Source organism: Silvimonas terrae, from assembly GCF_014202765.1.
In the GTDB taxonomy this organism is placed as follows: Bacteria; Pseudomonadota; Gammaproteobacteria; order Burkholderiales; family Chitinibacteraceae; genus Silvimonas; species Silvimonas terrae.
The window spans coordinates 113,000-169,827 of sequence record NZ_JACHHN010000002.1; the positions used below are offsets into that span (position 1 = coordinate 113,000).

Annotated in this window: 53 protein-coding genes (2 of these 53 running past the window's edge); 40 read left to right on the forward strand and 13 right to left on the reverse strand. The window is 58.6% G+C overall.

The features are described 5' to 3' along the window. From sdhC to sucD, 11 genes are all read left to right on the forward strand, one after another. Window positions 1–24: the 3' end of a succinate dehydrogenase, cytochrome b556 subunit gene (sdhC, locus tag HNQ50_RS04755; protein ID WP_184098163.1), read on the forward strand. The gene continues 351 nt to the left of window position 1, outside the view; 24 of the gene's 375 nt are visible here — the last part of the coding sequence; the start codon falls outside the window, past its left edge; the stop codon is at window positions 22–24. Continuing rightward, window positions 18–365, forward strand: a complete 348-nt coding sequence (gene sdhD, locus HNQ50_RS04760) for a succinate dehydrogenase, hydrophobic membrane anchor protein (RefSeq protein ID WP_184098165.1) — start codon at window positions 18–20, stop codon at window positions 363–365. The genes sdhC and sdhD overlap by 7 nt, the downstream gene beginning before the upstream one ends. After that, window positions 365–2,131 carry a succinate dehydrogenase flavoprotein subunit gene (gene sdhA / locus HNQ50_RS04765; protein ID WP_184098167.1) on the forward strand — a complete coding sequence of 589 codons (1,767 nt, stop codon included), beginning with the start codon at window positions 365–367 and terminating at the stop codon, window positions 2,129–2,131. The genes sdhD and sdhA overlap by 1 nt, the downstream gene beginning before the upstream one ends. A 200-nt stretch (window positions 2,132–2,331) precedes the next feature. Further along, on the forward strand, window positions 2,332–3,033 hold the full coding sequence (locus HNQ50_RS04770) for a succinate dehydrogenase iron-sulfur subunit (RefSeq protein WP_184098169.1): 702 nt from the start codon (window positions 2,332–2,334) through the stop codon (window positions 3,031–3,033). Window positions 3,034–3,214: 181 nt separating this feature from the next. Beyond that, window positions 3,215–3,457: an FAD assembly factor SdhE gene (locus HNQ50_RS04775; RefSeq protein ID WP_184098171.1), complete on the forward strand. Its 243-nt coding sequence runs from the start codon at window positions 3,215–3,217 to the stop codon at window positions 3,455–3,457. A 65-nt stretch (window positions 3,458–3,522) separates the two neighbouring features. Beyond that, window positions 3,523–4,806 (forward strand): citrate synthase, encoded by a 1,284-nt coding sequence (gene gltA / locus HNQ50_RS04780; protein ID WP_184098173.1) that lies wholly within the window; start codon window positions 3,523–3,525, stop codon window positions 4,804–4,806. A 91-nt stretch (window positions 4,807–4,897) separates the two neighbouring features. Continuing rightward, a complete protein-coding gene (locus HNQ50_RS04785; RefSeq protein ID WP_184098175.1) occupies window positions 4,898–7,723 on the forward strand; it encodes a 2-oxoglutarate dehydrogenase E1 component in 2,826 nt (941 codons plus the stop codon). An 80-nt stretch (window positions 7,724–7,803) separates the two neighbouring features. Continuing rightward, on the forward strand, window positions 7,804–9,057 hold the full coding sequence (gene odhB / locus HNQ50_RS04790) for a 2-oxoglutarate dehydrogenase complex dihydrolipoyllysine-residue succinyltransferase (protein ID WP_184098177.1): 1,254 nt from the start codon (window positions 7,804–7,806) through the stop codon (window positions 9,055–9,057). Window positions 9,058–9,180: 123 nt separating this feature from the next. Continuing rightward, window positions 9,181–10,614, forward strand: coding sequence for a dihydrolipoyl dehydrogenase (gene lpdA / locus HNQ50_RS04795; protein ID WP_184098179.1), 1,434 nt, complete (start codon window positions 9,181–9,183; stop codon window positions 10,612–10,614). A gap of 99 nt (window positions 10,615–10,713) precedes the next feature. Then, window positions 10,714–11,883: an ADP-forming succinate--CoA ligase subunit beta gene (gene sucC, locus HNQ50_RS04800; protein WP_184098181.1), complete on the forward strand. Its 1,170-nt coding sequence runs from the start codon at window positions 10,714–10,716 to the stop codon at window positions 11,881–11,883. A 139-nt stretch (window positions 11,884–12,022) separates the two neighbouring features. Further along, on the forward strand, window positions 12,023–12,910 hold the full coding sequence (sucD, locus tag HNQ50_RS04805) for a succinate--CoA ligase subunit alpha (protein WP_184098182.1): 888 nt from the start codon (window positions 12,023–12,025) through the stop codon (window positions 12,908–12,910). A 75-nt stretch (window positions 12,911–12,985) separates the two neighbouring features. Here the strand turns inward: sucD and loiP are convergent, their stop codons facing one another. Next, the gene (loiP, locus tag HNQ50_RS04810; RefSeq protein ID WP_184098184.1) at window positions 12,986–13,738 is read right to left on the reverse strand and encodes a metalloprotease LoiP; all 753 of its coding nucleotides are present in this window, start codon (window positions 13,736–13,738) and stop codon (window positions 12,986–12,988) included. A gap of 723 nt (window positions 13,739–14,461) precedes the next feature. Between loiP and HNQ50_RS04815 the strand changes: the two genes are divergently transcribed. The 11 genes from HNQ50_RS04815 (at window position 14,462) to HNQ50_RS04865 (ending at window position 25,524) form a co-directional block, all read left to right on the forward strand. Next, on the forward strand, window positions 14,462–15,415 hold the full coding sequence (locus tag HNQ50_RS04815) for a sugar ABC transporter substrate-binding protein (protein ID WP_184098186.1): 954 nt from the start codon (window positions 14,462–14,464) through the stop codon (window positions 15,413–15,415). Window positions 15,416–15,626: 211 nt separating this feature from the next. After that, window positions 15,627–17,186, forward strand: a complete 1,560-nt coding sequence (locus HNQ50_RS04820) for a sugar ABC transporter ATP-binding protein (protein ID WP_184098188.1) — start codon at window positions 15,627–15,629, stop codon at window positions 17,184–17,186. A gap of 51 nt (window positions 17,187–17,237) precedes the next feature. Further along, window positions 17,238–18,272, forward strand: a complete 1,035-nt coding sequence (locus HNQ50_RS04825) for an ABC transporter permease (protein ID WP_184098190.1) — start codon at window positions 17,238–17,240, stop codon at window positions 18,270–18,272. A gap of 148 nt (window positions 18,273–18,420) precedes the next feature. After that, complete coding sequence (locus HNQ50_RS04830) at window positions 18,421–19,425, forward strand: LacI family DNA-binding transcriptional regulator (protein ID WP_184098192.1); 1,005 nt, start codon at window positions 18,421–18,423, stop codon at window positions 19,423–19,425. Between the two features lie 90 nt (window positions 19,426–19,515). Further along, window positions 19,516–20,463: a ribokinase gene (rbsK, locus tag HNQ50_RS04835; protein ID WP_308419132.1), complete on the forward strand. Its 948-nt coding sequence runs from the start codon at window positions 19,516–19,518 to the stop codon at window positions 20,461–20,463. After that, window positions 20,460–20,867: a D-ribose pyranase gene (rbsD, locus tag HNQ50_RS04840; RefSeq protein ID WP_184098195.1), complete on the forward strand. Its 408-nt coding sequence runs from the start codon at window positions 20,460–20,462 to the stop codon at window positions 20,865–20,867. The genes rbsK and rbsD overlap by 4 nt, the downstream gene beginning before the upstream one ends. Before the next feature lie 148 nt (window positions 20,868–21,015). Beyond that, window positions 21,016–22,119 (forward strand): nucleoside hydrolase, encoded by a 1,104-nt coding sequence (locus HNQ50_RS04845; RefSeq protein ID WP_184098196.1) that lies wholly within the window; start codon window positions 21,016–21,018, stop codon window positions 22,117–22,119. A gap of 283 nt (window positions 22,120–22,402) precedes the next feature. Beyond that, window positions 22,403–23,194, forward strand: coding sequence for an SDR family NAD(P)-dependent oxidoreductase (locus tag HNQ50_RS04850; RefSeq protein WP_184098198.1), 792 nt, complete (start codon window positions 22,403–22,405; stop codon window positions 23,192–23,194). Between the two features lie 22 nt (window positions 23,195–23,216). Further along, window positions 23,217–24,053, forward strand: coding sequence for a cupin domain-containing protein (locus HNQ50_RS04855; protein WP_221303015.1), 837 nt, complete (start codon window positions 23,217–23,219; stop codon window positions 24,051–24,053). 2 nt (window positions 24,054–24,055) lie between these two features. Next, window positions 24,056–24,970, forward strand: a complete 915-nt coding sequence (gcvA, locus tag HNQ50_RS04860) for a transcriptional regulator GcvA (RefSeq protein ID WP_221303016.1) — start codon at window positions 24,056–24,058, stop codon at window positions 24,968–24,970. Window positions 24,971–24,984: 14 nt separating this feature from the next. Further along, window positions 24,985–25,524, forward strand: coding sequence for a DNA-deoxyinosine glycosylase (locus tag HNQ50_RS04865; protein ID WP_308419133.1), 540 nt, complete (start codon window positions 24,985–24,987; stop codon window positions 25,522–25,524). A 334-nt stretch (window positions 25,525–25,858) separates the two neighbouring features. Here HNQ50_RS04865 and HNQ50_RS04870 read toward each other — a convergent pair whose 3' ends face one another. The 3 genes from HNQ50_RS04870 to HNQ50_RS04880 form a co-directional block, all read right to left on the reverse strand. Next, window positions 25,859–27,661, reverse strand: coding sequence for a methyl-accepting chemotaxis protein (locus tag HNQ50_RS04870; RefSeq protein ID WP_221303017.1), 1,803 nt, complete (start codon window positions 27,659–27,661; stop codon window positions 25,859–25,861). Between the two features lie 160 nt (window positions 27,662–27,821). After that, the gene (locus tag HNQ50_RS04875; protein WP_184098202.1) at window positions 27,822–28,235 is read right to left on the reverse strand and encodes a tellurite resistance TerB family protein; all 414 of its coding nucleotides are present in this window, start codon (window positions 28,233–28,235) and stop codon (window positions 27,822–27,824) included. Continuing rightward, the gene (locus HNQ50_RS04880) at window positions 28,232–28,687 is read right to left on the reverse strand and encodes an acyl-CoA thioesterase (protein ID WP_184098204.1); all 456 of its coding nucleotides are present in this window, start codon (window positions 28,685–28,687) and stop codon (window positions 28,232–28,234) included. The genes HNQ50_RS04875 and HNQ50_RS04880 overlap by 4 nt, the downstream gene beginning before the upstream one ends. A 122-nt stretch (window positions 28,688–28,809) precedes the next feature. Here HNQ50_RS04880 and HNQ50_RS04885 point away from each other — a divergent pair, with 122 nt between their 5' ends. Further along, entirely contained in the window at window positions 28,810–29,262 is a 453-nt protein-coding gene (locus tag HNQ50_RS04885) for a universal stress protein (protein ID WP_184098206.1), read from the forward strand. Continuing rightward, complete coding sequence (locus HNQ50_RS04890) at window positions 29,255–30,121, forward strand: radical SAM protein (RefSeq protein WP_184098208.1); 867 nt, start codon at window positions 29,255–29,257, stop codon at window positions 30,119–30,121. Before HNQ50_RS04885 ends, HNQ50_RS04890 begins: the two co-directional genes overlap by 8 nt. Before the next feature lie 91 nt (window positions 30,122–30,212). On the opposite strand, the gene HNQ50_RS04895 is transcribed toward HNQ50_RS04890, so the two are convergent. Beyond that, the gene (locus HNQ50_RS04895) at window positions 30,213–30,536 is read right to left on the reverse strand and encodes a helix-turn-helix domain-containing protein (RefSeq protein WP_184098210.1); all 324 of its coding nucleotides are present in this window, start codon (window positions 30,534–30,536) and stop codon (window positions 30,213–30,215) included. A gap of 150 nt (window positions 30,537–30,686) precedes the next feature. Here HNQ50_RS04895 and HNQ50_RS04900 point away from each other — a divergent pair, with 150 nt between their 5' ends. Next, entirely contained in the window at window positions 30,687–31,469 is a 783-nt protein-coding gene (locus tag HNQ50_RS04900) for a ferritin-like domain-containing protein (protein WP_184098212.1), read from the forward strand. 9 nt (window positions 31,470–31,478) lie between these two features. Here HNQ50_RS04900 and HNQ50_RS04905 read toward each other — a convergent pair whose 3' ends face one another. The 3 genes from HNQ50_RS04905 to HNQ50_RS04915 all read right to left on the reverse strand — a co-directional run bounded on the left by HNQ50_RS04905 (window position 31,479) and on the right by HNQ50_RS04915 (window position 33,034). Then, window positions 31,479–31,763, reverse strand: coding sequence for a barstar family protein (locus tag HNQ50_RS04905; RefSeq protein ID WP_184098214.1), 285 nt, complete (start codon window positions 31,761–31,763; stop codon window positions 31,479–31,481). Beyond that, the gene (locus HNQ50_RS04910; RefSeq protein ID WP_184098216.1) at window positions 31,754–32,188 is read right to left on the reverse strand and encodes a ribonuclease domain-containing protein; all 435 of its coding nucleotides are present in this window, start codon (window positions 32,186–32,188) and stop codon (window positions 31,754–31,756) included. The genes HNQ50_RS04905 and HNQ50_RS04910 overlap by 10 nt, the downstream gene beginning before the upstream one ends. Window positions 32,189–32,260: 72 nt before the next feature. Further along, window positions 32,261–33,034, reverse strand: a complete 774-nt coding sequence (locus HNQ50_RS04915; protein WP_184098218.1) for a helix-turn-helix transcriptional regulator — start codon at window positions 33,032–33,034, stop codon at window positions 32,261–32,263. 181 nt (window positions 33,035–33,215) lie between these two features. Here HNQ50_RS04915 and leuC point away from each other — a divergent pair, with 181 nt between their 5' ends. From leuC to HNQ50_RS04950, 7 genes are all read left to right on the forward strand, one after another. Further along, window positions 33,216–34,622, forward strand: a complete 1,407-nt coding sequence (leuC, locus tag HNQ50_RS04920; protein WP_184098219.1) for a 3-isopropylmalate dehydratase large subunit — start codon at window positions 33,216–33,218, stop codon at window positions 34,620–34,622. A 51-nt stretch (window positions 34,623–34,673) separates the two neighbouring features. Further along, entirely contained in the window at window positions 34,674–34,793 is a 120-nt protein-coding gene (locus tag HNQ50_RS04925) for an entericidin A/B family lipoprotein (RefSeq protein WP_184098221.1), read from the forward strand. Between the two features lie 74 nt (window positions 34,794–34,867). Then, on the forward strand, window positions 34,868–35,509 hold the full coding sequence (gene leuD / locus HNQ50_RS04930; protein ID WP_184098223.1) for a 3-isopropylmalate dehydratase small subunit: 642 nt from the start codon (window positions 34,868–34,870) through the stop codon (window positions 35,507–35,509). A gap of 217 nt (window positions 35,510–35,726) precedes the next feature. Then, window positions 35,727–36,461: a glucosamine-6-phosphate deaminase gene (nagB, locus tag HNQ50_RS04935; RefSeq protein ID WP_184098225.1), complete on the forward strand. Its 735-nt coding sequence runs from the start codon at window positions 35,727–35,729 to the stop codon at window positions 36,459–36,461. 93 nt (window positions 36,462–36,554) lie between these two features. Beyond that, on the forward strand, window positions 36,555–37,622 hold the full coding sequence (gene leuB / locus HNQ50_RS04940) for a 3-isopropylmalate dehydrogenase (protein ID WP_184098227.1): 1,068 nt from the start codon (window positions 36,555–36,557) through the stop codon (window positions 37,620–37,622). A gap of 200 nt (window positions 37,623–37,822) precedes the next feature. Next, on the forward strand, window positions 37,823–38,695 hold the full coding sequence (locus tag HNQ50_RS04945) for an Asd/ArgC dimerization domain-containing protein (RefSeq protein ID WP_184098229.1): 873 nt from the start codon (window positions 37,823–37,825) through the stop codon (window positions 38,693–38,695). Window positions 38,696–39,181: 486 nt separating this feature from the next. After that, on the forward strand, window positions 39,182–41,497 hold the full coding sequence (locus HNQ50_RS04950; protein WP_221303019.1) for a Tex family protein: 2,316 nt from the start codon (window positions 39,182–39,184) through the stop codon (window positions 41,495–41,497). A 358-nt stretch (window positions 41,498–41,855) separates the two neighbouring features. Here HNQ50_RS04950 and HNQ50_RS04955 read toward each other — a convergent pair whose 3' ends face one another. Further along, window positions 41,856–43,172: an anaerobic C4-dicarboxylate transporter family protein gene (locus tag HNQ50_RS04955; RefSeq protein ID WP_184098231.1), complete on the reverse strand. Its 1,317-nt coding sequence runs from the start codon at window positions 43,170–43,172 to the stop codon at window positions 41,856–41,858. 284 nt (window positions 43,173–43,456) lie between these two features. Here HNQ50_RS04955 and HNQ50_RS04960 point away from each other — a divergent pair, with 284 nt between their 5' ends. After that, window positions 43,457–45,694 (forward strand): patatin-like phospholipase family protein, encoded by a 2,238-nt coding sequence (locus HNQ50_RS04960; RefSeq protein WP_184098233.1) that lies wholly within the window; start codon window positions 43,457–43,459, stop codon window positions 45,692–45,694. 121 nt (window positions 45,695–45,815) lie between these two features. Continuing rightward, a complete protein-coding gene (locus HNQ50_RS04965; protein WP_184098235.1) occupies window positions 45,816–46,118 on the forward strand; it encodes a PsiF family protein in 303 nt (100 codons plus the stop codon). Window positions 46,119–46,189: 71 nt separating this feature from the next. On the opposite strand, the gene HNQ50_RS04970 is transcribed toward HNQ50_RS04965, so the two are convergent. Further along, window positions 46,190–47,473 (reverse strand): ClcB-like voltage-gated chloride channel protein, encoded by a 1,284-nt coding sequence (locus tag HNQ50_RS04970; protein ID WP_184098237.1) that lies wholly within the window; start codon window positions 47,471–47,473, stop codon window positions 46,190–46,192. A gap of 99 nt (window positions 47,474–47,572) precedes the next feature. Between HNQ50_RS04970 and HNQ50_RS04975 the strand changes: the two genes are divergently transcribed. The 3 genes from HNQ50_RS04975 to HNQ50_RS04985 all read left to right on the forward strand — a co-directional run bounded on the left by HNQ50_RS04975 (window position 47,573) and on the right by HNQ50_RS04985 (window position 51,124). Beyond that, window positions 47,573–48,238 (forward strand): response regulator, encoded by a 666-nt coding sequence (locus HNQ50_RS04975; protein WP_184098239.1) that lies wholly within the window; start codon window positions 47,573–47,575, stop codon window positions 48,236–48,238. Beyond that, window positions 48,235–49,554 carry an ATP-binding protein gene (locus HNQ50_RS04980; protein ID WP_184098241.1) on the forward strand — a complete coding sequence of 440 codons (1,320 nt, stop codon included), beginning with the start codon at window positions 48,235–48,237 and terminating at the stop codon, window positions 49,552–49,554. The genes HNQ50_RS04975 and HNQ50_RS04980 overlap by 4 nt, the downstream gene beginning before the upstream one ends. Before the next feature lie 94 nt (window positions 49,555–49,648). Continuing rightward, window positions 49,649–51,124 (forward strand): DegQ family serine endoprotease, encoded by a 1,476-nt coding sequence (locus HNQ50_RS04985; protein ID WP_184098243.1) that lies wholly within the window; start codon window positions 49,649–49,651, stop codon window positions 51,122–51,124. A gap of 165 nt (window positions 51,125–51,289) precedes the next feature. Here the strand turns inward: HNQ50_RS04985 and HNQ50_RS04990 are convergent, their stop codons facing one another. Further along, a complete protein-coding gene (locus HNQ50_RS04990) occupies window positions 51,290–52,483 on the reverse strand; it encodes a class I SAM-dependent methyltransferase (RefSeq protein WP_184098245.1) in 1,194 nt (397 codons plus the stop codon). Between the two features lie 219 nt (window positions 52,484–52,702). Between HNQ50_RS04990 and HNQ50_RS04995 the strand changes: the two genes are divergently transcribed. After that, on the forward strand, window positions 52,703–53,233 hold the full coding sequence (locus HNQ50_RS04995; RefSeq protein ID WP_246428590.1) for a C40 family peptidase: 531 nt from the start codon (window positions 52,703–52,705) through the stop codon (window positions 53,231–53,233). 66 nt (window positions 53,234–53,299) lie between these two features. Here the strand turns inward: HNQ50_RS04995 and HNQ50_RS05000 are convergent, their stop codons facing one another. After that, complete coding sequence (locus HNQ50_RS05000) at window positions 53,300–53,770, reverse strand: flagella synthesis protein FlgN (protein WP_184098247.1); 471 nt, start codon at window positions 53,768–53,770, stop codon at window positions 53,300–53,302. 88 nt (window positions 53,771–53,858) lie between these two features. After that, window positions 53,859–54,170, reverse strand: a complete 312-nt coding sequence (flgM, locus tag HNQ50_RS05005; RefSeq protein WP_184098249.1) for a flagellar biosynthesis anti-sigma factor FlgM — start codon at window positions 54,168–54,170, stop codon at window positions 53,859–53,861. Between the two features lie 510 nt (window positions 54,171–54,680). Here flgM and HNQ50_RS05010 point away from each other — a divergent pair. Continuing rightward, window positions 54,681–55,649, forward strand: a complete 969-nt coding sequence (locus HNQ50_RS05010) for an acetyl-CoA carboxylase carboxyltransferase subunit alpha (RefSeq protein ID WP_184098251.1) — start codon at window positions 54,681–54,683, stop codon at window positions 55,647–55,649. Beyond that, a protein-coding gene (gene tilS, locus HNQ50_RS05015) for a tRNA lysidine(34) synthetase TilS (RefSeq protein ID WP_184098253.1) crosses the window boundary here: on the forward strand, window positions 55,636–56,828 show its 5' portion. 157 nt of this gene lie beyond the right edge of the window; 1,193 of the gene's 1,350 nt are visible here — the first part of the coding sequence; it begins with the start codon at window positions 55,636–55,638; its stop codon lies beyond the right edge, outside the window. Before HNQ50_RS05010 ends, tilS begins: the two co-directional genes overlap by 14 nt.

Consider the following 56,828-nt stretch of genomic DNA (forward strand, 5'->3'; position numbering starts at 1 on the left):
ATTATCGGGGGGCTGACATGGTAAATCGTCATGTTATCGGCGCGCACTACGGCCTGCGAGACTGGCTGGTGCAGCGTGTTACGGCCGTCATCATGCTGGTGTACACCCTCGGCATCGTGCTGTTTTTGCTGGCTGCCCATAACCAGGGCTTTGATGGCTGGAAAGCGCTGTTCGCCTGTACCTGGGTGAAAGTGCTGACGCAAGTCACGGCCTTTGCATTGCTGTGGCACGCCTGGGTCGGTGTGCGTGATATCTGGATGGACTATATCCAGTCCGCTGGCTTGCGCCTGACCATGCACGTGCTCACCTTGCTGTGGCTGGTGGGTAGCCTTGTTTATTCCGTTAAAGTGGTGTGGGGTGCCTGATGTCTGTTCCCGTTCGCAAATTTGATGCAGTCATCGTCGGTGCCGGTGGCGCCGGCCTGCGCGCCGCCCTGCAATTGTCTGAAGCCGGTCTGAAAACCGCCGTGCTCTCCAAAGTATTCCCGACCCGTTCCCATACTGTTGCCGCACAAGGTGGCATTTCTGCCTCGCTGGGTAACGTCCAGGAAGACAAGTGGGAATGGCACATGTACGACACCGTGAAGGGGTCGGACTGGTTGGGCGATCAGGACGCGATTGAATTCATGTGCCGCCAGGCACCGGAAGTCGTGGTTGAGCTGGAACACTTCGGCATGCCGTTTGACCGTCTGGAAAACGGCAAGATTTATCAGCGCCCGTTCGGCGGTCACATGGCCGAGTTCGGCAAGACCCCGGTGCAACGTGCCTGTGCGGCCGCTGACCGGACTGGCCACGCCATGCTGCACACGCTGTATCAGCGTAACGTGCGCGCCAACACCCAGTTCTTTGTGGAATGGATGGCGCTGGACCTGATCCGTGATGCCGATGGTGACGTGATCGGCGTAACCGCGCTGGAAATGGAAACCGGCGAAACCTACGTGCTGCACGCCAAGGCCGTACTGTTTGCCACCGGTGGCGCAGGCCGTATTTACTCGGCTTCCACCAACGCCTTTATCAATACCGGCGATGGTCTGGGTATGACTGTGCGCGCCGGTATTCCGCTGGAAGACATGGAGTTCTGGCAGTTCCACCCGACCGGTGTGGCCGGCGCAGGCGTGCTGATTACCGAAGGTGTGCGCGGCGAGGGCGGTATTTTGCTCAACGCCAATGGCGAACGCTTTATGGAGCGTTACGCACCGAACGCCAAGGATCTGGCATCGCGTGACGTGGTTTCCCGCGCCATGGCGCTGGAAATCCTGGAAGGCCGTGGCTGTGGTAAGGAAAAAGATCACGTGCTGCTCAAGCTCGATCACCTCGGCCCGGAAATCATCAACCACCGCCTGCCGGGTATCCGCGAAATCGCGATCAAGTTTGCCGGCGTGGACCCGATCAAAGACCCGATTCCGGTGGTGCCGACGACCCATTACATGATGGGCGGTATTCCAGCCAACTATAAGGGTGAAGTGGTTGCGCCGCAGGGCGACAACCCGGAAGTGCGCGTCAATGGTTTCTACGCCGCAGGCGAGTGCGCATGTGCCTCCGTGCATGGCGCCAACCGCCTCGGTACCAACTCGCTGCTGGATCTGGTGGTGTTCGGCAAGTCGGCGGGTAACAGCATGATCGAGTTCATCCGCAACGAGCGTAAAGACTGGAAACCGCTGCCGGAGAACGCCGCTGACTTCTCGCTGGCCCGTCTGGCCCGCCTGGAAAACCAGACTGATGGCGAAGAAGTGGCCGACGTGCGTAACGCCATGCAAAAGTGCGTGCAACTGCGTGCTGGCGTGTTCCGCAACGACGAAAACCTCGCCAAGGGCGTCGCAGAGATCAAAGAGATTGCCGAACGTGCCAAGCGGACACAGATCAAAGACAAATCGAAGGTCTGGAATACCGCCCGTACTGAAGCCCTGGAGCTGGAAAACCTGATCGAAGTGGCCGTGGCTACGCTGATCTCGGCCGAAGCCCGCAAGGAGTCGCGCGGTGCCCACGCGCAGGACGACCATCCGGAACGCCACGACGACGAGTGGATGAAGCACACCCTGTATGACGGCCAGAATCGCACGCTGTCGTACAAGCCGGTGCATACCCAGCCGCTGTCGGTCGAATACATTGCTCCGCAAAAGCGCGTTTACTGAGCCTGTGATGAACTTGCTGCCGTCAATTGCATTGCAGAACACCGTTTGGGCACCCGGCAAAGCCGGGCGCGCGGTGGTTGCTGAGTGCGAGAACCGGCTCCCCCTGTTTCATTCCGACTCCCCCGCCCTCGCCGCCGCGAGGGGGCCTCACTGCGTTCGTGTGGCTGGTAAGTCGAGGATACTTGAAGGGTCTAACTGATATGAAAATGCATTTCCAGCTGTACCGTTACAACCCGGACGTGGATGCCAAGCCGTACATGCAGGACTACCACGTCGAACTGGAGCCGTCTGACAAGAAGCTGCTGGACGCGCTGGTACGCCTCAAGGCCGTGGATGACACCCTGAGTTTCCGTCGCTCCTGCCGCGAAGGCGTGTGTGGTTCGGATGCCATGAATATCAACGGCAAGAACGGTCTGGCCTGTATTACCGACCTGACCGAACTCAAGCAGCCGGTGCAGATCCGCCCGCTGCCGGGTCTGCCGGTCATCCGCGATCTGATCGTGGACATGACGCAGTTCTTCAAGCAATACCATTCGATCAAGCCATACGTGATCAACAATGATCCGGCGCCGGAGCGTGAGCGTCTGCAATCGCCGGAAGACCGGGAAGAGCTGGACGGTCTGTACGAGTGTATTCTGTGCGCCTGCTGTTCCACCTCGTGCCCGTCGTTCTGGTGGAACCCGGACAAGTTTGTGGGCCCGGCCGGTTTGCTGGCGGCGTACCGCTTTATTGCCGATACCCGCGACACGGCCATCAATGAGCGGCTGGACAATCTGGAAGACCCGTATCGCCTGTTCCGTTGCCACACCATCATGAACTGCGTGGATGTGTGCCCGAAGCATCTGAACCCGACCAAAGCCATCGGTAAGATCAAAGACTTGATGCTGAAGCGGGTCGTTTGATTGGGTAGGGTGGATTTGGAGCGTAGCGACAATCCACCATGGCGACGGTGGATTGCTACGCAAATCCACCCTACGGCCTACGTCGCATCGCCTGAAATGGTGGTGCCGGGAAAAGCGGTATGCCGGACGACCGCCCCGGGCGTTGCAGGATTGAATGAATGTTTTTGCAGGACTGAGAGCAGTGGACGAAGTTGAAAAGAAACGCATCGTCTGGCGGTCACGCCGGGGGTTGCTGGAGCTGGATATCCAGCTGGAGCGCTTTGTGCGCGACGTGCTGCCCGGGTTCAGTGATACCGAATGGTTAGCCTATTCGCAGATGTTGTTGCTCTCGGATAACGATTTGCTGGATTACCTGAACGGTAAAGTGCCGTGCCCGGATCAAAGCCTTGTGCCGATGATCGAGCGGGTTCGCGCCCAACGATAGTTTAGATACACGGTCTGACCTCCCCCGTGGGGTGGTAGGGCATTGCAAACCAGGAGCTTGTAAACATGGCAGAAAACAAAGTTACTCTGACTTACACCGGCGGCACCATTGATCTGCCGGTGCAGTCGGGCACGCTGGGTCCGGATGTGGTGGATATCCGGACTTTCTCCAAAACCGGGATGTTTACCTATGACCCCGGCTTCCTGGCGACCGCCTCTTGTGAATCGGCGATCACCTTTATTGATGGCGACCAGGGTCAGCTTTACTACCGTGGTTATCCGATCGAGCAACTGGCAGAGCATTCGGACTACCTGGAAACCTGCTATCTGCTGATCTTTGGCGAACTGCCCAATGCCGAGCAAAAGGCTGAGTTTGTCCGTACCGTCACCCGCCACACCATGGTGCACGACCAGATGACCCGGTTCTTCCAGGGTTTCCGTCGTGACGCCCATCCGATGGCGATGATGGTCGGTGTCACCGGCGCGTTGTCTGCGTTCTATCAGGACAGCCTGGACATCAACAACCCGCGTCACCGTGAAGTGACCATGTACCGCTTGATCTCCAAGATCCCGACGATCGCGGCCATGTGTTATCGCTACAGCAAGGGTCTGCCGTTCAACTACCCGAAGAACGACCTCTCTTACGCGGCCAACTTCCTGCAAATGATGTTTGCCACCCCGTGCGAAGAGTACAAGCCCAATCCGGTGCTGGTCCGCGCGCTGGATCGTATCTTCACACTGCATGCCGATCACGAACAAAACGCATCGACCTCCACCGTGCGTCTGGCTGGCTCCTCGGGCGCCAACCCGTTTGCATGTATCGCCGCCGGTATTGCTTGTCTGTGGGGCCCGTCCCACGGTGGCGCCAACGAAGCCGTGCTGAAAATGCTGGACGAGATCGGCTCGGTCGAAAACGTCCCGGCCTTTATGGAAGGCGTGAAGAACAAAACGCACAAACTGATGGGTTTTGGTCACCGTGTTTACAAGAACATGGACCCGCGCGCCGCCATCATGAAAAAGACCTGCGACGACGTGCTCAAAGAACTGGGCCTGGAAAACGACCCCAAGTTCAAGCTGGCCATGGCGCTGGAAAAGATTGCGCTGGAAGACCCCTACTTCATTGAGCGCAAGCTGTACCCCAACGTCGACTTCTACTCCGGCATCGTGCTGACCGCGTTGAACATTCCGGTTTCCATGTTCACCGTGATCTTTGCGCTGGCTCGTACTGTGGGCTGGATCAGCCACTGGAACGAAATGATTTCCGATCCCGGCATGAAGATCGGCCGCCCGCGTCAGTTGTATACGGGTTCGCCGCGTCGTGACTACGTGCCGGTTGAAAAGCGCAAGTAATAACAAGCAATACCACGGTCCGCGGGCGCGGACCGTGTGCAAGGCCCCCGGCCGGGCAGACCGGGGCAGTTAGAGTGACAGGACACTGGCCATGAAACGAGAGCTGGAACAGCTAGCATTGAATTCCCATTTGTTCGGCGGCAATGCCCCCTTTGTGGAGGACTTGTACGAACAATATCTGGAAGACCCCAACCTGGTGGACCCGGGCTGGCGTACTTACTTCGACAAACTCCAGCAATTGCCTGGGGCAACGGCCCGCGATATTCCGCGCGCGCCCATTGAAGAATCTTTCCGCCAGTTGGCCCGCCAGCCGCGCGCCATGGCTGTGCACGCTTCGGTGGCCGAAGATTCCGTCTCGCGCAAGCAGGTGGAAGTATTGCGCATGATGCAGGCCTATCGCCTGCTGGGCAGCCGCAATGCCACGCTGGACCCGCTGTGCCGCATGGACACAGATTACGTCGAAGAACTCGACCCCAAATTCTACGGTTTCACCGAAGCCGATATGGCGCTGACGTTTGGCACCAATATCAAATCGATGGAACGTGCCACGCTCTCTGAAGTCATTGCCTTTGCCAAGCAGACCTACTGCGGCAACGTAGGCCTTGAGTTCATGCACATGACCAATTCCGAAGCCCGCAAGTGGGTGCTGGAATACTTTGAAGAGCGTCGCTCCACGCCGTCTTTTGCCAAAGAGCAAAAGCTGCGCATTCTCAAGCAGGTGACTGCGGCCGAAACACTGGAACAATACCTGCACAAGAAATACGTCGGCCAGAAGCGTTTCTCGCTGGAAGGCGGCGATTCCATGATCCCGGCGATGGACTATCTGGTGCAGATGGCCGGTGAGCAGGGCATTCAGGAAATGGTGATCGGCATGGCCCACCGTGGCCGCCTGAACATGCTGGTCAACATTCTGGGTAAGCAACCGCGTGATCTGTTCAGCGAGTTCGAAGGTCGCCCGACCACCGAACTGCCGTCCGGTGACGTGAAGTACCACAATGGTTTCTCGGCCGATATCCCGACACCGGGCGGCCCGATTCACCTGAGCCTCGCCTTCAACCCGTCGCATCTGGAAATTGTTAACCCGGTGGTAGAGGGTTCGGTGCGTGCGCGTCAACAACGTCGCCAGGACCGCACGGGCGACCAGGTGTTGCCGGTGCTGATCCACGGTGACTCGGCCTTTATTGGTCTGGGCACCAACCAGGGTACATTCAACCTGTCGCACACCCGTGGCTATGGCACGGGCGGTACGGTGCATCTGGTGGTCAATAACCAGATCGGTTTTACCACGTCCGACACCCGGGATACCCGCTCCACGCTGTACTGTACCGACATCGCCAAGATGGTCGAAGCGCCGATCTTCCACGTGAACGGGGATGATCCGGAGGCCGTGTGTTTTGTGGTGCACGCCGCCATGGAATACCGCCGCGTCTTCAAGAAAGATGTGGTGGTCGATATCGTCTGTTTCCGCAAGCACGGCCATAACGAGGCAGATGATCCGTACCTCACCCAGCCGATGATGTACAAGCGCATTGCCGCTCACCCCGGTGTACGCCAGAAGTACGCGGACAAGCTGATCGCCGAAGGGGTGGTACAGGCAGAACAGACCGAGGCGCTGATTGCCGCCTACCGCGCTGCGCTGGACAAGGGCGAGCACGTTGAGCAGACCTCGCTGACTGATTACAAGCGCTCTTACGCCATCGACTTCAGCCGCTACATGGGGACGCACTGGCGTCATCCGGTGGTGACTTCGGTGCCGCAAGCCGACCTGGCACGCCTGACCGAAAAATTCACCACCGTGCCGGAAGGTTTCAAGCTGCACCGCACGGTTGAAAAGGTGGTGGCCGATCGACGCGAGATGGCCGCCGGCAACCTGAATGTGGACTTTGGTATGGCCGAGCATCTGGCCTATGCCACGCTGTTGACCGAAGGCTACGCCGTGCGCATCTCCGGCGAAGACTCGGGGCGTGGTACGTTCAACCACCGCCATGCGGTGTTCCACGACCAGAATCGTGAGCGTTGGGACCAGGGCGTGTATGTGCCGCTGCAAAACCTGTCGGATAACCAGGCGCACTTTGCGGTCATCGACTCCATCCTGAACGAAGAAGCCGTGCTGGCCTTTGAATATGGTTACGCATCGTCCGCCCCGGATGAACTCGTGATCTGGGAAGCGCAGTTTGGTGACTTCTGCAACGGCGCGCAGGTGGTGATTGACCAGTTCATCGCCTCGGGCGAAACCAAGTGGGGTCGCCTGTGTGGTCTGACCATGTTGCTGCCGCATGGCTACGATGGTGCTGGCCCGGAACACTCCTCCGCGCGTGTTGAGCGTTACCTGCAACTGTGCGCCGAGCACAACATCCAGGTGGTGCAGCCGACCGAAGCCAGCCAGGTCTTCCACATGCTGCGCCGTCAGATGGTGCGTCCGGTTCGCAAGCCCCTGATCGTGATCATGAGCAAGCGCCTGTTGAAGGCCAAGAACGCCGCCAGCCCGATCGAACTGTTCACCAATGGCGAGTTCCGCAACGTGATTGGGGATACCGCCAGCCTTGACGCCAAAAAGGTCAAGCGCGTGGTGGTGTGTGCAGGTCAAGTGTATTACGACCTGGATAACGCTCGCCGTGAACGCGAGATCAAGGACATTGCCATTGTCCGCGTTGAGCAGTTGTACCCGTTCCCGACCGAAGAATTGCAGGCAGAAATGGAGAAGTATCCCAATGCCCGCGAACTGGTCTGGGTCCAGGAAGAACCGCGCAACCAGGGCGCGTGGCACCAGATCCGCCACCGCCTGGAAAGTGTGACGACGCCGAAACAGACGCTGCGCTATGCCGGTCGCCCGTCGTCCGCCTCGCCGGCCGTGGGCTATATGAGCAAGCACACCGCGCAGCTTAAGGCCTTCCTGGACGACGCACTGACCCTTTAATCATTCCATACGCGGCAGGCACACAAGGCCTGCCGCGTCTTGTTACACCGACGAACAAGAATCAATTGGAGAAGTAACTCATGATCATTGAAATCAAAGTCCCGCAGTTGCCGGAATCTGTTGCTGAAGCCACCTTGCTGCAATGGAAGAAAAAAGAAGGCGAGGCGGTTGCCCGTGACGAAACGCTGATCGACCTAGAAACCGACAAGGTTGTGCTGGAAATCCCGGCCCCGCAAGCGGGTGTGCTGGTGTCCATCGTCAAGCATGAAGGCGATAACGTGGGCAGCAATGAAATCATTGCCACCATTGATACGGATGCCAAGGTCGCGGGCGCCGCCCCGGCCGCCGCTGCCGCGCCCGCAGCGCAAGTGACCGAAGACAAGAAACGCGTCGCCGAAGCCGCGCAAGCGCACGGTGTCGAAGCCTCCGCCGTTGGTTTTGGCACCGCCGTGATGCCGGCTGCCAAAAAGCTGGCCGCTGATGCCGGCGTGGATGCCAGTCAGGTGGCCGGTTCCGGCCGTGGCGGCCGCGTGCTGAAAGAAGACGTACAAGCCGCCATTGCCTCTGGCAGCAACAAGCCCGCAGCGGCAACGCCAGCCCCGGCTGCGCCCGCTTATGTATTGCCGCAGGGTGATCGCCAGGAACAACGCGTCGCCATGAGCCGACTGCGCCAGCGCGTCGCAGAGCGTTTGCTGCAATCGCAACAAACCAACGCCATCCTCACCACCTTCAATGAAGTGAATATGAAGCCGGTGATGGATTTGCGTAACAAGTACAAAGACCGTTTCGAGAAAGAACACGGCATCAAGCTCGGCTTCATGGGTTTCTTTGTGAAGGCAGCCGTCCACGCGCTCAAAAAATACCCGATCGTGAATGCCTCGGTCGACGGTAACGAAATTGTCTACCACGGCTACTACGATATCGGCGTGGCCGTGGGTAGCCCGCGCGGCCTGGTCGTGCCGATCATCCGCAATGCGGACCAACTGAGCCTGGCCGACATCGAAAAGACCATCGCTGACTTTGGCAAGCGCGCCCAGGAAGGCAAGCTGACCGTGGAAGAACTCACCGGCGGCACGTACACCATCTCTAACGGCGGCACCTTTGGTTCCATGATGTCGACCCCGATCATCAACCCGCCGCAATCCGCGATCCTGGGCATGCATGCCACCAAGGAACGCGCTGTGGTCGAGGATGGCCAGGTTGTCGTGCGCCCGATGATGTATCTGGCCCAGTCCTACGATCACCGCATTATTGATGGTCGCGAAGCCGTGCTGAGCCTCGTGGCGATCAAGGAAGCGATTGAAGATCCGGCCCGTCTGATCCTGGATATCTGATTGATGTGAGGCGTGAGGGGTGAGGAGAGAGGTGTAAAACCTTACCCACTCAGGCCAACAGATTTGCATCGGTGTGCGGGGGTTACACCTCACCCCTCACACCTCACTCCTCACGGTATACAAATGGCACAACAATTTGACGTACTGGTCATTGGCGGTGGCCCCGGTGGTTACGTGGCTGCTATCCGCGCTGCGCAACTCGGTTTCAAAACGGCCTGCGTAGACGAATTCAAGAACGCTGAAGGCAAGCAAAGCCTGGGCGGCACCTGCCTGAACGTGGGTTGTATCCCGTCCAAGGCGCTGCTGGAGTCGTCGGAAAACTGGGAACGCGTGAATCACAAGTTCGCCGCCCACGGTATTACGGTGTCCGGCGCGAAGTTTGATGTTTCCAAAATGCTGGAGCGCAAGGAAGGGATTGTCGCCAAGCTCACCGGTGGCATTGGTTTCCTGTTCAAGAAGAACAAGGTCACCAGCCTGTTTGGCCACGGCAAGCTCGTCAGCCGCAACGGCGACAAGTGGCAGGTTGAGGTCAATGAATCCGGCAAGAGCGAGGTGGTTGAAGCCACTCATGTCATCATCGCCACGGGTTCTGTGCCGCGTCAGTTGCCGGGTCTGCCGGTGGACAACAAGGTCGTGCTCGATAACGTCGGTGCACTGTCGATTCCGGATGTCCCCAAGCGACTGGGCGTGATTGGTGCTGGCGTGATTGGCCTGGAAATGGGTTCGGTCTGGAAGCGTCTTGGTGCGGACGTCACCATTCTGGAAGCCGCGCCAGGCTTTTTGACTGCGGCTGATGAAGCTGTTGCTCGTGAAGCCCAGAAGATTTTCATCAAGGAACTGGGCCTGAAGATCAGTACCGGCGTGAAGATCACCGGCACCAAAGCGGCTGCCAAGTCCGTCAAGGTGGAATACACCGACAACGAAGGCAAGGAACACACCGATACCTTCGACAAACTGATTGTGTCGATTGGCCGGGTACCCAATACCTGGAACCTGGCCGAGCAAGCTGTTGGCCTGCCGCTGGATGCCCGTGGCTTTATTGAGGTAGATGACGAATGCCGCACCAAGCTGCCTAACCTGTGGGCAGTGGGTGATGTGGTGCGTGGCCCGATGCTGGCACACAAAGCGTCGGAAGAGGGCGTGGCTGTGGCTGAACGCATTGCCGGCCAGCACCCGCATATCGACTTCAACACTGTGCCGTGGGTGATCTACACCAGCCCGGAAATGGCCTGGGTGGGCAAGACCGAGCAACAACTGAAAGCCGAAGGCGTCGAGTACCGCAAGGGCCAGTTCCCGTTTGGCCCCAACGGCCGTGCGCTGGGTCTGGGTGAAACCGCCGGCTTTGTAAAAATGCTGGCCGACGCCAAAACGGACCGCATCCTGGGCGTGCATATCATTGGCCCGTTTGCCTCGGAACTGATTACCGAAGCCGTGGTCGCCATGGAATTCAATGCTTCTTCTGAAGACCTGGCCCGCATTGTTCACGCGCACCCGTCGCTCTCTGAAGCCGTGCACGAAGCGGCCCTGGGCGTCGACAAGCGCGGTTTGCATTCTTGATCGCGTGTGAGGTGAGAGGCGTGAGGAGTGAGGGGAAAACCCACGCTTCCCGCTGTTCCACCTCACACCTTACCCCTCACTCCTCACAGGGAAACCCTTATGAATCTGCATGAATACCAGGCCAAGGAATTGCTGGCCAAATACGGTCTGCCGGTACAACGCGGCATTCTGGCCAACAGCGGCGAAGAAGCCGCAGCGGCTTATGACAAGCTCGGTGGCAAGTTTGCCGTGGTCAAGGCCCAGGTTCACGCCGGTGGCCGTGGCAAGGCGGGTGGTGTGAAAGTGGTCAAGAGCCGGGAAGAAGCGGCGGCCGAAGCAACCCGCCTGATCGGCACCAATCTCGTGACCTATCAGACTGACGCAGCGGGCCAGCCAGTGCATAGCGTACTGGTGTGTGAAGACATGTACCCGGTGCAGCGCGAACTGTATCTGGGCGCTGTGGTGGACCGCGGTTCGCAACGCGTGGTGTTCATGGTTTCCACCGAAGGCGGCGTGGAAATCGAGAAGGTCGCGGAAGAAACCCCGGAAAAGATCATCAAGATTGAAGTGAACCCGCTGACCGGCATGCAGCCGTTCCAGGCACGTGACGCTGCGTTCGCACTGGGCCTGGCTGGCGCACAGGTCAAGGCATTCGAAAAACTGATGCTGGGTGCCTATCAAGCCTTTGTTGAAAACGACTTCGCCCTGTTTGAAGTGAACCCGCTGGCCCTGCGTGAAAACGGCGAACTGGCCTGCGTGGACGGCAAGATCAACCTGGACTCCAACGCATTGTTCCGTCACCCGGACCTCTTGGCCCAGCGCGACAAGTCGCAAGAGAACGAGCGTGAAGTGAAGGCCTCCGAGTTCGAACTGAACTACGTGGCACTGGAAGGCAATATCGGTTGCATGGTAAACGGCGCGGGTCTGGCCATGGCGACCATGGACATCATCAAGCTCAAGGGCGGTCAGCCGGCCAACTTCCTGGATGTGGGCGGTGGCGCGACCAAAGAGCGCGTGATCGAAGCCTTCAAGCTGATCCTGGCCGACACCTCGGTCAAGGGCGTGCTGATCAATATCTTCGGCGGCATCGTCCGCTGCGACATGATCGCTGAAGCCATTATCGCCGCCGTGAAGGAAGTGAACGTGACCGTGCCGGTCGTGGTTCGTCTGGAAGGCAACAATGCAGAGCTGGGCGCAAAGATTCTGGATGAATCCGGTCTGAAGCTGACCTCCGCCCAGGGCCTGAACGACGCGGCAGAGAAGATCGTCGCGGCTGTCGCCGCGCTGTGAGGGGTGAGGCGTGAGGAGTGAGGGGTAACCCGCTGCTCACGCGCATCTTTTATCTTGAGACAGTTATGCAGGTAGCAGTGGTGCAGGTTTTGGGGGTTACACCTCACCCCTCACCCCTCACACCTCACAAGGAAAAGCAATGAGCGTTCTTGTAAACAAAGATACGAAAGTGCTGGTGCAGGGTTTCACCGGCAAGAATGGTACTTTCCACGCTGAACAAGCGTTGAAGGTTGGCACCAAGGTGGTTGGCGGTGTAACCCCGGGCAAGGGCGGTGCCGAGCACCTGGGCCTGCCGGTGTTCAACACCATGAAAGACGCTGTACGCCAGACCCAGGCCGATGCCTCGGTGATCTACGTACCGGCAGCCTTTGCCAAGGATTCCATCCTGGAAGCCCTTGATAGCGGCGTGAAGCTGATTGTGTGTATCACGGAAGGCGTGCCGACGCTGGATATGCTGTACGTGAAGAAGGCTGTGGACGAAGCCGGCGTACGCCTGATCGGCCCCAACTGCCCTGGCGTGATTACCCCGGGCGAGTGCAAGATCGGCATTATGCCGTGGCACATCCACAACCCGGGTCGCATCGGTATTGTGAGCCGTTCCGGCACACTGACCTATGAAGCCGTAGCGCAAACCACTGCGCTGGGTCTGGGTCAGTCCACATGTATCGGTATCGGTGGCGACCCGATCCCGGGGACCAGCCACATTGATGCCCTCAAGCTGTTCCAGGACGATCCGGATACCGACGCGATCATCATGATTGGTGAAATTGGCGGTTCGGCTGAAGAAGAAGCGGCCGAGTTTGCCCGCCAATATGTGACCAAACCAGTGGTGGGTTACATTGCCGGTGTGACTGCCCCCAAGGGCAAGCGCATGGGCCACGCTGGCGCCATTATTTCTGGCGGCAAGGGCACGGCAGAAGAAAAGTTCAAGGCGTTCGAGAAGGCCGGCATTGCGTACACCCGCAGCCCGGCTGAAATCGGCAAGACCATGCACGAACTGTTGAAGTCCAAAGGCATGATCAAGTAAGCATTGCTTGCGATTGATTGCCGTTGGAAACAAAAAAGCCCGCGTTTGCGGGCTTTTTTGTTGCTGCAGACAAGGTCACTTGCCTGAGGCGATACGCGCCTGGATGTGCTTGGCGCGGTCCGTCGAGGCCGGGTGAGAACTCATGATGCTGCTTTGACCACCGTCCAGGCTGGCCAGTTTCTGGAAGCTGCTGACCAGTGCCTGCGGGTTATAGCCCTTGCTTTTCAAGAGATCGAACGAATAATCATCCGCCTGGCTTTCCTGCTTCTGGGAGAACTGGGCATTCACCAGTTGCTCGCCCAGATCGGCCAGTTGCGATTTGCTCAACGCGCCCACGGTGCCACCCACAGAACCGACTGCACCACGGGCAGCGCTGACGCTGTATGCCACTTGCGCCGCTTTCTTGGTGTGGCCCAACGCCACGTGGCCGATTTCATGGCCCAGTACGGCGCGGACTTCGTCATCGGTCATCAGATCCATCAGACCGCTGTACACGCGTACGCAACCGTTCGCCATGGCCCAGGCGTTGACGTCTTTGGTCTGATACACCTTGAAGTTGAGCGGGGCGCCATTGACGCTGGTGGGCAGACCCTTGCTCACCACCGCAAGACGCTTCATGTAGGTGCTGTTGGCCGGGGCCAGCTGGTTCTTGCTGTCCTGATCCTGGCAGGACGCGACGGACAGTTGCTGCACGTCTGCATCCGTCAGTGTTGCGGCCTGTGCTGCGGTCATGCCGGATTGCATCAGCGAGTTGGTGTCCATATTGGCGCAACCGGCCATAGCCAGCAGAGCCAGCACGACGGCGGGCATGTAACGACGGTGTTTCATGTGCGGTTTCCTTGTTGAGAGGCCAGATACATGGTCTGGCGTTTCTCATTGTTACGCGGAAAGGCGGATATTCCCATCGGGTTTTTCGCAAATACATCGATGAAATGTCTTTTCAGCGTTCATTGCGCGTAAGCAGACGATGGGTTGGCTGAAAAGATTGGCGCTGGTGCCTGGTGGTGCAGAGATAAGTCGTACCGCAGACAGAGGCGGCGGGCTTGCCCGACCGTTATGGTGGGCAGTATTGGGTGTAGCGGCTGCGCAGCAACAACAGATGACACTGTCCTGCCGTTCGTCTTTGCGCCACGTTTGCGCGGCATGGGGGTGAAAAGCAGGTGACGGCGTAAATATGGGGTGTTTTCTTACGGCGTTCCGCAAACAAAGTAGATAAATCTATTGTAAAACAAAGATTTGTTGGCGTTGCGTCATATTTTTTATAACAACAACTGTCAGAATGGAGAGAGAATTTGCACCAATATGGTGAATTGTGGATGAGAAAAGTGCCGTTTCAGGCACCGCGACAGTGCAGTGCAAAATGAAATGCAGTTGACGACACAGGGTGAAATGGACGTAAATTGTAGTGCGCAAACGTTTGCTACATATGGACTGCCAGTCCATATCCCGAAGACACCTTGCGCTTCTTTTTTATCTGTTTGCGCAAACGTTTGCTTAAGTACAAAACCATCAAATCACGTGTAGTTCATATCGATGATGAGGAGTCCCAGCATGAAACATAATTTCCGTCGCCTGGCCGCGATGGCTGTTGCCGTTACCGTCGCAGCCGTGTTGCCGATTTCCAGCGCTTACGCTGCTGACGCTCACAAGCCCAAAGTGGCATTGGTCATGAAGTCGCTGGCCAATGAGTTCTTCCTGACCATGGAAAACGGCGCCAAGGATTATCAGAAAGCCAATGCGGCGCAGTTTGATCTGATCACCAACGGCATCAAGGACGAAACCGATACCGCCAACCAGATCCGTATTGTCGAACAGATGATCGTGTCCAAGGTCGATGCCATCGTGATCGCCCCGGCTGATTCCAAGGCGCTGGTGCCTGTCATCAAGAAAGCCGTTGATGCCGGCATCATTGTCGTGAACATCGACAACAAGCTGGATAACGATGTACTGAAGTCCAAGAACCTGAATGTACCGTTTGTGGGCCCGAACAACCGCGCCGGCGCCAAGCAAGTGGGTGACTACCTGGCCAAGAAGCTCAAGTCGGGTGATGAAGTGGGCATTCTGGAAGGCGTATCGACCACCACCAACGCGCAGCAACGTACCGCAGGCTTCAAGGATGCGATGACCACTGTCGGCGCCAAGATTGACTCTGTGCAATCGGCCGAGTGGGAAATCGACAAGGGCAATAGCGTGGCCGCCGCCATGCTGAACGAATACCCGAACATCAAGGCGCTGCTGGCTGGTAACGACAACATGGCTATTGGTGCTGTGTCTGCCGTGCGCGCTGCGGGCAAGCAAGGCAAGGTGATCGTGGTCGGTTACGACAACATCAATGCCATCAAGCCCATGCTGGCTGATGGCCGCGTGCTGGCGACCGCTGACCAGTTTGCTGCCAAGCAAGCCGTGTTCGGGATCGACGTTGCCCTGAAGGCGATCAAGGATCACAAGAAGCAAGCCGATCTGGCCGGTGCCGTTGAGACCCCGGTGCAATTGATCACCAAGTAAGCGAGCGCGTCTGACACACATCCTGGCGGCGTTGCGCTCACCCACGTATTGCGCGCGCCATGCCAGAACCGCTTCGCTGATTGGTGTCACGTTGATAAGCAACAAGTATTCGGGTGCGGTGTCCCCATGCGCCGCACCCGGAGCCAGAACCCGATCCGGTGCCACGGTGCTGGCCAGCCAGCAGGGTTTGGGCTCATAACAGGACAAGATCATGTCGTCTGATCGTGAAATTCTGACAGTGACCGGGGTCGGCAAGGATTACGCCACCACGGTGCTGGCCGATGTCAGCCTGCAGTTGTTTGCAGGTGAAGTACTGGCGCTGACCGGTGAGAACGGCGCTGGCAAGAGTACGCTTTCCAAGATTATTGGGGGTTTGACCACGCCGACGCATGGCCAGATGAATTATCTGGGCCAGGCTTACGCGCCACAAAGCCGCACCGAAGCCGAAAACGCCGGTGTGCGCATGGTGATGCAGGAACTGAACCTGCTGCCCACCTTGTCGGTGGCGGAAAACCTCTTTCTGAACAAATTGCCACGCAAGGCCGGCTGGATTTCCCGCCGGCAATTGCGTGAAGACGCACGCCGCGCCATGGCGCAGGTCGGGCTCGATAGTATTGATCCGGATACGCTGGTGGGCGATCTGGGCATTGGTCATCAGCAAATGGTGGAAATCGCCCGCAACCTGATTGGCGAATGCCGGGTGCTGATTCTGGATGAACCCACCGCCATGTTGACGGCGCGCGAGGTTGATCTGTTGTTTGACCAGATCGCGCTGCTCAAAGCGCGCGGTGTGGCGCTGGTCTATATCTCGCACCGGCTGGAAGAACTGGCGCGCATTGCCGACCGCATTGCCGTGCTGCGCGATGGCCGGCTGGTCTGTGCCGACCGCATTGAGCGCTACAGCAGTGATGAACTCGTCACCTTGATGGTCGGCCGTGAACTGGGCGAGAAAATCGACTTTGGCGTACGCAACATTGGTGAGCCCATGCTGGTGGTCGAGGGCATGCGGCGTGGCAACGTGGTGCGGGATGTCTCGCTGGAAGTCCGCAGTGGTGAAATTTTTGGCATCAGCGGCTTGATCGGCGCGGGCCGTACCGAATTGCTGCGGCTGATTTACGGTGCCGACAAGGCGGATGCCGGCACGATCCAGGTAGGCCATCCGCTGCGCACGGTATCGATCCATTCACCGACGGATGCCGTCAAAAACGGCATTGCGCTCATTACGGAAGACCGCAAAGGGGAAGGGCTGTTGTTACCGCAATCCATCGCCGCCAATGTCTCGCTGGGCAATATGGATGCGGTGTCCCGCTACGGCCTCATCGATCACCAGAAAGAAACTGCGCTGGCCCAGCGCCAGATCAGCGCCATGCGTATCCGCACTTCCGGCGCAGCGCAGACGGTACAAGAGCTTTCTGGCGGCAATCAGCAAAAGGTGGTGATTGGCCGCTGGCTGGAACGCGATTGTGATGTGGTGTTGTTTGACGAACCCACTCGCGGCATCGACATCGGCGCCAAGTTTGATATCTACGCCTTGTTTGGCGAACTGGCGCGCAAGGGCAAGGCGCTGGTGGTGGTGTCCAGCGATTTGCGTGAACTGATGCTGATTTGTGACCGTATTGCCGTGCTGTCTGCCGGCAAGGTGACAGGCACGTTCGAGCGCGAGAGCTGGACACAAGACGCCATTCTGGCCGCCGCGTTTGCCGGCTACCAGACCCGTGACCGCATGCTGGCCCACCCAGACACCGCCGATACTGCGGCGGCCATGCAATAACCAGGATATTGACCGCCCTCATGCGAAGGGCGGCAACAGGAGTGGATTAAAATGACAGATCAGCAAACCAATGCCGTCGCCCCGGACGCACCCGCGCCGGCCGCCGCGCCAACCACCGCGTTACCTGGCAAGACCAGCAACGGCATCCTGCGGGGCTTGAGTACTTACCTGGGTCTGGCCGGCGCGCTGCTGGCCATGATCGCGCTGTTTTCCGTGCTCAGTTCGCACTTTTTTACCTACGACACCTTCAGCCTGATTGCCAACCAGATTCCGGATCTGGTGGTCATGGCGGTGGGTATGACCTTCATCCTGATCATTGCCGGGATTGACCTCTCGGTGGGGTCCGTACTGGCGCTGGCGGCATCGGTGGTCAGCGTGGCCGCGCTCAAGTGGCAGATGGGGCCGTGGTCTTCGGCCTTCATGGGCATGGCGGTGGCGGCGGTGGCCGGTGGTCTGACCGGTACGGTCACGGTGGCCTGGCGCATTCCCTCTTTCATTGTGTCTTTGGGCGTGCTGGAAATTGCCCGGGGCCTGGCGTACCAGTTGACCAATTCCCGCACGGCTTACATTGGCGCGCAGTTTGACTGGTTGTCCAACCCGATTGCGCTGGGGATTTCACCTGCGTTCCTGATTGCGCTGGCCGTCATGATCGTGGCCCAACTGGTGCTGACCCGTACTGTGTTTGGTCGCTATCTGGTGGGCATCGGCACCAACGAAGAGGCGGTTCGCCTTGCCGGTATCAACCCCAAGCCCTACAAACTGGCCGTGTTTGCGCTGATGGGTTTGTTGTCCGGGCTGGCCGCGCTGTTCCAGATTTCCCGGCTGGAGGCCGCTGACCCGAATGCCGGTCAGGGGCTGGAGTTGCAAGTGATTGCCGCCGTGGTGATTGGTGGCACCAGCTTGATGGGGGGCCGTGGTTCGGTCATCGCCACCTTCTTTGGGGTGTTGATTATCTCCGTGCTGGCTGCAGGCCTGGCGCAGATCGGGGCCAATGAGCCGACCAAACGCATCATTACCGGTGCGGTGATTGTGGTGGCCGTGGTGTTGGATACGTATCGCAGCAACCGTGCCAAAAAACGCGCCTGAGCCCGGCTGATAAAACCCTGCTGACTGCGTTGTGCTCATTTGCCGTATTCACACGTACTGTCTTCATTCGCACGCCTTGTCAGCACCGCTACGCTGGGTTTTCTCAGCCGTGCAGTAATTTGATTAACCAGGAACGCCGGATCTACTTATGGCCACCATCAAAGACGTCGCTGCACTGGCTGGCGTGTCGTTCACCACGGTATCGCACGTGGTCAACCGGACGCGCCCGGTCAGCCGGACAGCGCGCGAAAAAGTGGAACATGCCATCCGCCAGCTCAACTACGTGCCCTCTGGCGTGGCGCGCTCGCTCAAGGTGCGGGCGACGTCGACCATCGGGCTGTTGGTGCCCAACAGCACCAACCCGTACTTTGCAGAACTGGCGCGTGGCATTGAAACGCGGTGCGAGCGCAACGGTTATTGCGTGTTTCTGTGCAATTCGGATGATGACCCGGAAAAACAACGCAACTACCTGCGGGCGCTGCGGGAAAAACGCATTGATGGCCTGGTGATTGCGTCGGCCGGGGATAACTACTCGTTGATGGAAGGTCTGGTCGATAACCACGTGCCAGTGGTGATCGTCGACCGGGAAGTCGAAGGCGTCGCGGCAGATCTGGTCGAGATCGATCATGAGGCCGGTGCCTATGTCGCCACCCAGCACTTGCTGGCACTGGGGCATCGGCGCATCGGCTGCATCAGCGGCCCGTCGTCCATGGCTGTAGGTACTTTGCGGGTGGCGGGGTTCCGCCGGGCGATGGGAGAAGCCGGTGTACCGGTGCCCGCCGAGGCGGTGGTGGAAAGTGATTTTTCCAGCCCCGGTGGTTATTACGCGGCTTCGCGGCTGTTTGCCAATCTGATGCCGACGGCCATTTTTGCCGGTAATGACATGATGGGCATTGGTGTGTTGCGCGCAGCGGCAGAGCGGGGCATCCGGGTGCCACAAGATTGCTCGGTAATCGGCTTTGATGACATTGAGCTCTCCCGCTATGTCTACCCGGCGCTATCCACCGTGGGCCAGTCGATCCCGCAGTTAGGCGAACAAGCCGCGCAATTGCTGCTGGACCGGATCTCCGGCATGGCCACCGGCACGCCCCGGCGGCAGATCGTCGCACCCCAACTGACGCTGCGTGAATCCACCGCGCCGCTGGTTGAGTAGCGAATACCAAGAATATCAACCATTGCAACGCAGATAACAAAAACGGCAGTACACACCGCCATGCGCGGCAGACATACAGGAAACAAGGCAGTGAACGCAGTCAACAGCAGTAAAGAAGAACAAACCCAGGGTCATGTGCTGATCGTCGGTAGCCTGAATATGGACTTGGTGGGGCGTGCCCCCCGCCTGCCCAAGCCGGGCGAGACCCTGTCTGGCACCACCTTTGCCACCATTGCCGGCGGCAAGGGTGGTAATCAGGCGGTTGCAGCCGCACGGCTGGGTGCAAAGGTGGCGATGATCGGTGCGACCGGTGCGGATAGCTATGGCGATATCTTGCGCGCCGGCCTTGCCGCCGAAGGCATTGATGGCAGCGGTGTTGCCACGGTGGCGAATGTGGCAACGGGTGTGGCCATGATTATTGTGGATGACGCCAGCCAGAACGCCATTCTGATTATTCCGGGCGCCAACGGCACGGTGACGCCGGCGGCCATCAGCCAGCATGAAGCGCTGATTCGTGCCGCAGACGTCGTGGTGTGCCAACTGGAAGTCCCGCATGACACGGTATTTGCCGCGCTGCAAAGCGCCCGACGTCTGGGCAAAGTAACGGTGCTGAACCCCGCGCCGGTCAGTGCGCCCTTGCCGGTGGCGTGGCTGGCCGAGGCGGACTACCTGATCCCCAACGAGATCGAAGCGGCCACGCTGTCTGGTATTCCCGTCGACTCGCCGCAAGACGCGTGCATTGCCGCGCAACGCCTGCGTGCCATGGGTGCGCGCAATGTGTTGATTACGCTGGGTTCACGCGGGCTGGTGTCGCTGACGGGGGAGGACACCGTGCACTACCCGGGTACGCCGGTCAAAGCCGTTGATACCACGGCAGCGGGCGATACCTTTGCCGGTGGTTTTGCTGCGGCACTGGCACGCGGCGCCACGGTGCATGACGCCATCTTGCTGGGGCAGCGTGCGGCGGCCATTTCGGTTACCCGCGCGGGCGCGCAACCCTCTATTCCGTATCTGCATGAAGTGGAGTCACAAGCATGAAGAAAACCAGGCTGCTTAACAGCGCCGTCTCCCGCGTGATTGCCGCGTTGGGCCATGGTGACATGATCCTGATTGCCGATGCGGGCATGCCCACACCGCTGCACGCGCCAGACGTAGAGATCATTGATCTGGCACTGACCGCCGGCACGCCCACCTTTGCTCAGGTGCTGGAAGTGGTGTTGAGCGAAATGCAAGTCCAGTCTCATGTGGTGGCACAAGAAATGCTGGACGGCCAACTGGCGCCGCTGACCGCGTTGAACCAGTCTGCCAGCCTGACGGGCGAGCGTCAGGTGGTCAGCCATGATGCGCTCAAAGGCATGACCCACCACGCCCGCGCGTTTATCCGCACGGGTGAATGCACGCCTTATGCAAATGTGATGCTGGTGGCGGGCGTCACGTTCTGATTGTTCTTCTTCCCCGCCACGCCAGGTAAGTTAGCAGTTCCGCAGTAGTCCTTCTGAAGTCTGAAAGTCCCGGCACGCCGAAACCCGCAATGGGTTTCCTGGCGGGGTCGGTTACGCATTGCTTCTGACCAAAACACTGAGGAAAAACATGAAAAAGACAGTGATTTCACTGATTCTGCTGAGTACCGCTTTGCTTGCAGCTTGTGCGGGGAATGATGAGGGTGGCGGTGCCGCACCCAAAATAATTATCGACTCTGATTTCAACACCATGGGTGACGATGGCCAGCTGTTTGTCATGGCCACCCAGTTGATGGCGCAAGGCAAAGTCAACGTGCTGGGCCTGACCGTCGAGAGTGGGAACGGCTGGTTGCTGCAAGAACAAAGCGATGCGCTCAAAGCCGCAGAACGCATGGGCGTTGCCAGTCAAATTGGCGTGTATAGCGGGGCGAATTACGCGCTGGCCTATGATGCGGCCAGTATTCAGGCGCAGATAGCGGCCAACCCCAATGGCTGGTTTGGCTCGTGGATGTTCCCGCAGCCGCAAAGTCCGGCAGACCTGATCGCCCCGCCGGATGGCTTTGCCACCAGTAACACCTTGCGTAGCCAGAATGCATCTGACTTCATGATTGCTGCCATCAAGGCGCACCCGCATGAAGTGACGATTCTGGAGGTCGGCCCGCCTACCAACCTGGCCATTGCCCTGCGCAAGGCGCCGGAGATTGCGCCGCTGATTAAAGCCATTGTGTATATGGGCGGCAATATCAACGTGCCGGGCAACGCTAACGCGGTCGCGGAAATGAACTGGTGGTTTGACCCGGTGGCCGTGTCGGAAATCCTGCGTCTGGATATCCCGCAGTCGGTCATCCCGCTGGATGTAACCGACACCGTGCCGCTGGATCAAGCCACGTTTGACGCCATTGCCCATAACCCGGCCAAACAGACCGTGGTCACGCAAATCTACGACACAGAAAACGCCCAGTTCCTTGGTCCGGACGCGCATATCTTCGACACGCTGACGATCGCCTGGTTACTTGACCCCACCCTGGCCACCCAGACCACGGATGCCTGGCTCTCGATCAACACCACGCCTGGCGAGCAGCAAGGGCAGGTGACAGCCAGTACTACCGCACCCATTGCCGGTGGTTCTGTGCGCAAAATCCGCTATGTCAGCCAGTTTGATAACACGCGCTTTCTGGCCCAGTACATCGACCTGTTGACGCGCCCGGTGCCGGTCACTTTGCCCGCGTTTTAAGCATCCACCAGGCTTGCCAACGGTGTCGTCGCCCCTCTCCAGCTTTGCTGGTCAGGGGCTTTTTGTTGGGCGTCGCTTGTGAGGCAAAGATTTTCTTTTTGTTATGCGCAGATATTCTGATTTGTCGGCATGCGGCTGGTCGGAAAAAATACGCTCACATCATCCACTTGAGCGGAGTCATCTGCGGCGGGGTAATGCATTGCCACTGGTTTCATGAAAAGAAAAACCATGTGACATGAACCCCGTCAGCCAGAGACCGCATTAACAAAGAAAGGAAACTATCATGACTACCCAGACATTTGCCGGCCGTAAATTGCTTGTGGTCGGCGGCACCAGCGGCATGGGCCTTGAAAGCGCCAAACTGATCGCCAGTGCTGGCGGGAATGTGGTGGTGGTTGGTCATCGTGCCGACAAAGTGCGCGATGCTCAGACCACGCTGGCGCAAATTGCCACAACGGGTTCGGTCACAGCGCTGAGCGCAGACCTGACTAGCGAATCCGGCGTAAAAGCGTTGATCGCCACGCTGGAGCAGGATCATCGGGATATCGATCTGCTGGTCAATGCGGCGGGCGTGTTTTTCCCCAAGCCGTTTCTGGAACATGGCGCAGCAGATTACGACCAGTACATGGCCTTGAACAGGGCATTTTTCTTTGTGACGCAGGCCGTGGCCAGGAGCCTGGTGGCTGCGGGCAAGGCGGGGGCCATTGTCAATATCGGCTCGATGTGGGCCAGACAGGCCATTGAAGCGACGCCGTCTTCCGCATACTCCATGGCCAAGGCCGGTTTGCATTCGCTAACGCAACACCTGGCCATGGAACTGGCTGGCAAGGGCATCCGCGTGAATGCGGTTTCGCCTGCCGTGGTGCAAACACCCATCTACGAAGGGTTTATTCCCAAGGCGGATGTCCACAGTGCCTTGCAAGGATTTAACCGTTTCCACCCGATTGGCCGCGTAGGCACGCCACGGGATGTGGCCGAAGTGGTGGCATTCTTGTTATCTGACAAAGCCGCTTGGGTGACTGGCGCGGTATGGGATGTCGATGGCGGCGTGATGGCAGGCCGTAACCTGGCGTAATGACTGGGCGCGGGGCAGGGCAATGCGTGCCACTGCCCGGCTGTTGGGCCAGCAGCTCATCCTGCGAGATGGGGCCAGGCTCAAAGGCCGTGGGCAAGACCCGTATACTGTACTGATTGCCGCAGCCAGTGCGGCGCAACTTCAGGGCAGGAAGAACTGGATGAACATCAACGCAGATCTCGCCCTACGGGCCATTGAGCACGCCACGGCAGATGCCTGGCGTGCAACTTCACACGCTGGCGTTACGCGCCGCCCGTTGTTCCGGATTGGTGATGAGATCGCCCAGGCGACGTCGTTGGTACGTTATGCCCCGGAAAGCCGTTTTCATGCGCATGAACACACCGGCGGTGAAGAAATCCTGGTAATACGCGGGACATTCAGCGATGAACACGGCGATTACCCGGCAGGCACCTGGTTCAGGAACCCGCCTGGTACGCGGCACAGCCCCTATACCCGCACCGGTTGCCTGTTATTGGTCCGTTTATGGCAGTTTGACCCGGCGGATCGGCAAGGCGTGGTGATGCGGCTGCCGGTTTGGCCGCCCGCCGCATCACCCGCTGCGCAACACCTCTGGCCGGTGCACCATGCCGGGCACGAACGTGTTTCCCTGGTATTCTGGCCACCGGGTCAGCGCATTGTGGAAACCGTTCCGGAGGGCGGCGAATGGCTGGTCTTGCAAGGCAATTGCCAAGTGGGGCGCGAAACATTAACAGCGCTTTCGTGGCTCCGCTTGCCCTGTGGCGCAACGCTGGAGGGCATTGCCGGTGAAGAAGGGGTGTGGCTCTGGGCAAAAACCGGGCATCTGCCTCATCTGCCGCCACCCCCGGTGGCTCCAGCCACCAAGCCCGATCAGGGTTGATCATGTCGCTTGCTTATCTCAATGCCCTGCGTGCCTTTGAGGCTACCGCCCGCCATCAAAGCTTTGCAGGAGCCGCGGCGGAACTCAACGTAACGTCTGCCGCCGTCGGGCAACAGGTCCGCACGCTGGAAGCATGGCTGGGTATTACGCTGTTCAACCGGGCCAGTAGCGGCAGTCACCGCATGATCTTGAGCGATGCGGCGCGCGCCGCCTTGCCAGATATCCAGGAAGGGTTTGCGCGGCTGACCGTGGGGCTGGCCCGGCTCAAAGATGCGCGTGCTCATGCGTGCCTTACCGTGACGGTGAGCCCGGCTTTTGCCGCTAAATGGCTGCTGCCGCGGATCGATGACTTTCAAACTGCCCACCCGCAGTTGGACGTATTGCTGGATACCAGCCCCAGAACCGTTGATTTTCTGACAGAACGCATCGATATCGGCGTGCGTTATGGCGCTGGTAAATGGCCCGGTCTGACCGCAATCTTGCTGATGGAAGAATCGATCTACCCGGTCTGCGCACCGCATTATCCCTTGCTGGAAAACGGCACGCTCAGCGCGGAGGCCCTGGCAAAAAGTGCTTTGCTGCATGATGTTTCCATGACGGCGGACCCGGCGTATCCCACCTGGCGGCGTTGGCTGGATGAGGCCGGTTTTGGGCAGGTGCCGGCCGAGCACGGTTTGCGCATCAACAATGCGGCGGCAGTGGTACAAGCGGCGCTAGAGGGCAAGGGCCTCGCACTGGGCCGCAGTGTCATGGTGCAAGAAGACCTGGCCGCCGGTAGATTGATCCGGCCCTTTGGCGAGCAGCGCAGCCCGGTCGGCAGCGCGTATTACATTGTGTACCGGCCAGAGTGCGGCAATCTGGATAAAGTCTCGGCTTTTCGTGACTGGTTGCTGGCACAGGCCGGGCAGAACCGCTGAGGTCCAGTGCCAGAGTGTCTGATGATACTTTCTACCCACCCACCCACCCGCCTGACCGGATCGACATGGATCTCAAACGCTGCTTTCCACCCGTGATCAACGAGCACACTTGTTTGCTGGTACTCGGCAGCCTGCCCGGTGAAGCTTCGCTGGCGCAGCAGCAGTATTACGCCCATCCGCAGAATCGCTTGTGGGAGTTATTGGGTGCAGTGATCAAGGTCGACTTGCGTGCCCAAGGTTATGAGCAGCGTCTTGCCAGTTTGCTGGCGCATGGCATTGGCCTGTGGGATGTGATTGCCGAGGCAGAGCGCAAAGGCAGTCTGGACGCGGCTATTCGCAATCATTCGCACAACGCGCTCACCGAACTGATTGCCACCGCCCCGGCGCTGCGCGCGGTGGCGTTCAATGGCGGTACCGCAGCACGTATTGGTCGCAAACAACTGCAAGGCGTGGGCGGGCTGCAGCTGTTTGATCTGCCATCGTCCAGCCCGGCATATACGCTAGCGTTTGCACAGAAGCTGGATGCATGGCACGCAATCTCTGCGGCGCTGTAATACTTAGGTTCGCCGGCATGGGCGAGTGCGGCTGGCGAGATGCCATGTGAATAATTGACGCAGCAAGATGTGAGTTTTACGTAGTTTTGTTTTTGTTGTTCGCGCATTATGTACGTAACAAAACTACTTAATGAACGGAGAACATCATGCGTACATTGATCCAGTGGCTGCAACAAACCGGCGAACTGATGCTGCAACATCGTTATCAATATGTGACTCGCAAGATCAACCTCTAAGCGGGCCACAGGGGGAAGGGCGGCGACGGCTGCCCAAAGCAGAACGCCACCATGAATGATTCATGGTGGCGTTTGTGTTTGGTCGGGCTGGCAGCGGGTCAGGCCTTGTCGCCCAGCATCTGGCTGGCATCAAAACCCAGGCGCAATCCACCCCAATGACGGCCATTCACAATGATGGGTACATCCAGTTCCGTCATGATTTCACCCGTGTCGCGAACATAAGTTTGCAGTAAAAAGCGCTGCGTATTGCGCGCAGCGCGCAGGCCGGCCGGGTCGTTGAAAATACGCTTGTCGCGACTATTGACGAGGTCTGTGGCCTTGTCGCCGGTGGCCGCTTTGGAATACCAACTGTTGTGCGTTGGGCCATAACCGTTGGTATCGACCGCCAGTACAAACTTGCCGCCGGCCGCACTGCGCGCCAGTTGGTCGTAAATGGGCTGGATTTCGGTTTCAAAGCGATTGTCATAGCTGGTTTTGTACTTGGCCGGGGCACTGCCAGGAACTTGCTGATAGGACTGGTCAAACACATTGACGCCCTGGCGGGCCATGGCTTCAATCTTTGCCTGTACTTCGTCACGCGCCTTGCTGGCTTTCTGGATATTGGCATCCAGATGGCCCTGACCCACGGTGAAGCGGCCGATCAGTGCTTGCACTTGCTCGGCAGCACGCGCCAGCCCTTGCGAAGACTCGGCCGAGCGTGCCATACGCTCGTTGACATTGAGCGAGAGCTGGTGAATCTCGGACACATTGGCATTCACCACATTATTGGCTTCGGTGAATTCTTCCAGTGTGGCGGCAATGCCAACCAGCGCGCTGGAGGTGGCTTCAAAGTCCGCCATCATGCGCTGGAACTGGCCAGAGGCTTTTTCCACTACCGAACGGGTCAGTTGCGCATCTTGCGTAATCACGTGGGTTTCTTCGCGGGTGTGGGCGACTTCGCCCAGCATGTTGTCGATATCCTGCGAGATATCGTCGGTCGCTACCCCCACTTTTTCCGCCAGTTTGCGCACCTCATCGGCCACCACGGCAAAGCCCCGGCCTGCTTCGCCAGCGCGGGCGGCTTCAATGGCGGCATTCAGGGCCAGCAGGTTGGTCTGCCCCGAAATTTCCTTGATCAGATCCACAATGGCCTTGATGCTGGACGAACGCTGGTTCAGGCCGTCCACGGTTTCGTTGAAGCTGGACATCCGCAGGCTGATGGCGTGAATACGGGCGGTGACGTCCTGCAACTCCGCATAAGAGGCGCGCGCCATATCAAGGTTGTGCGTGGTCGAGCCGGAAATCTCCTGCGTGCGATGTGACACATCGTTAATGCCCACGGTCGTGCTGTCGCTGGCAGCAACCACCTTTTGTGCCAGCGCATCTTGCTGATGGGCCGACTGGGCCGAGTCACTGATGCTCTTCATGGAGCGCGCGGCTTCCAGCGCAATGCCCACGGTCATGGTCTGCACACTGGCAATGATTTCGCGCTGCTTGGCCAAAAACCGGTTACAGGCACCCGCCAGCGCGGCAATTTCGTCAGTCGTGATCACGGGCACATCGCGGGAGAGATCCCCTTCGCCACCAGCCACATCATTCAGCACTTTGGAAATCGCCAGCACCGGACGGGCAATCCAGAAGCGGAAATACACCACTTGCACGGTGATGAACACCGCAGACAGAAAAGTCAGAATCCAGGCCCAGAGGTAGACGCTATCGAAACTGGCCGTCAGGCGGGCAATGGCGGTTGGGGCAAGTCCCAGATTGTGGGCGGTGTCGGCCAGTTGATTGCTGGCAAGGCTGGTCACCAGCAAAAGAACTAGCGGTGCAGCCAACAACAAATACAGAAAAGCGAACTTGCGGGTAAGCGTTTGCAGCAAAGATCGCTCAAGCGCGGCGTGAAAATCGTTCCACCACTGCATAGCGGACTCCCCAGTCATGAATCTGGCTTGGTGCAGACTCTTTATTTTATTTGATATTACGATCCAGCCTGACTGTTGAATCTATCGGTAACGCCAACTTGATTCAGGCTGGATGCAGATCGTGTGCAGTACACCCGGCCTGCGCGGCCGGGTTGGTCCATCAGGCTGCGAAAGCGGTTTGCAGGTCTTCCAGATTCAGCCGCCAGTGCTTGAGCATGTGACGGAACACGGCCAGTTCGACGTTGGAAAAATCGTTGTCAGACTTGGCGATACCAAGCGCAATGGCAGCCAGCATCAGGCGCTTGCGCTGGTCGTCCACGGTATCGAGCAACTGGTCGATGCGTTCACGGTCGACCAGGCGGATATTGCCGTCCTCGGACGCGTCATCGGACACGTCGTCACAGTATTCCTGGAAAACCTGGATAAACGCTTTGCGGCTAATGCCCAGTGCCTCGTAGACGCGCAGGTGTTCCAGTTCGTCGATTTCGGCGGGGTCAAAGTTGCCATCGCACATCATTTGCATGACCAGAATGCGGGCCATCGCTTCGGCGCTATTGTTCGGGTACTTTTTCATGTTGTTTTAGTCCTGTCGATATTGAGCCGGTCTGACCATGCCTTGGGCATGTTCTGTAGTTTGCGTGAAGTGTAGTCAAAGAACGCAATACCGGTCCGCGCTGTTGCAACCAGTCGTGGCGACATGCCGTCTTTGACGGCGTGCACCACATAGTAAAGAACATAGCCTGCCCGCCACGGTTCAGCGGCAGTCATGGCAATCGCAAGGCGTTCACCCAGAAACCCTTCGCTGTGAAACGTCATGGCAACGTCATTAAGGATGATGCCCGGGGTGTTGGCATCCCCCAATTCGGTATTTCCGTAATGCGCCAGATATTTCACCCGCGCCTCGTGCAGCATGCCCAACAGTTCCATATTGCCCAGGTGGGCACCGTAATTCAGATCTGTGACCCGAATATCCAGTTCCACAGTCAGATCAATTTGTTCAGGTGGCGTGAGTTTGATTCTGGTCATCTCAAAAGCTGCAAAATTTACATGCCAAACGAGTGTATGCGGATGCCCTGGTCCCCGCAACCGGCTAACGCCGATCTGCTAGACTTCTGATATGAAGCCGCACAACAGCAATGGGAGGTTATATGTATCAGCGCATTCTTGTTCCGGTTGATGATAGTGACACCAGCGCCGCAGCATTGCGTGAGTCCATTCGTCTTGCAATAGATCAGAAGGCCGTCGTTCGGTTGGTGCATGTTATTGATCTGGCGCAATTTGCGTGGAGTGCAAACGAATTTCTTGATGTGCCTCAACTTCAAGATTCCTTGCGCAAGAGTGGTGAGCAGCTCCTCGTCAAATACGCGGATGCCCTGAAACAGCAAAACGTCAATTGCGAGTCAGGCTTGCTGGAAGCCTGGGGTGGCAACCTCGCGCGCGCCATTGTGGACGACGCCGCTGAATGGAATGCCGATGTGATTGTCATGGGCACCCATGGCTACAGCGGCTTGACACACCTGTTGCTGGGGAGTGTGGCAGAAGGCGTCATGCGGCATACGCGTATTCCGACTTTGCTGGTGAGAGCCCAGGCACATGGCTGATGGTTTTCCGGTGCGCGTGTTGCGGGTGTCTGACCACTCCCGCGACAGCGCAGGCTTTACTTATGTTTACCCGGTGGTATCCCGCCGCGCTGGCGGCGTGTCCATTGGCATCAATCTGAACCCGAACAACGCCTGTAACTGGCGTTGCCTGTACTGCCAGGTGCCAGATCTCAAACGTGGTGGGCCGCCACCGATTGATCTGCTGCAACTGGAGGACCAACTGGCCACCATGCTTCATCAGATTGTCGATGGCGACTTCATGCAGGAGCGTGTGCCGCCAGAACTGCGCCGCCTCAACGACGTGGCGTTTTCCGGCAATGGCGAGCCCACCATGAGCCCGGAGTTTGGTCACGCGTTGGCGATTGTGGAGCGCCAGTTGCAGGCATTTGGCCTGCTGGGCCAGATCAAGATCGTGCTGATCACCAATGGCAGTCAGTTATACAAGCCGGAGGTCCAGGACGTCGTGGCGCAAATGGGGCGTATCAATGGTGAGTTGTGGTTCAAGGTAGACCGTGCGCCGCAAGACGGCTTTGCCCAGGTCAACCAGGTGCAATTGAATCGTGCGGCCGTTGTCCGCCATCTGATTGCCGCCAGCGCACGCTGCGCTACCTGGCTGCAGACCTGTATGTTTGAACTGGATGGGGCGCTGCCTGATGCAGAAGAGGTCGCTGCCTATGTGGCGTTTGCGGGAGAGTTGAAAGCACAAGCGCCGGGTTTGAAAGGCGTGCTGTTGTATGGGCTGGCTCGCCCGTCCATGCAGCCAGAAGCGCCGCGTTTGCGTGCTGCGCCCGTTGAATGGATGAAGACCCTGGCCGAACAGATTTCGGCTCAGGGTCTTGAGGTCAAACTAAGCATCTAGAGCGACTGACAAAATGGTCCTGGATGCGCCTTGCTGGCGTGCCGGGTTCAATTTTGTCAGCCGCTCAGGGGCCAGAACGGCCCCGGGGCGTTTAACGGGCCAGTGCGCCGGCCATGGTAAAACGGGTTTGATGCTTGTCGCGTTCGCGTGCTGCGGCGCGCAAGGTATCGAGCAGTTCAGGCTTGTGTTCGCGCAGGTAGCGCATTACCTGAAAATCTTCCCGGGTCAGTTCTTCCAGGTTGATCTGCTCAATATGGACGACTCGCAAAAGTTCGCGAACCGGCCGCGGCATGTTACGGCCGCTTTCGTAGCGGGAACCGCCACTTTGGGTTACGCCGATCTTGCTCCAGAATTCTTGCTGATTCATTCCGAGCTGGCGGCGGACTTCCCGTGGGTTAACAACTGTATTCGCCATGGTAGGCCTCCTTGTATTGCCATGCTGGATGGCTAAAAAACTATGACGTCATCTTATCGTCATATGCCAATAGGAATACGTGACTATTCCTGATTTTTCTTTGTGATTAATCACGGTTTGTTGATTCGAACTTATTGAAAATTATAAGAAATGTCTGATTTCCTTGTCGCCGTAGAACGTGCTTTGCGCGCCTTCGATCCGGCAGAAAAAGTCGCATTAACCCGGTTTCTGACAGGGGCCGAAGTCCCGCCGTCAGCGCCGGCAGCGGTACGTTTGTCCGCGCCGGGCCGGCCAGAAAAACCGGTGCTGGTGATGCCGCGGGATGTCCCCAAACGCGGCTTGGGTACGCCGGAAGGACGCGCCGCTTTGCTCCATGCCCTGGCCCATATCGAATTCAACGCGGTGAACCTGGCGCTGGACGCGATCTATCGTTTTCGGGACATGCCGCTGGCGTATTACGAGGACTGGCTGAAGGTGGCGCAGGAAGAGGCGTATCACTTCACGCTACTGCGCGAGTATCTGCAGGAACTGGGTTTTGACTACGGGGATTTTCCGGCGCACAACGGCCTGTGGGAGATGGCCTTGCGGACGGACCACGACGTGTTGATCCGGATGGCGTTGGTGCCCCGGGTGCTGGAAGCGCGCGGGCTGGATGTCACGCCGGGTATTCAGGCGCGCATGCGGGATGTGGGTGACACCCGCGCCATGGATATCCTTGCCATCATCTTGCGCGACGAAATCGGTCACGTTCAAATCGGCAACCGCTGGTACCGCTGGTGTTGTGTGCAGCGCGGGGTTGAACCGGTGGCACATTTCATCGACTTGTACCGCGAGTACGTCACGCCGTTTGGTGGGCCGATGAATCACCCGGCACGCATTGCGGCCGGGTTTACCCAGGAAGAGCTGGATTTGCTGGCTAGCTTGAGTACCTAAGCTGGCCGATCAACTGATGACGACTTCCAGATCGTCGCGTTCTTCGCCCACGTCGTTAAAGACCTCAATCACCGCCGCGTAGTGCTTCTTGCCCATGGACTGGGCCGCCGCGCCGGCATCCTGCCAGACGATGCGCAACGGGCCGGTAACGTCGCCGGTCAGGGCGTCATACAGTGCGTCCAGGTTGCGGCCAAAATACTCGGGCAGGGCCAGTTGAGCGGCGAACTGATCGTACACATCGTCCAGCGTGTGTACCTGACTGAGTGTGACTTGCCGGGCTTTTTTTACTGACATGGCGGCACCTCGGTAAAGGTTTGATAGTGGTCGACGGTGACATAGCGATGGCCGTCGTTGCTGAAAATCAGCCGTTTTGCACCGCGTTTGCCGCCACGATAATCCAGATCAGCTTCTTTGTACTGACCCTTGGGCAAACGGTTTTCATAGTTGCCAAAGCGATCGCCGCCGATGGATTTGCCCGGCAGTGTTCGCCATAGATCGCTGCCTGGTTGCCAGCCGGCGTTTTGCGCCCCGCGTTTGTTGATATAGGCGTCGGGCAGCCGGCCGGTCTGACCCAGCGCCGTCAGCGTGGCGGCAAGCTGGTTGGCATCCACCCTTGGCTTGATGCGCTGATTCAGTTCGGTGACCACCTGTTGGCAGGTGGGGGCAGCCAGCGCGGGCAGGGTAAGGGTGGCAAGGCAAATCAGGGCAACAAGACGCATGGAGGACTCCACCGATGAGACGCTTGATTATGTGCATGTCGTCGGGCCGGGTCAAAGCGGCTGTGCACCCTGTCATGCTGACGTCAGCAACACCAGTTTCAGATCGGCCTGGTCGACCAACTGGAAGGTGACCTGGCTAAAGGTCAGATGCCCGCGTTGCGGATGGTTAAAGCCGCGCAGGCCGCCGTGGCGCTCCAGTACGTCGTAGCGTTTCCAGTAAGTGGCAAACTCCGGGCTGGATTGATGCAGGCTGTCTACCAGTTGCAACATGGCCGGGTCATCGACCTGATCACGACTATCCGCCCGGAACTCCGCCACGATGCGCTGGGCGCGGGTTTCCCAGTCCTCCACAAGCGTGCGGGCGTGCGGGTTGGCAAACACAAAGCGCAACATGTTGGGCGCCGTGTCGGGGGCCAGCCAGTCACCAAAGAGGTGTGCGGCGGCGTTGTTCCACGCCAGGACATCCCAGTAACGACCCATGACATAGGCGGGCATGGCAAAGTCGTCGACGATGCGTTGCAGGAAGGCGGGGGCGATTTCTTCTTCGGCGGCAGCGGGTTGCAAATCACGCTGGCCCGCCAGCTCAAACAGATAGGCACGCTGGGTTTTATCCAGGCGCAAGGCCAGCGCCAGGCGGTGCAGCGCCTTGCCCGATACGCTGATTTCCCGCCCCTGTTCAATCCAGGTGTACCAGGTGGGGCTGATGTCGGCCAGTTGGGCGACTTCTTCCCGCCGCAGGCCTTGCGTGCGGCGGCGTTGCCCCAGCGGAAAACCAAACGCGGCAGGCTCGCATTTCTGGCGCATGGCGGTCAGGAACTCACCCAGTTCCTTGCGGCGGATAGACATTGCTCATCCTGTTACCAGTTAGTATTTATACCAGTATAAACGCCTGCCTTGTTAGCACAAAATCTTGCGCCTAAGCTGTACCCCGTAAACAAGTTAAAGCGGTAACGGGCGTGACTCTGCGGCCCGTGACCACAACCACTCCGCAGCGGAAAAACGGTGCGGCCCAACCGGGATGAAACACATGGCACAGACGCTTTACGACAAACTCTGGCAGTCCCACGTGGTGCATGAGTCAGAAGACGGCACCTGTCTGATCTATATCGACCGCCACCTGGTGCATGAAGTCACCAGCCCGCAGGCGTTTGAGGGGCTTAACCTTGCCGGCCGCAAGCCCTGGCGTGTCGATTCCGTGGTGGCGACTGCCGACCACAATACCCCGACAGACCATTGGGACGAAGGCATCAAGGACCCGATCTCGCGACTGCAGGTCGAGACGCTGGATGCCAACATCAAGCATTTTGGTGCGCTGGCGTATTTTCCGTTCAAGGATCTGCGTCAAGGCATCGTGCACGTGGTTGGTCCGGAAAACGGCGCCACGCTGCCCGGCATGACGGTGGTGTGCGGTGATAGCCATACCTCTACCCACGGCGCCTTTGGCGCGCTGGCGCATGGTATTGGTACGTCTGAAGTCGAGCACGTGCTGGCAACCCAAACACTGACCGCCAAGAAATCCAAAGCCATGCTGGTGAAGGTAGAGGGTGAATTGGGCCGTGGTGTGACCGGTAAGGATGTTGCACTGGCCATCATTGGCAAGATCGGTACGGCAGGGGGTACGGGCTACGCGGTTGAGTTTGGTGGTTCTGCCATCCGCAGTTTGTCGATGGAAGGCCGTATGACCCTGTGCAATATGGCGATTGAAGCCGGCGCTCGTGCGGGCATGGTGGCGGTGGACCAGAAAACCGTGGATTACCTCAAGGATCGCACCTACGCGCCCAAGGGTGAGCAGTGGGAGCAAGCCGTGACCTACTGGAAAACGCTGGTTTCCGACGAAGGCGCGCAGTTTGACAAGGTGGTTGAACTCAATGCCACCGAGATTGAGCCGCAAGTGACCTGGGGCACATCGCCTGAGCAGGTGACCAATGTGCGCGGCGCGGTCCCCAATCCGGCCAATGAGGCTGATCCGGTCAAGCGCGGTAGCCTGGAGCGGGCGTTGCAGTACATGGGTCTGCAGGCCGATACCCCGATCGACCAGATCCAGATCGACAAGGTATTCATTGGCTCCTGTACCAATTCGCGGATCGAAGATTTGCGCGCTGCCGCCGCTGTCGCCAAAGGTCACAAAAAGGCTGCGAATGTGAAGCTGGCTATGGTCGTGCCCGGTTCCGGTCTGGTAAAAAGGCAGGCTGAAGCAGAAGGCCTCGACAAAATTTTCATCGAGGCCGGCTTTGAATGGCGTGAGCCGGGTTGTTCCATGTGCCTGGCAATGAACGCGGATCGTCTGGAACCGGGTGAGCGTTGTGCCTCTACCTCTAACCGCAACTTTGAAGGGCGGCAGGGGCAGGGTGGTCGCACCCACCTCGTGAGCCCCGAAATGGCAGCCGCCGCTGCTATTGCCGGACACTTTGTCGACATCCGCAACTTTGCCTGAGCCTCGCGCCCGGCTTGTTGAATCTATGAAACTTGCGGAGTCTTTGCACCCATGAAAACACTGTTTGCCTCGTTGCTGATGCTGTCCCTGTTGTTGCTGGCCGGTTGTAATACCGTGCATGGCTTTGGTGAGGACGTGCAAAAAGTGGGTGAAAAGATTCAAGGCAAGTAAAGAACGGCTGACGAAACTGCGCTGGCGCTGCCGCGCTGGTTTTGTCGGGCGTTCTGTCTAAAAGGACTTACGCCATGAAAGCTTTTACACAATTGAACGGCCTCGTTTGCCCGCTCGACCGGGCCAACGTGGATACGGACGCCATTATTCCCAAGCAGTTTCTCAAGTCGATCAAGCGTTCCGGCTTTGGTCCGAACCTGTTTGACGAGTGGCGTTATCTGGATCACGGCGAACCGGGTATGGACAACAGCGTCCGTCAGGTCAACCCGGAGTTCGTGCTCAATTTCCCGCGTTATGCCGGAGCGCAAGTGCTGCTGGCGCGCGATAACTTTGGCTGCGGTTCTTCGCGTGAGCACGCGCCGTGGGCGCTGGATGACTACGGCTTTCGGGTCGTGATTGCCCCCAGTTTTGCCGATATCTTCTTTAACAACTGCTACAAGAACGGCGTGCTGCCGATTGTGTTGCCCGCAGAGGCAGTAGACCTGTTGTTCCAGGAGACGCAAGCGGCGGAAGGTTATCGCCTCAATGTCGATCTGGCCGCGCAAACCGTGACGACGCCATCGGGTAAGTCGTTCGGCTTTGATATCACCGGTCACCGCAAGCATTGTTTGCTGGAGGGCCTGGATGAAATCGGCCTGACATTGCAGCACGCAGATGAAATCAAGGCGTTTGAAGCGCGCCACCGTGCATCCCAGCCCTGGCTGTTTAACGCCTGAGCGGATGAAGCGTTAGCGCTATTGTTTCCCCAAGGCAATCCGGGCCGGTTTGTTGACCTGGATTGCCTGAAACGCTGCGTGGTGGCCGTTCTGGCCGTCGCGTAAGTCAGAATGGCGGTATTATTAGCCGACGGCAGCGCCACTTGCTGGTAGTTGCTATAGTTCGTGCTTCAGGTATCACATTCTGATTAAAAAATAAGTACGGGGAAACGAAACCATGATTCTTCACAAGTTCAAGAACCAGGCTGAGCTCGACCGCGTTGCGGCCGATCTGATGATGTCCGTTGTCCGTGGCCGCCCTAATGCGGTCCTCGGTATGGCGACCGGTGGCTCGCCGGTCGGTCTGTACCAGGAAATGGTCAAGAGCTACAAACAAGGCTTGATCAGTTTCAAGGAAGTACGCACGTTCAACCTGGATGAGTACGTGGGCCTGGCGGTCACGCATCCGGAGTCTTACCGCAGTTTCATGCAGCGCAACCTGTTCGACCATATTGATATCGACCTCAAAAACACGCATGTGCCCAACGGCAATGCGGCCGATATCGAAGCCGAATGCCGTCGTTACGACGAAGCGCTGTATCAGCAAGGCCCGGTGGATATGCAACTGCTGGGCATTGGCCATAACGGCCATATTGGTTTTAACGAGCCGGATACCACGCTTTCGCGCTTTACCCACAAGGTAACGCTCAAGGAAGATACTCGCGAAGCCAACAAGCGCTTCTTCAATTCGCTCGATGAAGTACCGACCCACGCAGTGACCATGGGTATGGGCTCTATCCTGCACGCCAAGTCCATCCTGCTGGTGGTCAAGGGCCAGGAAAAAGCCGAGATCCTCGATCGCACGCTCAATGGCCCGATTACCACGCAAGTGCCGGCAACCCTGTTGCAAACGCACCCGCGCGTGATCGTGCTGACCGATTGCGACGTGAACTACAAGCTCTCGCACAGCTGATTTTTTTCAAAATCGAGCCCGGTGTGAGCACGGCTGGTCAAGCATTGACCTGTCGGGCAAGCCGGGCTTTTTTATTTTTGGTGAAAACAAAGCATGAAGAAGATTCTGATTCTGCCCGGTGATGGCATTGGTCCCGAAATCATTGCCCAGGCCCGTCGTGTACTCGACGTGCTGCGCAAAGACGGTCTGGCGGTTGAAACCACCGAAGCCCCGCTCGGTGGTGCCGCGTATGACCAGTACGGCTCGCCGTACCCGGAGTTCACGCAAAAGCTGGCGCGCGAAGCCGATGCCGTACTGCTGGGCGCCGTGGGCGGCCCGCAATACGACACGCTGGATCGCCCGCTGCGTCCGGAGCGCGGTTTGCTGGCCATCCGCAAGGATCTGAATCTGTTTGCCAACCTGCGTCCGGCCATTTTGTACCCGGAACTGGCCAATGCCTCCACGCTCAAGCCGGAGGTGGTCTCTGGCCTGGATATCCTGATCGTGCGTGAACTGACGGGCGATATTTACTTTGGTCAGCCACGCGGCGTGCACGTCAACGAGGCCGGCGAGCGTGAGGGTTTCAACACCATGCGCTACGCGGAGAGCGAAATCCGCCGTATCGCCCATGTGGCGTTCCAGGCTGCGCAAAAGCGTAACAAGAAGCTGTGTTCGGTCGATAAGGCCAACGTGCTGGAAACCACCGAGTTCTGGAAAGAAATCGTCACAGAGGTGGCCAAAGAGTACCCGGACGTCCAGTTGACCCACATGTACGTCGATAACGCCGCCATGCAACTGGTGCGTAATCCCAAGCAGTTTGACGTGATGGTGACCGGTAATATCTTTGGTGACATCCTGTCTGATGAAGCCTCCATGCTGACCGGTTCCATTGGCATGCTGCCGTCCGCTTCGCTGGACCAGAACAAGAAGGGTTTGTACGAACCCAGCCATGGTTCTGCCCCGGATATCGCCGGCAAGAACCTGGCTAACCCGCTGGCGACAATTCTCTCGCTGGCCATGCTGGTGCGTTACAGCCTGAATGATGAGGCCGCCGCCACCCGTATTGAAAACGCGGTGAAGAAGGTATTGGCCGACGGTCTGCGCACGGGCGACATCTATGAAGAGGGCACCCGCAAGGTGTCTTGCTCGGAAATGGGCGACGCCGTGGTTGCCGCGTTGTAAAATACGCGATTGCTCGCAAAACAGGGTGCAGATGCGCCCTGTTTTGTTTTGTGGTGCGCCTGAGAAGGGCTGCAACACAATCCGAATTCAATCATGAGCAGACTCAATACTGATCGGGCCGCACGGAAAGGGCGCGCGACCCGGATGGCGTGTTATCACGCGCCGTCAGTCTGTCTGCCTGTCGCCCTGGAGAAATCATCATGTCCGCACCGTTGTCGCTCGCCATTCTTGGCGCTCATGGCCCCTTTGGTACCACCTTGCTGGAAGTCCTGGCCGAAAGCGCCGTATCCGTGAACGAAATCTACGCGCTGGCTGTGGCGGATGAAGGCTCGCTGGTATCGTTCCGCGGTGAAGACTACCCGGTGCTGGAAGTGGATGAATTTGACTGGTCGGCCGCACAAGTGGCTGTGTTTGCCGGTAGTCGCGAAGAATTAAAGAAGTACGCCCCCGCCGCCAAAGCTGCGGGCTGCCGCATGCTGGATGCCACCGCACCGCTGGCGGCGTTTGCCGTGTTGTCGCGCCCGTTGTCGGCGCTGACCGGGTTGTCGATTGCCCGCGCCCATGCCACCTTGCTGGAGTCGGCTTCGGCCCAGGGTCAGACTGGCGTGGAAACGCTCTCCAGGCAAACCCGCGCCTTGTATGCCAATGAAGAGATTGAAAATGGCGCGTTTCCCAAGCGTCTGGCATTCAACCTGTTTCCGCTGCCGCACGCGCAGTCCGAAAGCATCCGCAATGTGGTGAACCAGCAACTGGGGGCGCCGCTGCTCGATAGCGTGCAACGTATTCAGGCACCGCTGTTCTTTGGTCATGGCGCCACGCTGTCGATCCGCCTGATCCAGGACACCACGCGTGAGGCGGTCATTACCGCTTTGCGCGCCAATCCGGGCCTGTTTGTGCTGGATGTGGAAGGCCCGTCTGGCGTCGCCACGCCGCAAGACGTGATTGGTGCTGATCTGGTGTGGATCAGCAACGTAGATGTGAGTGAGGATGGTAAGACCGTGACGCTGTGGGCGGTGGTGGATAACGCTCGTCTGGGCGCACTGGCTGTCGTCGCGGAGTTGTTGTCGGCGTAAAATCGTCTGCTTTGGCGGGTGGGGGTGGTGCGCTGTTGTCGTGGCTTGTGTTAGCGCCTTCGGCGCGGGGTTGAAAGGCATTTGATACCCGCGGTGGCGGGAGCACCTTACTTTCTTTGCTTTGCCAAAGAAAGTAAGCAAAGAAAGGCGACCCCAGCCGGGCGGCCCTCCGGGCTTCCCTCAGTCGGTCGGGAGCCTAAGGTCTCCTATCCTCCTTCGGCGCTTGGCTTTAATGGGGGAGGAAAGTCAAAAACCACGGCAACCGCCACCCCGCAAATCAACGGCAAAAGCTAAATGCGCTGTACTCGTACTCCTCTGCCTCGTCATTCCCGCGAAGGCGGGAATCCAGCGGGGTCGAAACGGCCTGGTTACTGGCAAGAGCCAAATACATAAATCGCGTAGGGTGGATTCGGCGCGAAGCGACAATCCACCGTGTTGCCAGCCATCCTGGCTTTCAATTCAACTGTATTCAGGAATTCCCGCTGCATGCTGCCCAGTATTCATTCCCGCCTTGCAACCGAACTCGTCTGCCGCGAGGCGCAAGTGGCGTCTGCCGTCCAGCTGCTGGACGAAGGTGCGACCGTGCCGTTTATTGCCCGTTATCGTAAAGAAGTGACAGGTGGTCTGGATGACACTCAGTTGCGTAACCTGGAAGTGCGCCTGCGTTATCTGCGTGAACTGGAAGAACGCCGCGGTGCGGTGATATCCAGTGTTGAGGAACAAGGCAAACTTACGCCGGAACTGAAAGCGCAATTTCTGGATGCCGATAACAAACAGCGCCTCGAAGACTTGTATCTGCCGTACAAGCCCAAGCGCCGCACCCGCGCGCAGATTGCCAAAGAGGCGGGTCTGGAGCCGCTGGCGCAAGGTTTGCTGAGCGATCCAACCCAGAATCCGGAAAGCATCGCCGCCAGCTTTGTTGATGAAGGCAAAGGCGTGGCCGATACCAAGGCCGCGCTGGATGGCGCGCGCGCTATCCTGATGGAGCAGTTTGCCGAAGACCCGGAACTGGTGGGCCAGTTGCGTGAGCACGTGGCGGGCAAGGCGCATATCAAGACGCGTGTTGTCGAAGGTAAGGAAGAAGAGGGTGCCAAGTTCTCTGATTACTTTGAATACGATGAACCGTGGCGTGATGTGCCGTCGCACCGCGCACTGGCGGTACTGCGTGCACGTAACGAAGGGATTCTGACGCTGGCATTGCCGCTGCCGGAAGAACTGGATGACACCGTCAAGCCGACCGGCCCGGGTGTATGCGAACTGAAAATTGCCCGTCGCTTTGGCATCGAGAATCTGGGGCGTCCGGCAGACAAGTGGCTGCAAGACACGGTGCGCCTGACCTGGCGTGCCCGCATCGCGCTCAATCTGGAATCCGAACTGATTAACCAGTTGCGGGAGAAAGCCGAAGCCGAAGCGATCAAGGTGTTCGCCACCAACCTCAAAGACTTGTTGCTGGCGGCCCCGGCCGGTCCGCGCGCGACCATGGGTCTGGACCCCGGTTTGCGCACCGGCTGCAAAGTCGCGGTGGTCGACGCCACCGGCAAGTTGCTGGATACCGCCACCATTTACCCGCATGAACCGCGTAACCAATGGGATCAATCCATCGCCATTTGCGCGGCGCTGGCGGCCAAACACAAGGTGGAGCTCATTGCCATTGGTAATGGCACCGCCAGCCGTGAAACCGACAAGCTGGCCATTGAACTGATCAAAAAGTACCCGGAACTGCAAATGACCAAGCTGGTGGTGTCAGAGGCAGGTGCGTCCGTGTATTCGGCCTCTGAGCTGGCAGCCAAAGAGTTTCCGGAGCTGGATGTCTCGCTGCGTGGTGCGGTATCGATTGCGCGTCGGTTGCAAGACCCGCTGGCGGAGCTGGTCAAGATTGATCCCAAATCGATTGGCGTGGGCCAGTATCAGCACGACGTGAACCAGCTTGATCTGATGCGTTCGCTGGACGCCGTCGTGGAAGACTGCGTGAACGCGGTTGGGGTAGACGTGAATATGGCGTCGGTGGCGCTGTTGACGCGTATTTCTGGCCTGAACAGTACGCTGGCCGCCCAGATCGTCAATTACCGCGATGCCAATGGCGCGTTCCAGAACCGCAAGCAATTGCTCAAGGTGCCACGTCTGGGTGAGAAGACCTTTGAGCAAGCTGCCGGCTTCTTGCGTGTGATGGGGGGCGACAACCCGCTGGACCGTTCCGCGGTTCACCCGGAAGCCTATCCGGTGGTGGAAAAGATCATCGCCAAGGTGCAGAAAGAGGTCACCAGCCTGATGGGCGACGGCGGTTTCCTCAAGAAACTGAATGCGGCTGACTTTACGGATGAGCACTTTGGTCTGCCGACGGTGAAAGACATTCTGGCCGAACTGGAAAAACCAGGGCGCGACCCACGTCCCGAATTCAAGACGGCCAGTTTTGCCGAGGGCGTTGAAGCGATTGGCGACCTTAAAGTCGACATGATCCTGGAAGGCGTGGTCACCAACGTTGCCGCATTTGGGGCGTTTGTGGATATCGGTGTGCATCAGGATGGCCTGGTGCATATCTCTGCCATGAGCCACAAGTTCATCAAAGACCCGCGTGAAGTGGTGAAAGCGGGTGATGTGGTCAAGGTGAAGGTGCAAGAGGTGGATGTGAAGCGCAAACGTATTGCGCTGACCATGCGCCTGAACGAGGACAGCCGGCAGAAACCGGATGCCGGTGTGGCCGCACAGAGCATGAGCAAGGGCGAGCGCAAAGTGATGCAACGGCAGCCAGAGGCGCAGAACGCGATGGCCGCAGCGCTGGCCGGGCTCAAACTGCGCAAGTGAGTTGAGATCGGTTCTGTCTCGTGCGGTACCAACAACAACGCCGGCTTGATGCCGGCGTTGTTGTTTCAGACATGGACGTCCAGGGTCGGAGGCGGTCCGCTGGCTGAGTCTTGGTATTCGATGCCCATGGCACGACGTGTCCGCGCAGGTTGGGTCAGATGCCATAAGGGCGTATGCCAACCCTGGCCCAGGGCACGACGCAGTGCGTCCGGTGCCGTAGCAACCTGGGTGGTTTGGGGCAGGAGTGCTCCGTTGAGTGAGGGGCTGTAGAGATGCATCGCGCGAGGATGCAGTGCTTATGCCCTTGGGTTAATCAGGCGTGTCTGAAAGCGCGCTCCTGCCAGTCTGACCGTACAACTCAGAACACCAGCTTGACCAGTCCGAAGCCGGCGGCAACGCTGACCACCGAACACGCCAGCCCTGGCAGCATGAAACTGTGGTTGAGCAACCAGCGACCAATTCGGGTGGTTCCGGTCTGGTCAAAGTTGATGGCGGCAATGACCGTGGGGTAATTGGGGATGAAGAAATAGCCATTCTCGCTGGGGAACATGGCAATCAGCGCGGGGGCGGGTAAACCCAGTGCGATACCTAAGGGCATCAGCGCGCGGATGGTCGCCGCCTGCGAGTACAGCAGAATGGACATCACAAACAAGGCCAGCGCAAACAGCCATGGCACCTCGGTAATGATGGTTTTGATCTCGGCCGAGAACAACGCCATATTGGCCTGGATAAAAGTGTCGCCCATCCACGCAATACCAAAGATGCCAATGACGGCGGCTGCGCCGGCACGAAACACGCTGCCGCGCACCACCTTGTCGGCATCGACGCGCCCCAGTAGCAAAATCAGCGCGGCAGCAGACAGCATGATGATTTCAATGGCCGTGGGCATATCGAGCTTGACCAGCTGACCGCCAACTTGCCATTGCGGGCGCAGGCTATCCACAGAACCCAGCACCACGACCGACAGCGCGGCAAGCAGGAACACAATCACGGAGGTCACCGCAGAGCGCGGCAATGCGGGTCTGGATTCAGGGGGCTGGCTGGGCGAGATTTCGCCGGAGGCCAGCCGTGCCAGGTAAACCGGATCATCTGCCAGTTCTACGCCCAGCCGGCCAGCCACCAGCACCCCGGCAAAAACGCCCAGCAAGGTTGCCGGAATAGCGACCAGCAAAATCTGGCTCAGGCCCACCCCAGAGGGTGCCAGCATGGCCAGCAAGGTCACGGTTGCGGCTGAAATGGGGCTGGCGGTAATGCCCACCTGCGATGCGATGACGGCAATCGACAACGGGCGTTCTGGCCGCACGCCGGAATCCCGCGCAACCTCGGCAATCACTGGCAGTACGGAGTACGCGACGTGGCCGGTGCCCGCAAACAGGGTAAAGGTGTACGTCACCAAAGGCGCAAAGAGGGTGATGCGCTTGGGGTTGCGACGCAGCAGACGTTCAGCCACGCGGACCAGCCAGTCCATGCCACCCGCAGCCTGCAGGCAACCGGCCGCAGTAATGACGGACAGAATCATCAGCAGCACATCGATGGGGGCAGTGGTTGGGCGCAAATGAAACACAAAGGTCAGCAGAGCCAGGCCCAATCCACCCATCACACCCAGACCGACGCCACCCAGGCGCGCACCAATCAGAATTGCCGCGAGCACCACGGCAAGTTGCAAAGCAATCATTGTTTAATCCTGTAAAAACCCTGCTTGAACGACGCACATCGGGTAACGGCATTGTTCTTCGGCGTTCTTCATTATTGGCAATCAGTGCAAATCTGCCGATTGTGTCGTTGAGTGCGCCCGCGTGAACAGGCGGCAAGGTCTGAAAAGGCCGTGTGGCTTGTGCAAGACAGCGCATTTCCTGATGCGTGGTTTTCTTGCACTCGGTTAGAATCGCGCCCGAATATCGGATAACGTAAAACGACTGGGCAATGCCGGATAAAACGCATAGGGCAAGCATGAGAAGCATGCATAAAGTACTGGGACTATTGGCCGGATTGCTGTTCTCCGCAATGACACTGGCGGCAGATTTACCAGCGGCAACCGAAGCTTCTGCACCTCACGCCCGTCCCCGTATCGGGCTGGTGCTGGGTGGGGGTGGTGCGCGCGGGCTGGCCCATGTGGGCGTGCTCAAAGTGCTGGAAGAAAACCATATCCCGGTCGATTGCGTGGTCGGTACCAGCATCGGCGCGCTGGTTGGCGGCAGTTATGCGGCGGGGCAGACCGCAGACTCCATGATCAACCACTCCAGCAAGACTGACTGGAATGCGCTGTTTGAGGGCGGCTTGCCCCGTCAGCAGATGTCGTACCGGCAAAAGCAGGACGACAACATGCATCTGGCGCCCATTGACGTGGGCGTGCGCGACGATGGTTCGCTGGCTTTGCCCAAGTCAGCCATTGATACGCAGAAGATCGAGACCCTGTTGCGTGATCTGACCTATGGGGGCACCGCCAGGAATTTTGATGAACTCTCCGTACCATTTCGTGCCATTGCCACTGATCTGGAAACCGGTGAAATGGTGGTGCTGGGCGATGGGGATATCGTGACCGCCATGCGTGCCAGTATGGCGGTGCCGGGGGTATTCCCGCCGGTGGCGCGCAGTGAGCATTTGCTGGTGGATGGCGGTTTGTCCCGCAACCTGGCGGTAGATGTGGCGCGCAAGCTGTGTGCAGACGTGGTCATTGCCGTGGATGTGGCTTCACCGCCGCTCAAGCGTGACAACATCAACACCATTTTTGATGTGGCGGCGCAGTACACCCGTTTGATGATCGTGCAGAACCAGCGCCCGCAGATAGCCAGTCTGAAACAAGATGATGTGTTGATCACGCCGGCACTGGGCAATCTGGAAAGCACCGATTTTGCCAAGGCCCCAGACTTTTTTCTGGCCGGTGAAAAAGCAGCGCGCCAGCAATTGGTCAATCTGCAGCATTACGCCTTGCCCGCCGCCGACTATGAAAAATGGGAACAGGCGCGGGAAGAGCGCCGGCTGCAACCCAAGCCCATTGACAGTCTGCAGGTTGAGCGCCTGACCCGCGTGAACCCGGATGTCTTGAGCCGCAATGTGGACGTGGAGCTGGGCAAAAATCTGGATAGCACGGATTTTCATGATCAATTGTCGCGCCTGTACGCACGCGGAGATTTCTCCCAGCTTGATTACGAATTGCTGGACGACGGGGCTGGCCAGAAATTACGGCTGATCCCGGTGGAAAAAGACTGGGGTCCCAATTACTTCAATTTCGGTATTGCGCTGGGCACCGACTTTGAAAACGCCTCACCGTATGCATTGCTGGCGCGTTATCGGCGTACCTGGCTTAATCCGCTGGGGGCAGAAGCGTCCGTTTCTTTGCGGGCCGGCGATACCATGGCGTTGACCGGCGAGTTCTACCAGCCTTTGCAGATTGATGGTTATGCGTTCCTTGCGCCCAATTTTGCCATTCAATCCAGCCCGCTGGCGGTGTATGAAGGGGATACCGAAGTGGGGCAATTCCGCTTGTACAAACAACAAGCCGGCATTGATCTGGGTTCGGGATTCTCCCGTTATGGTGAGGCACGTATCGGGGTGATGGCCGAACACGGTCATGCCAGCGGCGTGGTGGGCGGCGTGTTGACCGGCGACGGGATTGTTTCTTTGCCGGATATCTACCAATACGATTATGGTCTGCGCGCCAGCGTCAGTTTCGATCAGCTGGATAACGCGGATTTCCCCAGCAGTGGCACGCAGTTTCATATGAGTGTTTATCAGGCGGTGAGCGGCGCGGCGGATTCGTCCAGTTACGGGCGCGCCTCAATCAACGCGCGGCAGGGTTTCTCGTTTGGCGAAACCAGCGGTTATGTGCTGGTCAAGGCACAGGCTACCCGCAATGGTGACAACGCGTTTATTGATACCGGCTGGCTGGGTGGTTTCCTGAATCTGTCCAGTTATCCATATCAAGGGCTGATTGGCGATAAATTTATCTATGGCCGCGTGGCGTTGTACCGGCCATTGCCGTTCCTGAATGCGGAGAGCAAGCGCACCATGATTGGTCTGGCGGGTGAATCCGGCAAAATGTATTCCTCGGCACTCGATGATGCAGAAGAGAAATGGCATTACTCCGGCGTTGGATTTATTGCCGTGGATTCATTCCTGGGGCCGCTTTATCTGGGCGCAGCGTATGGCGATAACCGGCAATGGCGTTATTACCTCACGCTGGGCAATCCTTTCTGAGAATGGGGGTTTGTGTTGCATAGCTGAAAACAATGTTACAGAGCAGCTTGCGTGAATCCGGCTTGAATTGACTACACTGGCAAGCGCTGCCCTGCCGGCAGATTGACCCAGGAGAATTCCCATGAGTTTCGTTCGTATTTCGCTGCTGGCTGTTGCGTTGTTGCTGTCCACCCAGGTGATGGCTGCCAATTCGCAACAGGACAAAATGAAGTCGTGTAATGCCGATGCAACGGCCAAGTCGCTGAGTGGTGACGCACGCAAGACCTTCATGAGCACGTGTCTGAAGGCCACTGCCAGTGCACCGGCCGCGTCCATGCCGGCCACCCAGCAAGAAAAAATGAAGACGTGTAATGCTGATGCCACCGGCCAGAATCTGAAGGGCGACGCCCGCAAGACCTTTATGAGCACCTGCCTGAAAAAATAAACCAGGCCGCGTGGTCGCAAAAAAAGGCAGCGAAAACGCTGCCTTTTTTCATGTCCGCTTTGTCCGTTTGATCAGGCCGCCGGGGGTGCGGATTCCCGTCCGGAGTGATACATGGTTGGTGCGCCAATCCAGCGTGAAACAAACCATGCCAGCGCGCAGGCCACCATGAGCGGCGCGACCACTTCATAATCGCGCGTCATTTCAAAGATCATGACAATGGCCATCAGCGGGGCCTGGGTGGCGCTGGCCAGAAACGCCCCCATCCCCAGCACAGCGTAGACCGTGGGACTAGCGGTCATCTGCCCGAACAGCGCGTGTGAGCCCATGCCAAACATCATGCCAACGGCGGCCCCCATGAACAGAGTGGGCGTAAACACGCCGCCCACTGCGCCTGAACCGATGCTGGCGCTGGTCGAGACTGCTTTGCAGGCCAGCAGGATCAGTACCATCTGCCACGGCCAGTGACCACGCAAAAGGTCGCTGACCACGCTGTAGCCATTACCCCAGACCTCGGGCCGCCACAGCGAAATCAAGCCAACCACCAGGCCACCCAGTGCCAGGGTGATGGGCAAGGGCAGATCAAGGCGGGCAAAACCGGCACGCGACAGATTCAGCAGTTTCAGAAAACACGGTGCCAACGCGCCACACAGCAGGCCCAGCGTGATGTAGCCGGGCATTTCCCACGGCGAGACAAAACCCAGTGGCGGAATTTCGAAAATCGGCGCAGCGTTCCACAGATGATGAAACAATTCATTGCCAATCACCGCCGCAATCAACAGTGGCCCCAGGGTGGGCATGGCAATGGACTCCAGCACAATCTCTGCCACAAACAGCGTGCCCGCCAGCGGTGCGTTATACGCGCACGCCATGCCGGATGCCGCGCCACACGCCACCAGCAAACGGCGCTCGCCAGTGGGCATGCGGGTGATCTGGCCGAGTAGCGATCCGCCCAGCGCAGCCAGTTGCACCATAGAGCCTTCCCGCCCCAGTGAGCCCCCCGACACAATACTCAACAGCGAGGAAAGACAGCGCACCAGACTGCCGCGTGCGCTGACATTGCCGCTGCCGACGGTGACGGCTTCCATATAATCAACCCGTGCCCGGCGCTGGGCATCGGTCAGTAGAAATTGCAACACCAACCCGGCCGCAAGACCGCCCACCGCAGGGAAGGCCACCCGCAGCCACGCCGGCAGCGAGCGGGCGGTTTCCACAAGGCCCCAGCCTTGCTGGCCGTTGATCAAGAACAGGCAAAGCGCGATGATCTCGCGGAACAACACCGTCGCCAGCGCGCCGCCCACGCCCGCCAGCGCGGACCACAGCAGCAACATGGCAACATGGCGGGAAGATGTGGGCATTCGCGGTATGATCGGCTTGCGCCATTCGTAAAGGTGCCCGCTACAATACAGGCATTCGGACGCGCGTTACAGGCGTCATTGGGTCTCGGGAGAAGTGCAGTGCGGGTTTTGCTGGTAGAAGACGACGTCATGATTGGCGAGGCAGTGCAGCAAGGGCTCAAGCCACTGGGTATGACAGTGGACTGGGCGCGGGACGGCGGCGAAGGCGAAACCGCGCTCAATTGCGGCGAGCATGAACTGGTGCTGCTGGATCTGTCCCTGCCACGCAAATCCGGCCTGCAATTGTTGCAAGGTATGCGCCGGCGGCAAGATGGCCGGCCAGTGCTGATCCTGACCGCGCGCGATACGGTGGAGAACCGCATTGAAGGGCTGGATGCCGGCGCGGATGACTACGTGGTCAAGCCGTTTGATCTGCACGAACTGGCTGCGCGCATCCGGGCGGTATTGCGGCGGCATGCCGGCCGGGTTGATCCGGTGATCGATCTGGGGGAACTGCGCGTTAACCCCGCCACGCGGGAGGTGACATTGAAAGGCCAGCCGGTGACCCTTTCTGCTCGTGAATACGCCTTGCTGGCTGCCCTGGCCGAGCGTCCGGGCGTGCCGCTCTCCCGCGCGCAACTGGAAGAGCGTCTGTATGGTTGGGGCGAAGAGATCGGCTCGAACACCGTAGAGGTCTATATCCATGCACTGCGGCGCAAGCTGGGCCCGGACTGGATCAAAAACCTGCGCGGCGTCGGTTATTTTGTGCCCAAGGCCGCCGCATGATTTCTATCCGCAAGCAATTGGTGGCCTCGCTGCTGGCGGTGCTGTGTGGTGCGATTGCGCTAGGTGCCGGCATCACCTTTTATCGTTCTCGCCAGGAAGCCAACGCGCTGTTTGACTACCAGTTACGCCAAATGGCCCTGGCGTTGCGTGATCAAAGCTTTTCCCGCGCGTTACCCGCGCCCTCCAATGACCGGAGCGACTTTGATTTTGTGATTCAGGTCTGGAACGAACGCGGCATCCGCATTTATATGTCCCACCCCAACCGCGTGCTGCCAGATCAGGCACAACTGGGATTCTCTACCGTAGAAACCCGCGACGGCACATGGCGGGCATTTTCGATTCCGCTGGCAGGAGAAGTAGTGCAGGTCGCGCAGCCCATGCGTATCCGCAACCAGCTGGCGCTGATGGCGGCCATTCGAACCTCCATGCCGTTTCTGGCCATGCTGCCCTTGCTGGCGGTGATCGGCTGGCTAGCCGTGGGGCGTGGCCTCAAGCCGCTGGAAGACCTGGCGGGGATGGTGGCCGCGCGCACGCCCACCGCACTGGAACCCATTGAAGACAAACGCGTGCCGGTGGAGGCGGGGGTGCTGGTCAATGCCATCAATATGTTGATGGGCAGATTGGGGCGCACGCTGGACGCGCAACGCACCTTTACCGCCGACGCCGCGCATGAATTGCGCACGCCCTTGACGGCGCTGCAATTGCAATTGCAGCTATTGGAACGCGCCACCAGCGATGAGGAGCGCCATACCGCGCTCAGATCACTGCAATCCGGGCTGAACCGTGCCACTCACGTGCTGCAGCAGTTGCTGACGCTGGCACGGGCTGAGCCGGATAACCGCAACCAGATACCCTCCGAGATTGATCTGGCAGAACTGGCCGGAGAAGTGCTGGCCGACCACCTGCCCCTGGCCGAGGCCGGGGAACTGGATATCGGCCTTGAGCCGGCTGCCAGCGCCGTGCATGTCACGGCTGACCGGGAGGCAGTACGCACGGTGTTTGCCAATCTGATCGGCAACGCCATCCGCTATACCCCCAAAGGCGGGCAGGTTGATGTGTCTACGCGCTTGAACGAACACGGTCAGCCGGTGTTCAAGGTGTGTGATAGCGGGCCGGGAATTCCCGCAGAAGAGCATGAACGGGTGTTCGATCGCTTTTACCGCCGTCCAGGGGTAACGGCTGCCGGAAGCGGTCTGGGCCTGGCAATCGTCAAAGCACTGGCCAGTAAAGAATCGGCGCGGGTTGTGCTGGGAAGTTCCCCGCTTGGGGGACTGGCGGTAGAGGTAATATTTACGCAAAAAAATCCGGTGACGTGAACATTCGTTCTGCCGTTTTAAGGCTTGCTTAAGTCCACGGGTTTTAATCTCCAATGCAACGGTCCACCAAGATGACTGCAAAGGAGCAACACCCATGAAGACACCTCGCACCTGGAAGACGTCGGCCATTGCTTTGGCACTGGCCGGGGTACTTGGCTTCTCCGTGGCTAAAATGAACACGCACTTGTTGCCGGAAGCGGTAGCCGGTGCGCAGCCTGTCGCCGCGCAAGCGGTGGCTGGCGTTGCAGCGCCCCAAATGGCGCTGCCCAATTTCAGTGACATCGTTGGCCGTTATGGCCCGGCGGTGGTCAACATCAGCGTGACGGCGCAGGTTAAAACCGCCAACCGCACGCAACAAGCGCCCGATCCGGACGATCCTTTCTACGATTTCTTCAAGCGGTTCGGTATTCCCAATCCGCAGGGCGGTGGGGAAGGTGATCAGGCGCAACGCATGCACGCATTGGGTTCCGGTTTCATCATCAGCCCGGATGGCCTGATCCTGACCAACGCCCATGTGGTGGCAGACGCCAGCGAAGTCACGGTCAAGCTGACCGACAAGCGTGAATTTACCGCCAAAGTGCTGGGCGCGGATAAAGCGACTGATATCGCCGTGTTGCGCATCAAGGCCGATAACCTGCCGACCGTAAAGCTGGGCGACCCGGCTGGCTCGCACGTGGGTGACTGGGTGCTGGCGATCGGCTCGCCATTCGGGTTTGAAAACTCGGCCACGGCCGGGATTATCTCCGCCAAGTCCCGCTCTTTGCCGGATGAGGGTTACACGCCATTTATCCAGACCGACGCGCCGATCAACCCAGGTAACTCTGGTGGTCCGCTATTCAATCTGAATGGCGAAGTGATTGGCATCAACTCCCAGATTTACTCGCGCAGCGGGGGGTTCCAGGGGTTGTCGTTCTCGATTCCGATCGACATTGCCCGCAATGTCGAGCAACAGATTGTGGCGCACGGCAAGGTCACGCGCGGTCGTCTGGGGATTTCCATCCAGGACGTAAACCAGGCGCTGGCTCAGTCGTTTGGTCTCAAGACCCCGACCGGCGCGCTGGTCAGCGGTGTCGAACCGGATAGCCCGGGCGCCAAGGCCGGCCTGAAGGCGGGCGATATTGTGCTCAAGCTCAACGGCAAGACGGTGGAAAATTCCAGCGAACTGCCGCCAGCAGTAGCGAACCTGGCACCGGGTGCCGATGCCGCGATGCAAGTGTGGCGCAACGGCAAAACAGTGGATATCACCGCCAAGGTGGGTGAAGCGAAAGACGCCAAGGTGGCCTCCGCCAATCCAGCCCAGGATCATGGCCGGTTGGGACTGGCAGTGCGTCCGCTCTCGCCGGATGAAAAGCAGGAATCCGGCATTGCGACGGGTCTGGTGGTCGAGCAGGTGGCGGGGCCCGCCGCACAGGCAGGTATTGAACCGGGTGACGTGGTGCTGGCAATCAATGGCACCAACGTGACCAATGCAGATCAATTGAAATCTCTGGTGGCCAAGGCCGGCGACCATGTTGCGCTGCTGGTGCAGCGTGGCGACGCCAGGATTTTTGTTCCGATCAATCTGGGTTGATCACCGGCGGCATCCGGTAGTCAGTCTGGTTTGATTGCGGGTTCGGCAGACCCCGCAACTGAAGTACGAAGTTTGATGTACCTGAAGTGTAATTGACTCTCCCTGATAAGCTCGGGGGCGTACCGCAAGGTCCGCCCCCTTCTTTTTTGACGCCTGCCTCATTGCCTAGCCGCGATACATATAATCCCGCGTCAGTGGTAAGCGGTTCATGTTCGGGCCGCCGGCCTTGACCGCCACAATCTGGTTCAGGGAAATCCAGTCATGCGTGAAGCCGTATGCGCAGCCCGCCAGATAAACCCGCCAGATCCGGTATTTTTGCTCTCCCGCCAGTTTGCGCATGCGTTCGCCATGCTCTTCAAAGCGCTCGGCCCAGTGTTTCAGCGTAAGGGCGTAATGGCGGCGCAGGTTTTCTACATCCAGCGGTTCCAGCCCGGCGGCGCACATTTCGCGCAGGGTGAGGCTGATGTGGGGGAGTTCGCCATCCGGAAATACATAACGGTCAATGAAGTCACCGCCGCCAAACGGTGTGTCGCCGGAGTTGACGTCCGTACTGGTGATGCCATGGTTCATGGCCACGCCGCCATCCACCAGCAAGTTGTGAATGCGGCGGAAATACCCTTCCAGGTTCTTGAGCCCCACGTGTTCAAACATGCCCACGCTGGTGACCCGATCAAACTGGCCGGTGACATCACGGTAGTCTTCCAGCCGTACTTCACAGCGATCGGCAATGCCTTCCCGGGCAATGCGCTCTTTCGCGTACTCGTACTGGTTTTGCGAGAGCGTGACCCCGACCGCGCGCGCGCCATACTGTTTGACTGCGCGGATCATCAGCGCACCCCAGCCGCAGCCAATATCCAGCAAGCGCTGGCCGGGCTGGATATTGATCTTGTTGAGGATGTGATCAATCTTCTGTTCTTGTGCCTGATCCAGGGTGTCGGCTTCCGAGCGGAAATAGGCGCAGGAATACACCATGTTCTTGTCTAGCCAGGCACTGTAGAACTCGTTGGACACATCGTAGTGATAGCTGATGGCGTTTTTGTCAGAGTCACGGGAGTGACGTCCGTTGCGGGCGCCAGGGCGGCTACTGTCGCCTTCAGCCGCGGCCAGTTGGGTGGCGATATCGACCACGTCCAGCACATGGCCTTCCAGATCGATCTCGCCTTCCACATAGGCTTTGCCCAGCGAGTCGAGCGTGGGGTTGATGACGTGACGCAAACTGCCTGCGGTATTGGCAATCAGCGTAACCCGGGGTTCCGGGTGCAAATCAAAGTGCTTACCGTTCCAGAGCTGCAGGCGCAGGGGAATGCCATGAGTGCGCATGCGACCGAGGAAATCTTCGAAAAGATGGTTCCAGGGCATATTGACCTCAGTTCAAGGTTGCAAATGATCCTACCGGCTTATCTATGTCAGCCTTGCCTTAAAATTAGAACATCAGGTCAAAATCACCAGAGATTGATTCAGTAAAAAACAGTTTCCATTGCGATGAACTGTGGCCTGGCGGGGTTTTTGCAGGGCAGGGCCTGGCTTTTGGCTGGCAGCCGGTTACAATCGCAAGCATTCGTGTTTTTCGGGTTTGTCATGAAGCCAGCTTGCAGTCAAAGCGTCGCGCTGTTGACCATGGTTCTGGTTCTGGCCGGATGTTCCTCTACACCGGTCAGCCGTCCGTCCCAACCCGCAGCCAGCCGGCCGGTCGATCGGAGCGTCAGCACGATCCAGGTGCCGTCTGAAGACCGTCAGGAAATCGTGCTGTACGCCTTGAGTTTGCTGGATGTGAACTATCAGTTTGGCGGTGCCAATCCGGAAGCCGGGCTCGATTGCAGCGGACTGGTGTACTTCATCTACAAGAATGCGCTGGGTGTAACGCTGCCGCACAACGCGGCTGAGATGGCGAGATTGGCGCGCCCGGTGGATCGGCAAAAGCTGCAGGCCGGGGATCTGGTGTTCTTTAATACCCTGGGCAAGCCGTATTCCCATGTTGGCGTTTACATTGGCGACAACAAGTTTGTGCACGCGCCATCCAGCCGTGGGCATATCAAGGTGGAGTCACTGAATTCGCCATGGTTTGCCGCACGTTTTGAAGGCGGGCGCTCGCTGATGGCCGTCAACTAGTCTGTTGCAAGGGTACAAACAAAAAGCACGCCATTGGCGTGCTTTTTGTTTGTCTGCGATCAGCAATCAGGCTTTGTCGCGGGTGATGGAGCCAGGGCGACTGCTGAGCTGGCCCGTATCCGAATACACCTGGGAGCCATCATTACGCTCTTGCACCAGATCGGCGACAAAACCATCGACCAGTTGCCGGCGGGTATCAATCAGCGAACCATTGCTGCGATTGATGGCAGCGGCCTGGCGGGCCTGTTCGCGCAGCGTATTCCAGGCGCTGGCGCCTTCTGGCAGGTTGGCTTCAAACCAGCGCTGCACATCCGCTTGATGGGTGGCAATGCCGTGTTCGGCAAACCAGGTTTCAACCAGGCGGGTGGTCTGCTCGGTATGGTTGGCCGCTGACTGCTTGGCTTGCAACAGGCCGCCAAGCTCGTCAATGCGGTTGTTGACGAGGCAATCTTGTTCCTGATGCAGCAGCGTGAGCAGCTCGGCCAGCGCGCTGGATGCATTCTGGATCAATTCAATAACGGATTGGGTTTGAACCACAGGCGTAGTCGCTACGAAGAAGGGAATCAAAAACGCGGGCGATGCAGCCGCGGCGGGCACTCGGGCCCGTGCCGCGGGCGTCACGATATTACTGGCTCAACAGGTCTTGCACGCTGGAAATCAGCTTGTCGGCAATGTTGTCAGCGCGCACGGTGAAGCGACCCTCGCTGATGGCTTGACGCAAGGATGCAACACGGTCGCTATCAAATACACTATTGTCGCTGCCGGTCTGGTCGGTCTGACCCAATTGCGCGGCAATGGGGTTGAGTGTGACGTTTTCCTGGGCAGCGCCTGCAGATTCTTGTGTCGATGCGGACTGACTGGCAGTCGAAGACGAACGACTGGCGTCGGAACGCGTAGGCGTCGGCAGGGATACTTTGCCAGATTGGTCTATTTTCATGGTTACCTTTCCCGCCCGCCGGTACGGCAGGCTGCGCATTAACGTTTATTATGCCAATTATCGGCAACGCACGTGGGAACTTTAGGGTTGATTGGGCCCGATTTGCGGCTTTGTCGCCCCGGTGGTTACGGTATATCCACCGATAACGCCTTGCGCAGGATCAAACTGGAGCATGCCTTAGCCCACTGGCGCATACCGGTCCGGGCAGACAGATGGCAGATTCTGCCGCAAAGAATGCAACGCGTGTGCAAACAGACGGCCCGCAAAGCCTTGGCATACAAGGGTTGTCCCGATTGTCATAAGGCACCTTGGGCCCGCTTTGCCACCTCTGAGGCGTGCCGTGCTTGGGGAGGGCAGAACGTTGCTGTATAGTTGCGTGATTTTTGGGTTCCGCCCCAGACCAAAAAAGCCGTCAAAGCCGCTAGAGCAGGCGTTTTACAACGGTGGAACACCACGCAATCCTGTGCAATACCCAAAGCCCTGGCGGCTTCTCAGGGAAACAAAAACAGTATGAAGACCACTTTTCTGGATTTTGAACAACCGATCGCTGAACTCGAGAACAAGATCGAGGAACTGCGCTATGTGCAGGACGATTCGGCAGTCGACATCTCTGTGGAAATCGGTCACCTGGAAAAGAAAAGCCAGGAACTGACCAAGGCCATTTACGCCAAGATCACCTCGGCCCAGATTGGCCAGGTGGCACGCCACCCGCAGCGCCCGTACACCCTTGATTACATCAAGGCTCTGTTCACCGATTTTGAAGAACTGCATGGTGACCGTCACTATGCGGACGATGCCGCCATTGTCGGCGGTGTGGCGCGTTTTAACGGCCAGAGTGTGGTCGTGATCGGCCATCAGAAGGGCCGTGACACCAAAGACCGCCAATACCGCAATTTCGGCATGCCGCGCCCGGAGGGTTACCGCAAGGCGCTGCGCTTGATGAAACTGGCCGAAAAATTCAATCTGCCCATCCTGACGTTTGTCGATACCCCGGGTGCTTATCCGGGTATTGGTGCGGAAGAGCGTGGCCAGTCCGAGGCCATTGGCCGCAATCTGTTTGAAATGACCAGGTTGCGCGTGCCGGTGATCTGCACCGTGATTGGCGAAGGTGGTTCTGGCGGTGCGCTGGCCATTGCCGTCGCTGACCAGGTCATGATGCTGCAGTACTCCACGTACTCTGTCATTTCGCCGGAAGGTTGTGCCTCCATTCTGTGGAAAACCGCAGAAAAAGCGTCGGATGCCGCAGAAGCCATGGGGATTACCTCTGGCCGCCTGAAAACCCTGGGTTTGATCGACAAGATCATCAATGAACCCGTGGGTGGCGCACATCGCAATCATCAGCAAATGATGGTCGCCATGAAAAAAGCGCTGACCGATGCCCTCAAGTCGGTGCAGGACAAGTCGGTAGACGAGTTGCTGGATACCCGCTTTGATCGCCTGATGGCTTATGGCAAGTTCAAGGAAGTTGACCCTGCCTGATACCCTGTCGGGTGACTTGATGGTCGCCCGGCTGGCCCCTTTTTGCCCGGATGCAAGCCCGCCAGCCCGCCTTTGTGTGGGTCTCTCTGGCGGGCTTGATTCTGTGGTGCTGCTGCACCTGCTTGCCACCGCGCGTAGCAAACTCCCGTTTGACCTGACTGCGTTACATGTCCACCACGGTCTCTCACCCAATGCCGATGACTGGGCCGCGTTTGCGCGCGACTACGCCGCCAGTCTGAACGTGCCCTGTTCGGTCGAACGCGTGGTGCTCACCGAGCGCCGCAGCCACGGTATTGAAGCGGCTGCCCGAAGTGCGCGTTACGCGGCGTTTGCGCGGACCGGGGTAGACGTGGTGCTGACCGCACATCATCAAGGCGATCAGGTGGAGACCGTGCTGCTTAATCTCTTGCGCGGTAGCGGCTTGCCGGGCCTGGCCGCCATGCCCTCAGCCCGCCCGCTGAATCAGCACACCACCTTGTTGCGTCCTTTGCTGGATATCCCGCGTGATGAGTTGCTGCGCTATGCCCAGCAACATGGCTTGCGCTGGATTGAGGATGAAAGCAATCAGCAAACCGACTTTGACCGGAACTTCCTGCGACACAAGGTGATCCCGGTTGCGGCAGAAGCGTTTCCGTCGCTGGCCCGCAGTGTCACACGCAGTGCGCGCCATATTGCGGAGGCGCAGTCCTTGCTGGATGAACTGGCGCAAGCCGACCTGGCGCATTGCGTGACCGAGGGGGCGTTCTTGCTGGGTACGTCACTCTCGCCTTTGCGCTTGCGCCATGCGCTGCGCCACTGGCTGGCGGGGCAAGGGCTGGTGCTCGATACCCGGGCGTTTGATGAACTTTGGCGAACCGCAACCCAGGCCGCCAGCGACAGTCAACCCGCGCTGATCTGGCGCAAACAGGCGGTGCGCCGTTACCGTGACCGCTTGTATGTGACGGCGGCAGACGTCCGGCCGGGCGTGGCAACCGCGCTGGTCTGGCGGGAGGGTACACCTGATGTGGTGCCGGCCTGGCGGGGCCAGTTGGTCTGGCAGCGAGTGGCGCAAGGTGGCGTGGCGGCGGCCCATCTGGCCGGTGAAATCTCGCTCCGGCCATGGCAAGGCGCACGAACATTGCGCCTGCGGGCAGATGGCCCGGCACAGCAGCTCAAAACCCTGGCCCAAACCCACGGTAT

What these genes read in the sequence shown, in the direction of transcription:
- sdhD (WP_184098165.1), top strand. Translation starts at nt 18, where the DNA reads ATGGTAAATCGTCATGTTATCGGCGCGCACTACGGCCTGCGAGACTGG.
- sdhA (WP_184098167.1), top strand. Translation starts at nt 365, where the DNA reads ATGTCTGTTCCCGTTCGCAAATTTGATGCAGTCATCGTCGGTGCCGGT.
- HNQ50_RS04770 (WP_184098169.1), top strand. Translation starts at nt 2,332, where the DNA reads ATGAAAATGCATTTCCAGCTGTACCGTTACAACCCGGACGTGGATGCC.
- gltA (WP_184098173.1), top strand. Translation starts at nt 3,523, where the DNA reads ATGGCAGAAAACAAAGTTACTCTGACTTACACCGGCGGCACCATTGAT.
- HNQ50_RS04785 (WP_184098175.1), top strand. Translation starts at nt 4,898, where the DNA reads ATGAAACGAGAGCTGGAACAGCTAGCATTGAATTCCCATTTGTTCGGC.
- odhB (WP_184098177.1), top strand. Translation starts at nt 7,804, where the DNA reads ATGATCATTGAAATCAAAGTCCCGCAGTTGCCGGAATCTGTTGCTGAA.
- lpdA (WP_184098179.1), top strand. Translation starts at nt 9,181, where the DNA reads ATGGCACAACAATTTGACGTACTGGTCATTGGCGGTGGCCCCGGTGGT.
- sucC (WP_184098181.1), top strand. Translation starts at nt 10,714, where the DNA reads ATGAATCTGCATGAATACCAGGCCAAGGAATTGCTGGCCAAATACGGT.
- sucD (WP_184098182.1), top strand. Translation starts at nt 12,023, where the DNA reads ATGAGCGTTCTTGTAAACAAAGATACGAAAGTGCTGGTGCAGGGTTTC.
- loiP (WP_184098184.1), bottom strand. Translation starts at nt 13,738, where the DNA reads ATGAAACACCGTCGTTACATGCCCGCCGTCGTGCTGGCTCTGCTGGCT.
- HNQ50_RS04815 (WP_184098186.1), top strand. Translation starts at nt 14,462, where the DNA reads ATGAAACATAATTTCCGTCGCCTGGCCGCGATGGCTGTTGCCGTTACC.
- HNQ50_RS04820 (WP_184098188.1), top strand. Translation starts at nt 15,627, where the DNA reads ATGTCGTCTGATCGTGAAATTCTGACAGTGACCGGGGTCGGCAAGGAT.
- HNQ50_RS04825 (WP_184098190.1), top strand. Translation starts at nt 17,238, where the DNA reads ATGACAGATCAGCAAACCAATGCCGTCGCCCCGGACGCACCCGCGCCG.
- HNQ50_RS04830 (WP_184098192.1), top strand. Translation starts at nt 18,421, where the DNA reads ATGGCCACCATCAAAGACGTCGCTGCACTGGCTGGCGTGTCGTTCACC.
- rbsD (WP_184098195.1), top strand. Translation starts at nt 20,460, where the DNA reads ATGAAGAAAACCAGGCTGCTTAACAGCGCCGTCTCCCGCGTGATTGCC.
- HNQ50_RS04845 (WP_184098196.1), top strand. Translation starts at nt 21,016, where the DNA reads ATGAAAAAGACAGTGATTTCACTGATTCTGCTGAGTACCGCTTTGCTT.
- HNQ50_RS04850 (WP_184098198.1), top strand. Translation starts at nt 22,403, where the DNA reads ATGACTACCCAGACATTTGCCGGCCGTAAATTGCTTGTGGTCGGCGGC.
- HNQ50_RS04855 (WP_221303015.1), top strand. Translation starts at nt 23,217, where the DNA reads ATGCGTGCCACTGCCCGGCTGTTGGGCCAGCAGCTCATCCTGCGAGAT.
- gcvA (WP_221303016.1), top strand. Translation starts at nt 24,056, where the DNA reads ATGTCGCTTGCTTATCTCAATGCCCTGCGTGCCTTTGAGGCTACCGCC.
- HNQ50_RS04870 (WP_221303017.1), bottom strand. Translation starts at nt 27,661, where the DNA reads ATGCAGTGGTGGAACGATTTTCACGCCGCGCTTGAGCGATCTTTGCTG.
- HNQ50_RS04875 (WP_184098202.1), bottom strand. Translation starts at nt 28,235, where the DNA reads ATGAAAAAGTACCCGAACAATAGCGCCGAAGCGATGGCCCGCATTCTG.
- HNQ50_RS04880 (WP_184098204.1), bottom strand. Translation starts at nt 28,687, where the DNA reads ATGACCAGAATCAAACTCACGCCACCTGAACAAATTGATCTGACTGTG.
- HNQ50_RS04885 (WP_184098206.1), top strand. Translation starts at nt 28,810, where the DNA reads ATGTATCAGCGCATTCTTGTTCCGGTTGATGATAGTGACACCAGCGCC.
- HNQ50_RS04890 (WP_184098208.1), top strand. Translation starts at nt 29,255, where the DNA reads ATGGCTGATGGTTTTCCGGTGCGCGTGTTGCGGGTGTCTGACCACTCC.
- HNQ50_RS04895 (WP_184098210.1), bottom strand. Translation starts at nt 30,536, where the DNA reads ATGGCGAATACAGTTGTTAACCCACGGGAAGTCCGCCGCCAGCTCGGA.
- HNQ50_RS04900 (WP_184098212.1), top strand. Translation starts at nt 30,687, where the DNA reads ATGTCTGATTTCCTTGTCGCCGTAGAACGTGCTTTGCGCGCCTTCGAT.
- HNQ50_RS04905 (WP_184098214.1), bottom strand. Translation starts at nt 31,763, where the DNA reads ATGTCAGTAAAAAAAGCCCGGCAAGTCACACTCAGTCAGGTACACACG.
- HNQ50_RS04910 (WP_184098216.1), bottom strand. Translation starts at nt 32,188, where the DNA reads ATGCGTCTTGTTGCCCTGATTTGCCTTGCCACCCTTACCCTGCCCGCG.
- HNQ50_RS04915 (WP_184098218.1), bottom strand. Translation starts at nt 33,034, where the DNA reads ATGTCTATCCGCCGCAAGGAACTGGGTGAGTTCCTGACCGCCATGCGC.
- leuC (WP_184098219.1), top strand. Translation starts at nt 33,216, where the DNA reads ATGGCACAGACGCTTTACGACAAACTCTGGCAGTCCCACGTGGTGCAT.
- HNQ50_RS04925 (WP_184098221.1), top strand. Translation starts at nt 34,674, where the DNA reads ATGAAAACACTGTTTGCCTCGTTGCTGATGCTGTCCCTGTTGTTGCTG.
- leuD (WP_184098223.1), top strand. Translation starts at nt 34,868, where the DNA reads ATGAAAGCTTTTACACAATTGAACGGCCTCGTTTGCCCGCTCGACCGG.
- nagB (WP_184098225.1), top strand. Translation starts at nt 35,727, where the DNA reads ATGATTCTTCACAAGTTCAAGAACCAGGCTGAGCTCGACCGCGTTGCG.
- leuB (WP_184098227.1), top strand. Translation starts at nt 36,555, where the DNA reads ATGAAGAAGATTCTGATTCTGCCCGGTGATGGCATTGGTCCCGAAATC.
- HNQ50_RS04945 (WP_184098229.1), top strand. Translation starts at nt 37,823, where the DNA reads ATGTCCGCACCGTTGTCGCTCGCCATTCTTGGCGCTCATGGCCCCTTT.
- HNQ50_RS04950 (WP_221303019.1), top strand. Translation starts at nt 39,182, where the DNA reads ATGCTGCCCAGTATTCATTCCCGCCTTGCAACCGAACTCGTCTGCCGC.
- HNQ50_RS04955 (WP_184098231.1), bottom strand. Translation starts at nt 43,172, where the DNA reads ATGATTGCTTTGCAACTTGCCGTGGTGCTCGCGGCAATTCTGATTGGT.
- HNQ50_RS04960 (WP_184098233.1), top strand. Translation starts at nt 43,457, where the DNA reads ATGCATAAAGTACTGGGACTATTGGCCGGATTGCTGTTCTCCGCAATG.
- HNQ50_RS04965 (WP_184098235.1), top strand. Translation starts at nt 45,816, where the DNA reads ATGAGTTTCGTTCGTATTTCGCTGCTGGCTGTTGCGTTGTTGCTGTCC.
- HNQ50_RS04970 (WP_184098237.1), bottom strand. Translation starts at nt 47,473, where the DNA reads ATGCCCACATCTTCCCGCCATGTTGCCATGTTGCTGCTGTGGTCCGCG.
- HNQ50_RS04980 (WP_184098241.1), top strand. Translation starts at nt 48,235, where the DNA reads ATGATTTCTATCCGCAAGCAATTGGTGGCCTCGCTGCTGGCGGTGCTG.
- HNQ50_RS04985 (WP_184098243.1), top strand. Translation starts at nt 49,649, where the DNA reads ATGAAGACACCTCGCACCTGGAAGACGTCGGCCATTGCTTTGGCACTG.
- HNQ50_RS04990 (WP_184098245.1), bottom strand. Translation starts at nt 52,483, where the DNA reads ATGCCCTGGAACCATCTTTTCGAAGATTTCCTCGGTCGCATGCGCACT.
- HNQ50_RS04995 (WP_246428590.1), top strand. Translation starts at nt 52,703, where the DNA reads ATGAAGCCAGCTTGCAGTCAAAGCGTCGCGCTGTTGACCATGGTTCTG.
- flgM (WP_184098249.1), bottom strand. Translation starts at nt 54,170, where the DNA reads ATGAAAATAGACCAATCTGGCAAAGTATCCCTGCCGACGCCTACGCGT.
- HNQ50_RS05010 (WP_184098251.1), top strand. Translation starts at nt 54,681, where the DNA reads ATGAAGACCACTTTTCTGGATTTTGAACAACCGATCGCTGAACTCGAG.